Origin of the sequence: Acinetobacter sp. T_3_1 (assembly GCF_025377055.1) — a bacterium.
Taxonomy (GTDB): Bacteria; Pseudomonadota; Gammaproteobacteria; order Pseudomonadales; family Moraxellaceae; genus Acinetobacter; species Acinetobacter kookii.
In genome coordinates this window covers 57,672-115,342 of sequence record NZ_JACHVD010000006.1, presented here as the reverse complement: position 1 = coordinate 115,342, position 57,671 = coordinate 57,672, and the positions used below count along the sequence as shown (strand labels likewise).

General features: G+C 43.4%; 51 protein-coding genes and 2 tRNA genes (2 of these 53 cut by a window edge). 32 read left to right on the top strand and 21 right to left on the bottom strand.

The window, feature by feature from the left end; translation table 11 throughout:
* Positions 1-484, top strand: the 3' portion of a protein-coding gene (gene rpoC, locus H4I94_RS08555; protein ID WP_131273149.1) for a DNA-directed RNA polymerase subunit beta'. It extends 3,707 nt beyond the left edge of the window; 484 of the gene's 4,191 nt are visible here — the last part of the coding sequence; its start codon lies beyond the left edge, outside the window; the stop codon is at positions 482-484.
* A 168-nt stretch (positions 485-652) separates the two neighbouring features.
* Here rpoC and H4I94_RS08550 read toward each other — a convergent pair whose 3' ends face one another.
* Positions 653-1,519: an alpha/beta hydrolase gene (locus H4I94_RS08550; protein WP_261182804.1), complete on the bottom strand. Its 867-nt coding sequence runs from the start codon at positions 1,517-1,519 to the stop codon at positions 653-655.
* 251 nt (positions 1,520-1,770) lie between these two features.
* On the opposite strand from H4I94_RS08550, the gene H4I94_RS08545 reads away from it, so the two are divergent.
* The gene (locus H4I94_RS08545; RefSeq protein WP_092820242.1) at positions 1,771-2,130 is read left to right on the top strand and encodes a DNA transfer protein p32; all 360 of its coding nucleotides are present in this window, start codon (positions 1,771-1,773) and stop codon (positions 2,128-2,130) included.
* 50 nt (positions 2,131-2,180) lie between these two features.
* Here H4I94_RS08545 and H4I94_RS08540 read toward each other — a convergent pair whose 3' ends face one another.
* The gene (locus H4I94_RS08540) at positions 2,181-2,666 is read right to left on the bottom strand and encodes a PaaI family thioesterase (protein ID WP_092820241.1); all 486 of its coding nucleotides are present in this window, start codon (positions 2,664-2,666) and stop codon (positions 2,181-2,183) included.
* Positions 2,667-2,785: 119 nt separating this feature from the next.
* On the opposite strand from H4I94_RS08540, the gene H4I94_RS08535 reads away from it, so the two are divergent.
* The 5 genes from H4I94_RS08535 (at position 2,786) to htpG (ending at position 8,641) form a co-directional block, all read left to right on the top strand.
* Positions 2,786-3,655: an alpha/beta fold hydrolase gene (locus tag H4I94_RS08535; protein WP_261182803.1), complete on the top strand. Its 870-nt coding sequence runs from the start codon at positions 2,786-2,788 to the stop codon at positions 3,653-3,655.
* Positions 3,656-3,784: 129 nt separating this feature from the next.
* A complete protein-coding gene (locus H4I94_RS08530; RefSeq protein ID WP_092820239.1) occupies positions 3,785-5,197 on the top strand; it encodes a Na+/H+ antiporter family protein in 1,413 nt (470 codons plus the stop codon).
* A 301-nt stretch (positions 5,198-5,498) separates the two neighbouring features.
* Positions 5,499-6,101 carry an OmpW/AlkL family protein gene (locus H4I94_RS08525; RefSeq protein WP_092820238.1) on the top strand — a complete coding sequence of 201 codons (603 nt, stop codon included), beginning with the start codon at positions 5,499-5,501 and terminating at the stop codon, positions 6,099-6,101.
* A gap of 181 nt (positions 6,102-6,282) precedes the next feature.
* Positions 6,283-6,627: a lysozyme inhibitor LprI family protein gene (locus H4I94_RS08520; RefSeq protein ID WP_092820237.1), complete on the top strand. Its 345-nt coding sequence runs from the start codon at positions 6,283-6,285 to the stop codon at positions 6,625-6,627.
* Between the two features lie 94 nt (positions 6,628-6,721).
* A complete protein-coding gene (gene htpG, locus H4I94_RS08515; protein ID WP_261182802.1) occupies positions 6,722-8,641 on the top strand; it encodes a molecular chaperone HtpG in 1,920 nt (639 codons plus the stop codon).
* Between the two features lie 94 nt (positions 8,642-8,735).
* Here the strand turns inward: htpG and H4I94_RS08510 are convergent, their stop codons facing one another.
* The 5 genes from H4I94_RS08510 to H4I94_RS08490 form a co-directional block, all read right to left on the bottom strand.
* A complete protein-coding gene (locus H4I94_RS08510; protein ID WP_409976797.1) occupies positions 8,736-9,878 on the bottom strand; it encodes a hypothetical protein in 1,143 nt (380 codons plus the stop codon).
* A gap of 145 nt (positions 9,879-10,023) precedes the next feature.
* Complete coding sequence (locus H4I94_RS08505; RefSeq protein ID WP_261182801.1) at positions 10,024-11,514, bottom strand: hypothetical protein; 1,491 nt, start codon at positions 11,512-11,514, stop codon at positions 10,024-10,026.
* A gap of 15 nt (positions 11,515-11,529) precedes the next feature.
* Positions 11,530-11,709, bottom strand: a complete 180-nt coding sequence (locus H4I94_RS08500; protein ID WP_261182800.1) for a hypothetical protein — start codon at positions 11,707-11,709, stop codon at positions 11,530-11,532.
* A 342-nt stretch (positions 11,710-12,051) separates the two neighbouring features.
* Positions 12,052-12,219 (bottom strand): hypothetical protein, encoded by a 168-nt coding sequence (locus tag H4I94_RS08495; protein ID WP_261182799.1) that lies wholly within the window; start codon positions 12,217-12,219, stop codon positions 12,052-12,054.
* Positions 12,220-12,462: 243 nt separating this feature from the next.
* On the bottom strand, positions 12,463-12,678 hold the full coding sequence (locus H4I94_RS08490) for a hypothetical protein (RefSeq protein ID WP_261182798.1): 216 nt from the start codon (positions 12,676-12,678) through the stop codon (positions 12,463-12,465).
* A gap of 241 nt (positions 12,679-12,919) precedes the next feature.
* Between H4I94_RS08490 and H4I94_RS08485 the strand changes: the two genes are divergently transcribed.
* Complete coding sequence (locus tag H4I94_RS08485; protein WP_092820231.1) at positions 12,920-13,120, top strand: dodecin family protein; 201 nt, start codon at positions 12,920-12,922, stop codon at positions 13,118-13,120.
* Between the two features lie 166 nt (positions 13,121-13,286).
* Here H4I94_RS08485 and H4I94_RS08480 read toward each other — a convergent pair whose 3' ends face one another.
* Positions 13,287-13,988, bottom strand: a complete 702-nt coding sequence (locus H4I94_RS08480; protein WP_261182797.1) for a DsbA family oxidoreductase — start codon at positions 13,986-13,988, stop codon at positions 13,287-13,289.
* A gap of 181 nt (positions 13,989-14,169) precedes the next feature.
* On the opposite strand from H4I94_RS08480, the gene H4I94_RS08475 reads away from it, so the two are divergent.
* Complete coding sequence (locus H4I94_RS08475; RefSeq protein ID WP_261182796.1) at positions 14,170-14,919, top strand: hypothetical protein; 750 nt, start codon at positions 14,170-14,172, stop codon at positions 14,917-14,919.
* Positions 14,920-15,021: 102 nt separating this feature from the next.
* Here H4I94_RS08475 and H4I94_RS08470 read toward each other — a convergent pair whose 3' ends face one another.
* The 3 genes from H4I94_RS08470 to ompR all read right to left on the bottom strand — a co-directional run bounded on the left by H4I94_RS08470 (position 15,022) and on the right by ompR (position 19,231).
* Entirely contained in the window at positions 15,022-16,539 is a 1,518-nt protein-coding gene (locus tag H4I94_RS08470; protein WP_261182795.1) for an acetyl-CoA hydrolase/transferase family protein, read from the bottom strand.
* 205 nt (positions 16,540-16,744) lie between these two features.
* Positions 16,745-18,205 carry an ATP-binding protein gene (locus tag H4I94_RS08465; RefSeq protein ID WP_261182794.1) on the bottom strand — a complete coding sequence of 487 codons (1,461 nt, stop codon included), beginning with the start codon at positions 18,203-18,205 and terminating at the stop codon, positions 16,745-16,747.
* A 261-nt stretch (positions 18,206-18,466) separates the two neighbouring features.
* Positions 18,467-19,231, bottom strand: a complete 765-nt coding sequence (gene ompR, locus H4I94_RS08460; protein WP_092820227.1) for a two-component system response regulator OmpR — start codon at positions 19,229-19,231, stop codon at positions 18,467-18,469.
* 335 nt (positions 19,232-19,566) lie between these two features.
* On the opposite strand from ompR, the gene H4I94_RS08455 reads away from it, so the two are divergent.
* The 3 genes from H4I94_RS08455 to H4I94_RS08445 are packed head-to-tail and all read left to right on the top strand — an operon-like array spanning position 19,567 to position 23,489.
* Entirely contained in the window at positions 19,567-21,930 is a 2,364-nt protein-coding gene (locus H4I94_RS08455; RefSeq protein ID WP_261182793.1) for a Tex family protein, read from the top strand.
* Positions 21,931-21,985: 55 nt separating this feature from the next.
* Positions 21,986-23,029 (top strand): hypothetical protein, encoded by a 1,044-nt coding sequence (locus tag H4I94_RS08450; RefSeq protein WP_261182792.1) that lies wholly within the window; start codon positions 21,986-21,988, stop codon positions 23,027-23,029.
* Positions 23,022-23,489 carry a Panacea domain-containing protein gene (locus tag H4I94_RS08445; RefSeq protein ID WP_261182791.1) on the top strand — a complete coding sequence of 156 codons (468 nt, stop codon included), beginning with the start codon at positions 23,022-23,024 and terminating at the stop codon, positions 23,487-23,489. The genes H4I94_RS08450 and H4I94_RS08445 overlap by 8 nt, the downstream gene beginning before the upstream one ends.
* Positions 23,490-23,529: 40 nt before the next feature.
* Here the strand turns inward: H4I94_RS08445 and H4I94_RS08440 are convergent, their stop codons facing one another.
* The 3 genes from H4I94_RS08440 to H4I94_RS08430 form a co-directional block, all read right to left on the bottom strand.
* The gene (locus tag H4I94_RS08440; RefSeq protein WP_261182790.1) at positions 23,530-23,847 is read right to left on the bottom strand and encodes a hypothetical protein; all 318 of its coding nucleotides are present in this window, start codon (positions 23,845-23,847) and stop codon (positions 23,530-23,532) included.
* Between the two features lie 83 nt (positions 23,848-23,930).
* A complete protein-coding gene (locus tag H4I94_RS08435) occupies positions 23,931-24,818 on the bottom strand; it encodes an SDR family NAD(P)-dependent oxidoreductase (protein ID WP_092820224.1) in 888 nt (295 codons plus the stop codon).
* A gap of 310 nt (positions 24,819-25,128) precedes the next feature.
* Positions 25,129-26,406 (bottom strand): O-acetylhomoserine aminocarboxypropyltransferase/cysteine synthase family protein, encoded by a 1,278-nt coding sequence (locus H4I94_RS08430; protein WP_092820223.1) that lies wholly within the window; start codon positions 26,404-26,406, stop codon positions 25,129-25,131.
* Positions 26,407-26,730: 324 nt separating this feature from the next.
* Here H4I94_RS08430 and ettA point away from each other — a divergent pair, with 324 nt between their 5' ends.
* On the top strand, positions 26,731-28,392 hold the full coding sequence (gene ettA / locus H4I94_RS08425; RefSeq protein WP_092820222.1) for an energy-dependent translational throttle protein EttA: 1,662 nt from the start codon (positions 26,731-26,733) through the stop codon (positions 28,390-28,392).
* A gap of 49 nt (positions 28,393-28,441) precedes the next feature.
* On the opposite strand, the gene H4I94_RS08420 is transcribed toward ettA, so the two are convergent.
* A complete protein-coding gene (locus H4I94_RS08420) occupies positions 28,442-28,861 on the bottom strand; it encodes a tetratricopeptide repeat protein (protein WP_261182788.1) in 420 nt (139 codons plus the stop codon).
* 333 nt (positions 28,862-29,194) lie between these two features.
* Here H4I94_RS08420 and H4I94_RS08415 point away from each other — a divergent pair, with 333 nt between their 5' ends.
* A complete protein-coding gene (locus H4I94_RS08415) occupies positions 29,195-30,151 on the top strand; it encodes a cation diffusion facilitator family transporter (protein WP_261182787.1) in 957 nt (318 codons plus the stop codon).
* Between the two features lie 24 nt (positions 30,152-30,175).
* Here H4I94_RS08415 and H4I94_RS08410 read toward each other — a convergent pair whose 3' ends face one another.
* The 5 genes from H4I94_RS08410 to H4I94_RS08390 form a co-directional block, all read right to left on the bottom strand.
* Positions 30,176-30,517 carry a hypothetical protein gene (locus H4I94_RS08410; RefSeq protein WP_086197221.1) on the bottom strand — a complete coding sequence of 114 codons (342 nt, stop codon included), beginning with the start codon at positions 30,515-30,517 and terminating at the stop codon, positions 30,176-30,178.
* A gap of 248 nt (positions 30,518-30,765) precedes the next feature.
* Positions 30,766-30,841, bottom strand: a tRNA-Glu gene (locus tag H4I94_RS08405).
* 30 nt (positions 30,842-30,871) lie between these two features.
* Positions 30,872-30,947: transfer RNA gene (locus H4I94_RS08400), tRNA-Ala, on the bottom strand.
* A 57-nt stretch (positions 30,948-31,004) separates the two neighbouring features.
* On the bottom strand, positions 31,005-32,513 hold the full coding sequence (gltX, locus tag H4I94_RS08395) for a glutamate--tRNA ligase (protein WP_261182786.1): 1,509 nt from the start codon (positions 32,511-32,513) through the stop codon (positions 31,005-31,007).
* Between the two features lie 130 nt (positions 32,514-32,643).
* On the bottom strand, positions 32,644-32,946 hold the full coding sequence (locus H4I94_RS08390) for a hypothetical protein (RefSeq protein WP_261182785.1): 303 nt from the start codon (positions 32,944-32,946) through the stop codon (positions 32,644-32,646).
* A 374-nt stretch (positions 32,947-33,320) separates the two neighbouring features.
* Between H4I94_RS08390 and H4I94_RS08385 the strand changes: the two genes are divergently transcribed.
* The 9 genes from H4I94_RS08385 to H4I94_RS08345 all read left to right on the top strand — a co-directional run bounded on the left by H4I94_RS08385 (position 33,321) and on the right by H4I94_RS08345 (position 43,885).
* A complete protein-coding gene (locus tag H4I94_RS08385) occupies positions 33,321-34,322 on the top strand; it encodes a sulfate ABC transporter substrate-binding protein (protein WP_261182784.1) in 1,002 nt (333 codons plus the stop codon).
* Between the two features lie 249 nt (positions 34,323-34,571).
* Entirely contained in the window at positions 34,572-35,591 is a 1,020-nt protein-coding gene (locus tag H4I94_RS08380) for a sulfate ABC transporter substrate-binding protein (protein ID WP_131273129.1), read from the top strand.
* A gap of 261 nt (positions 35,592-35,852) precedes the next feature.
* Positions 35,853-36,776, top strand: a complete 924-nt coding sequence (gene rsmH, locus H4I94_RS08375; protein WP_092820215.1) for a 16S rRNA (cytosine(1402)-N(4))-methyltransferase RsmH — start codon at positions 35,853-35,855, stop codon at positions 36,774-36,776.
* Positions 36,776-37,108, top strand: coding sequence for a cell division protein FtsL (ftsL, locus tag H4I94_RS08370; protein WP_131273127.1), 333 nt, complete (start codon positions 36,776-36,778; stop codon positions 37,106-37,108). Before rsmH ends, ftsL begins: the two co-directional genes overlap by 1 nt.
* A 14-nt stretch (positions 37,109-37,122) precedes the next feature.
* On the top strand, positions 37,123-38,949 hold the full coding sequence (gene ftsI / locus H4I94_RS08365) for a penicillin-binding protein PBP3 (RefSeq protein WP_261182781.1): 1,827 nt from the start codon (positions 37,123-37,125) through the stop codon (positions 38,947-38,949).
* A 10-nt stretch (positions 38,950-38,959) separates the two neighbouring features.
* Positions 38,960-40,456, top strand: a complete 1,497-nt coding sequence (locus H4I94_RS08360; RefSeq protein ID WP_261182780.1) for a UDP-N-acetylmuramoyl-L-alanyl-D-glutamate--2,6-diaminopimelate ligase — start codon at positions 38,960-38,962, stop codon at positions 40,454-40,456.
* A 9-nt stretch (positions 40,457-40,465) separates the two neighbouring features.
* Complete coding sequence (gene murF, locus H4I94_RS08355) at positions 40,466-41,875, top strand: UDP-N-acetylmuramoyl-tripeptide--D-alanyl-D-alanine ligase (RefSeq protein WP_261182779.1); 1,410 nt, start codon at positions 40,466-40,468, stop codon at positions 41,873-41,875.
* Positions 41,875-42,993, top strand: coding sequence for a phospho-N-acetylmuramoyl-pentapeptide-transferase (gene mraY, locus H4I94_RS08350; protein ID WP_166168573.1), 1,119 nt, complete (start codon positions 41,875-41,877; stop codon positions 42,991-42,993). Before murF ends, mraY begins: the two co-directional genes overlap by 1 nt.
* A gap of 85 nt (positions 42,994-43,078) precedes the next feature.
* Positions 43,079-43,885, top strand: a complete 807-nt coding sequence (locus H4I94_RS08345; protein ID WP_261182778.1) for a putative RNA methyltransferase — start codon at positions 43,079-43,081, stop codon at positions 43,883-43,885.
* Between the two features lie 45 nt (positions 43,886-43,930).
* Here the strand turns inward: H4I94_RS08345 and ponA are convergent, their stop codons facing one another.
* Positions 43,931-46,459, bottom strand: coding sequence for a penicillin-binding protein PBP1a (ponA, locus tag H4I94_RS08340; protein ID WP_261182776.1), 2,529 nt, complete (start codon positions 46,457-46,459; stop codon positions 43,931-43,933).
* Between the two features lie 165 nt (positions 46,460-46,624).
* Here ponA and H4I94_RS08335 point away from each other — a divergent pair, with 165 nt between their 5' ends.
* The 9 genes from H4I94_RS08335 to gltB form a co-directional block, all read left to right on the top strand.
* Positions 46,625-47,686, top strand: coding sequence for a pilus assembly protein PilM (locus tag H4I94_RS08335; protein WP_092820207.1), 1,062 nt, complete (start codon positions 46,625-46,627; stop codon positions 47,684-47,686).
* Positions 47,686-48,339, top strand: coding sequence for a PilN domain-containing protein (locus H4I94_RS08330; protein WP_261182774.1), 654 nt, complete (start codon positions 47,686-47,688; stop codon positions 48,337-48,339). Before H4I94_RS08335 ends, H4I94_RS08330 begins: the two co-directional genes overlap by 1 nt.
* On the top strand, positions 48,336-49,073 hold the full coding sequence (locus H4I94_RS08325; RefSeq protein ID WP_261182773.1) for a type 4a pilus biogenesis protein PilO: 738 nt from the start codon (positions 48,336-48,338) through the stop codon (positions 49,071-49,073). The genes H4I94_RS08330 and H4I94_RS08325 overlap by 4 nt, the downstream gene beginning before the upstream one ends.
* The gene (locus tag H4I94_RS08320) at positions 49,073-49,600 is read left to right on the top strand and encodes a pilus assembly protein PilP (protein ID WP_092820204.1); all 528 of its coding nucleotides are present in this window, start codon (positions 49,073-49,075) and stop codon (positions 49,598-49,600) included. Before H4I94_RS08325 ends, H4I94_RS08320 begins: the two co-directional genes overlap by 1 nt.
* A gap of 62 nt (positions 49,601-49,662) precedes the next feature.
* Positions 49,663-51,774 carry a type IV pilus secretin PilQ family protein gene (gene pilQ / locus H4I94_RS08315; protein WP_261182772.1) on the top strand — a complete coding sequence of 704 codons (2,112 nt, stop codon included), beginning with the start codon at positions 49,663-49,665 and terminating at the stop codon, positions 51,772-51,774.
* A gap of 36 nt (positions 51,775-51,810) precedes the next feature.
* The gene (gene aroK / locus H4I94_RS08310) at positions 51,811-52,359 is read left to right on the top strand and encodes a shikimate kinase AroK (protein ID WP_261182771.1); all 549 of its coding nucleotides are present in this window, start codon (positions 51,811-51,813) and stop codon (positions 52,357-52,359) included.
* Positions 52,360-52,376: 17 nt separating this feature from the next.
* Positions 52,377-53,462: a 3-dehydroquinate synthase gene (aroB, locus tag H4I94_RS08305; protein ID WP_261182769.1), complete on the top strand. Its 1,086-nt coding sequence runs from the start codon at positions 52,377-52,379 to the stop codon at positions 53,460-53,462.
* 3 nt (positions 53,463-53,465) lie between these two features.
* Positions 53,466-54,311: a hypothetical protein gene (locus tag H4I94_RS08300; protein WP_261182768.1), complete on the top strand. Its 846-nt coding sequence runs from the start codon at positions 53,466-53,468 to the stop codon at positions 54,309-54,311.
* Between the two features lie 453 nt (positions 54,312-54,764).
* Positions 54,765-57,671: the 5' portion of a glutamate synthase large subunit gene (gene gltB / locus H4I94_RS08295; protein ID WP_261182807.1), read on the top strand. 1,569 nt of this gene lie beyond the right edge of the window; only the first 2,907 of its 4,476 coding nucleotides appear in the window; its start codon is at positions 54,765-54,767; its stop codon lies beyond the right edge, outside the window.

The window sequence follows — 57,671 nt, the reverse complement described above, 5'->3', positions numbered from 1 at the left end:
ATACCGTCTGCAAGGTGTAAAAATCAACGATAAACACATTGAAGTTATCGTGCGTCAAATGTTGCGTAAAGTTGACATCACTGACGGTGGCGATACCAGCTTCATTAAAGGCGAACAAGTGGATTACATCCGCGTGATGCAAGAGAACCAAGCTGTTCTTGCGCAGAACAAGTTCCCTGCGAAGTTTGAACGTCAATTGATGGGTATTACCAAAGCATCGCTTTCTACTGACTCGTTCATCTCTGCTGCATCGTTCCAGGAAACAACACGTGTGTTAACTGAAGCGGCTGTAACAGGTAAAGAAGATGATTTACGTGGCTTGAAAGAAAACGTTGTCGTGGGTCGCTTGATTCCAGCTGGTACTGGTCTGGCTTACCACTTGGAACGTCGTCGTCAAGAAGCAGAAGCTGCAGAACATGCGCTTGTAAATGACTTCTCTGATGTAGACCAAGCATTAAGCCAAGCATTTAACCAAGAATTCTAATTCGACGTTAAATGACTCAAAAAAGATGCCTTCGGGCGTCTTTTTTTATGCACTTATTTTGGGGAGATATTTTAGGGTCTACGCGGAATATCAAATGTGTTTATCGAAAGATAAGCACTCTTAATTAATACTGAAATCGTTTCTAGGTTGAATGAGATTGAAATAAGCTCATTTCTCCGTAGTAGAATGGCTTTGGATAAACTGATTTACCGCTTGAGTATAGGAATTATTTTGTCCAAGTGACTGATTGATTTCTCTATGGGAAAGCGGGACAGGCAATAACTGGGCTTTAGTCCCCAATTTCTGTGCTTGCTGAATAAATTGCTGTGCCTGGGTACAGGGCTGGTCTGGCCGAATGGTGGAGCATACCGCGAGAAATGCCGGTAAAGTCTGGTGCAGTTGAGAGATGGGAGAAAGTGCTTTCCAGTTTGACGGCTGATTTCCAAAGGCCTGATCATAAAACCGTGCATGTCGGGTTTGCATAATGGTTTCGACATTATAGGCAGCGCTGTCTAACGCCACTGTGGCAAGCCAGGGCTGGGGCTGTGATGTCAGCCAGAGGGGGCGGGTGCTGAGCAGGCTGACCAAGTGTGCACCTGCTGAATGTCCCATCAGAACCAAACGTTTGGGGTCCGCGCGCCAATTTTGAGCCTGGTTTTGGATATGGATGAGTGCTTCTGCAATATCCCGTGTTTGTTGTTGTACGGTGACCTCAGGAACCAGTCGGTAGTTGAGGGAAATAAATATCCAGTTGTGTTTGTTCCAATAAGACCTTTTGTTTTCGACTACAGCAGCATTATTTTTATCTCCAATGCTCCAGGCTCCACCATGGACCATCACCATGATTGGTGCTGGTATTTTATCTGTGAAAGCTTTGGTGGGGAAATAAACATCCATGGCCTGTTGAGGAGAAGGCCCATAAGTCATATTTTTCAGTACTTTGGTTTTATTCATTAAACGGGTATCAGAAGAATCCGGATAGGCCGGCGAATTGCAACACAGCAATGTAAATATCAAGCAAAGGCATTTTTTCATTTTATTGATCCTTCCCATTTAAATAACTTTAAATGAAGCCGCTGTTTAAAATTTTTCTTATAAAGTTATGCATCTATTACAATACTTGAACTAATTTCGGGCCACTGAAATCGGGCAGTTCCAGCTTTTGGAATTTTAATTAAAATTATATTACAACATTCAACATTAAAACTTGGAAAAGTAACACTACGCTGATATTAACTTCACACTCATGACTTATGCTGTAACAAATAGCCAAAAGGACATATCTCATGAAAAAGTTAATGAGCGTGATGGCAATGGCAACCCTGTCAACTTTTATGCTGGTGGGTTGTGACTCGATGTCTCCAAGAGAGCAACGTATTGGTGCAGCTGCACTCGGTGGTGCAGTTGGTGGTGGTGTGGGTAATCAGGTTGGCGGCGGTATCGGTGCAGCTGTCGGTGGCGGTGCCGGTGCAGCGGTAGGCAGTAAAACCCAAGGGGGGTCTAACCGTAATGCGACCTATAGTGGTGTCGGTGGTGCGATTGGTTCTGCAGTAGGTAAAAGTGTCTTTGGGGGGAATGCCGGGGCTGCCATAGGTGGAGCCATTGGTGGTGGTGCAGGTGCTGCCATCGAACAGAAAAGACGTTAATGAAATTTAGAATTTGAATAAAAAGCGCTTGTTGATCAGGCGCTTTTTTGTCAATTACGGCTGGCCTTTGGTTTTTTACGACGGATATAAACTATTTTTTGTACCTCGGCAATCCGTACTCCTGATTCGTCAAAAATGTTTAAATTATAGTTTCGATAGACAGGCTCGTGATTTTCAGCAAGTTGTTTGATCCGGTCAATTTCTGTTGAATCTAGACGGATATCTGCATACACCGTGCCACGACCGGGTGAGAGGAATTGTATGGAGGCAGATTTATCCCAAACAATATATTTTGAACCCAGATGATGCATCAAAATCAGCATATAAAAAGGATCGACCATCGAATATAAACTGCCGCCAAAATGTACACCGACGATATTTTGATTTTTACGGGTTAAAGGCATTTTGATGCGGATATGGTAATTTGCCAGATCAACTTTATCAATTTCAATCCCTGCACCGCGGTAAGGTGCATAGCGATTTAATAAAAATTTAGAAATGGCAGGAATTGTCTGTAGTTTTTTTAAAAGGCTCATTTTGGTCAATTGTTTTTTTACGGCTTCAGAACATACTAGAACAGAATGAAAAGGGCCGCATTGATCAGATTACCCAGACTCTGCAATAAATAGTCAATAAAAGAACAGGATAAGAATATATGCAAGCTCAAACACAATGGGTGACTACCTCAGATCAACAGCGCCTTTATGTCAAAACCGGGGGCAATGAGGCAAAACCTGCTTTGGTTCTGGTTCATGGTTATCCTGATAATCAGGAAGTTTGGGAGCCCATCATTCAGCAGCTGATTCAAGACTTTTATGTGCTGACCTATGATGTAAGGGGGGCAGGGAAATCCTTTGTTCCGAAACGGATTCGTGACTACCGGTTGGAACAGTTATCTTTAGATCTGGAAAGCGTGGTCAATGCCGTTTTGGAAAACCGTCCTTTTCATTTGGCAGCACATGACTGGGGCTCAATCCAGTCTTGGGAATCGGTGACTGAGCCGAAGTTTAGAGACCGAATTTTATCTTATAGCACCATTTCCGGCCCCTGTCTGGATCATGCCGCTTTCTGGATGCGTCAGCAATTTCGACAAAATAAGCCCAGGTTTTTTAAACAGCTGGCTAAATCTTGGTATATCGCGGCGTTTCAATTGCCCGTGTTGGCCCCGACTATCTGGACTCTATTTACGCCTGAAAAATGGGATAAAGTCTTGCAGCAGTTAGAGCATCAAAAAGATTTACCTTTAAACAGTCATATTGCTTCAGATGGAAAACATGGTATTGGACTGTACCGTGCCAATTTCCTGCCACGTTTAACCCGGCCACGCCAGCGTTTTGCCATTTGTCCGGTGCAGGCGATTGTGCTGAAACAGGACAATTTTGTCAGTCCTGAACTGATTGATGAAGTGCCGAAATGGGCAGAAAATTTTCAACGTGTAGAGATAGATGCCAATCATTGGGCAATATTGAGCCAAGCCGAGTTGGTCGCAGAAGAGATCAAAACATTTGCTCTAAAAAATAATTAAACCGACCTTTATGGTGTAAATTTTAATTAAAATCAGTAATTTAATATTTCGTGGCTCAGCCGATTTATTTACAGTTTCAAAGGGGTGAATCTGTTAAAATAACCGCTTTTTATCTTCCTCAAAATTTTCATGAATGCAGTAGTAATTGCGATTGCCGTGATGTTTATACTCTCACTGGCACGAGTTTCTGTTGTCTTGACTTTGGTCATTTCAGCGATTATTGGTGGCTTGGTTGCAGGTCTAAGTTTGTCGGATACTGTAACTGCATTTAATGCGGGGCTGGGTGATGGGGCAGAAGTTGCCCTGGCTTATGCAGTATTGGGTGCCTTTGCTTTAGCCCTGTCAAAATCAGGCTTGCCTGATCTTTTGGCGCATAAATTAATTGGTTTGCTGGGTGCGGAAGCCACACATCAAAAAACCAGAAAAGTAAAATATTTACTGTTGAGTATTTTACTGATTGCAGCCATTTTTTCTCAAAACCTGATTCCTGTGCATATTGCCTTTATTCCGGTATTGGTTCCTCCTTTACTTAAAGTGATGAATCACATGAATTTGGACCGTCGTGCTGCTGCATGTGTGCTGACCATGGGTTTAGTCGGAACCTATATTTTCCTGCCAGTCGGTTTTGGTTCCATTTTTCTGGAACAAATTTTGATGGGTAACATCAATAAAATTGGTGCAGCGTATGACTTGCATGTGGATCGCTGGATGATGCCGATGGGCATGGCGATTCCAGTGCTTGGTATGCTAATTGGTACTTTGACTGCGGTATTTATCAGCTATCGTAAACCCCGTCATTATATCGATCGTACGGTTGCGCGTGTCACCGCCATCGATCTGGACAAACCGATTCGTGCGGGTGAAGTGAGTCTGCAAGCCGATGCCGAAGAGCTGAAACACGAAGCTGAACAAGCACCAGTCATTGCCAAGAAAACCATCTTGATGGCACTGCTTGCAATTGCTTTGACCTTGGTTGCCCAGCTGTATTCAGGTTCGATGATTTTAGGTGGACTGGTTGGTTTTGCGGTGCTGTCTGCTGCGGGTATTTTCAAATGGCAAGAGGCAGATGATGTCTTCGTTCAAGGCATGCGTATGATGGCATTGGTTGGCTTCATTATGATTTCTGCAGCTGGTTTCGCATCCGTGATGACGCATACCGGTGACATCAACAGTCTGGTCAACGGAGTAGTACATCTGATTGGTAACAATAAAGCCCTGGCTGCATTCTTAATGCTATTTATTGGCTTATTTGTGACCATTGGGATTGGATCGTCATTCTCCAGTGTACCGGTATTGGCAGTAATTTACGTACCACTTTGCGTACAGTTCGGCTTCTCGCCATTGGCTACTGTAGCCTTGATTGGTACCGCAGCAGCGCTGGGGGATGCCGGTTCTCCAGCCTCAGACTCAACTTTAGGTCCAACTGCCGGTCTGGGGGTAGATGGCCAGCATGATCATATTTGGGATACGGTCGTTCCAACATTTATCCATTTTAATATTCCATTATTGGTATTTGGTTGGATTGCTGCAATGGTACTTTAATGAATTTTTAATTCATTTTATTGCTTATTTTAAAACATGTATTTAAAATAAATATTATTAAATAATTAATATAATAAAACCAAGCAATATACTTGGAATATAATCATTAATCTGATTAACTTGGTTGGTATTTAAAACCGACCAGGTTGGTCTGATTAAAATAAATAATTAATTTTTTCAATTACTTAAAAATAAATAAAATTTTAAATAATTAATGCCTATTGCATATTAATAATAGGCATGTTTATTATTAATTAATGTTTGAAAATTACTGTTAATAATCTTCCGTAGGGGTTTAAAAATGTTAAAACAAGTTGCTCTTATTGCATTATTGGGGATGTCCGCTTCTGCGATGGCAGGTCAGTGGCAGGTTAAAGTGGGTGCGAGCTCTTTAGCTCCAACAGAAGACCAGAATGTATTGGCAAACGGTGCATTTACAAATGTAGAAGCTTCCCAAGAATACGGTTTTACTCCATCGGTAGAATATTTCTTTAATGATAATTTTTCGGCTGAATTATTGTTGGCAACTCCTTTTGAACACGATGTAACATCAAACGGTACAAAAATTGCTTCATTTAAGCACTTACCACCAACAATTACAGCAAAATACAATTTCAAAAACTCAACTGGTTTCACTCCTTATGTAGGTGTTGGTGCAACTGTAGTTATTCCTTGGGATGAGGAAATTGTGATTGATGGGGCAAAATTAAATGCTGATGTCGGCTATGGCGTAGCAGGTCAAGTAGGTTTCAACTTCCAACCAGCTGATGCTAAAAACTGGGGTGTTTTTGCTGATGTACGTTATGCGGATGTAAAATCTGAGCTTGAATTAAATGGCAATGCTATTGGTGACCTGGAAGTAAATCCTTGGGTTTATACCCTTGGCTATAGCTACAAATTCTAAAACTAAAATTAAAATAAAAATAACAAATCAGCGCAAAGATCCCTGTCTCTGATGGGGATCTTTATTTATTTATTTGTTCAGTCACAATAAATCACATAAATTGAGCATTTTTATCCTGTTTCATCATTAAAAATGTATTTAAGTTGATACTCTACAATAAGCTAAAAAAGCAGGAAGAATCATGAAATTATTCATTATATGCCAAGTGGTCTTTTTTAGTCTTTTGAGTGGCTCGGTGTATGCAGCCAGCTTTAATTGTGACAAAGCACAAACTGCAACTGAACATGCGATTTGCGAGCACCGTGCCATTAATGATGCGGATGTCAAAATGGCCACCACCTACAATATTCTTAAACGTTTGGTGCCGATGGGAACGCGCGGTGTGATTCAGGATGAGCAGGTCAAATGGTTACAGTTGCGTGACCAATGCGGCAATTCGAGCCGCTGTTTAATCGAAGTGTATAAAATGCGCCAGCAAAAGCTGAATCTGTATATGGAGCGTGTGTATCAACACGGGCCTTTCTAAGAAAAATTTATTTGACCCTATTGAAAAATCTTGAACTTACTCCATTCATTAAAGCATCCAATAAAAACCGTGTAATGAATTTAAGGAGTGATTTATGAGCGAACAAGGCGCACAAAAACATAGTTTCCAGGCTGAAGTAGCGCAGCTGTTACATCTAGTGACGCATTCTCTCTATTCAAACCCTGAAATTTTTCTGCGAGAACTGATCTCGAACGCTTCGGATGCCTGCGACAAGCTGCGTTTTGAAGGAATTAACCATCCTGAATATTATGAAAATGACCCTGATCTGCATGTACGTGTCAGCCTGGATAAAGACAATAAAACCATCACCATTTCCGACAACGGTATTGGTCTGACTCAACAAGAAGCGATTGATAACCTGGGTACTATTGCCAAATCGGGCACCAAAGATTTTATGTCCAAATTGTCAGGGGATCAAAAAGCCGATGCGCAATTGATTGGCCAGTTTGGTGTCGGTTTCTACTCAGGCTTTATTGTGGCTGAAAAGATTACCGTGGAGTCGCGTCATGCAGCTGCCGATGTGGCTGATGGTGTCCGCTGGATCAGTAGCGGAACAGGTGATTTCGAAGTTGAACAAATCAACAAGGCTTCACGTGGAACAGACATTATTCTGCATTTGCGTGACAATGCCCTTGAGTATTTAGAATCTTATAAAGTTAAGCAAATCATCAATAAATATTCGGACCATATTAGCCTGCCGATTGAAATGCAAAAAGAAATCTGGCAGCAAGAAGAAGCGGCTGAGGGTGAAGAAGCGAAGCCAGGTCAGATGGTGAAAACGGATGAATGGGAAGCGATTAACTCGGCCAGCGCACTTTGGACTCGCAATAAAAACGAGATCACTGACGAGCAATATACCGAGTTTTACAAGAATCTCAGCCATGACTTTGATGCGCCTTTGGCCTGGACCCATAACCGTGTAGAAGGCAGCACTGAATACACCCAATTGCTTTATATTCCAAGCAAGGCTGCCAGCAACCTCTTTACCCGTGAAGCCAAAGCCGGCATTAAACTGTATGTCAAACGCGTATTTATTATGGATGAAGCGGATAACCTGATTCCAAACTACTTGCGTTTTGTGCAGGGGGTGGTAGACAGTGCCGACTTGCCGTTAAACGTGAGCCGTGAATTGCTGCAAGAAAGCCGTGACGTGAAAACCATTCGCGAAGGTAACGCCCGCCGTGTGTTAACCATGCTGGATGCTCTGGCAAAATCTGAAGATGAAAAAGACCAGGAGAAATTCAAAACGTTCTATGCTGAATTCGGTTCGGTGATTAAGGAAGGTTTGGGTGAAGACTTTGGTAACCGTGAACGTATCTTAAAATTATTGCGTTTCTCGACCTCGACCAATGATGAAGTTTCAACCTCATTGGCAGATTACAAGGCACGTATGAAAGACGGGCAAAAGGCCATTTATTACGTGACTGCGGAAAGCCTCAGTGCTGCGAAGAATTCGCCACAACTGGAGCTGTTCAAGAAAAAAGGCATTGAAGTGCTATTAATGGCGGATCGTGTGGATGAGTGGGCGATGGAGTTCATTCATGAATTCGACGGAACGCCAATGCAGAACGTATCTAAGGGTGCAGTCGACTTGGGCGACTTGCAGGATGCTGAAGAGAAGAAAGCACTGGAAGTAGCTGCTGAACAGTTTAAACCTGTCGTGGACAAGCTTTCGGATTCTCTCAAAGCCAAAACCCAACAAGTTCGTGTGACGACCCGTCTGGTGGATTCACCGGCATGTTTGGTGACCGGCGAGGGTGAGCTGTCTCCGCAATTGATTCGTATGCTGAAACAGGCAGGTCAGGCAGTGCCAGAAAGTAAACCGATTCTGGAAATTAACCCTGAACATCCTTTGGTGAAAAAGCTGGAAGGATCGAACCAGTTTGATGACCTGGCGAATGTGATTTTTGACCAGGCCGTAATTGCCGAAGGTGGTTTGCCAGATGACCCTGCGGCATATGTAAAACGCATTAACAGTTTATTGCTGAAATAAGCGCTTTTCTCGTTAAGCAAAAAACCTCCCTCGGGAGGTTTTTTATGGCGGAAAACTACGTGTATATGCGGCTCAACGTTTTATATTGCCCAGCTTAGAACAATGCTTCCATACGCACGGATACCCCCAGGAAATGGCTGCGATCTTCACGATGGTCATTGAGATAGTTTAAATCGCCCTGTAGAAAAAACCATTCGCGCACGAAAGGTTGTCGCCATGAAATATAAGGCCCCCAACTGTTCAGGCGCAGGTCATTATTATTGTAGAAACCGCCCGTATATAAGCCATAGGCAAAACGGTTATTCTGAAAAAACTGGTGTTGTCTAAACAGGTAATTATCCCAGGTAACATCGTCATCTTGCTGGTCTGCATAGGTCAGGCTGAGTTGATTGGATAAAAACGGCTGATTCGGCCGTGCATGGGTCAGTTCCAGATTGGTTCTCAGGTAGTTTTCACTATCTATGCCATAGCGGTAAATCTGTTCGGCATAAAATCTGAAATCATTTTCCAGTTGCCAGTCTCTGGATGCCTTAAGCCGTAAATAAATATCATCCCCTGATCGAACCCCTAAATCCAGGTCAGTTTCAAAAGGCAGACGCTTGGAAAAATCAGACCAACGCAGCGCCAGGGAACTGTTACTTTCTCGGGTCCGTTCACGGTCTAACGCTTTACTGCTCGTGCTATCCGGATTTTCATCGGTAATGGCGACATTATTGTTCAGTTCGTTATCTAAAGAGTCATCACCGAAGACCAAACTGATTTTACGTTCTAAGGTGGGAAGTTTAATTTTTCCGCGCAGACGCGGGCTAACTTCATAACCATCATGTTTATTCCAGCTGTTATCGATAATCAGGCGTAGGGTTGCTGAAGCCGGATCATTGGGATCGGGTTGCCCAAACCAGTTATCTATTTTATGGGAGGTACGGTCTGTCCAGTTGCGGATTTCATATTGCTTACGGTCTAGCCAGCTTTGTTTTTCAGTGGCCTGAACGGGAGGAACAATGACTTCATCCGACTGTTCCGGTAAAACTGTCGGCATCGCATCAATCCAGCTTGGAATTTTATAGAGCAAATTAGAATCTGTTTCTGTTTCTGTTTCTGTTTCTGTTTCTGATTCTGTTTCTGTTTCTGTTTCTGATTCTGTTTCTGTTTCTGTTTCTGTTTCTGTTTCTGTTGCAATACGCTTTTTTTGATCTGCACCAGTTTCAGCTGCGTTAGACCAGCTGACAGTAGACATGAGTCCAGAGATCAACACACATAAGAGGGGTTTAAATAGAGATAATTGTTTTTTCCGCATATCCTTGCTCTTATATTATTTGATAATCAGTAGTCTGGTAAAAATCAGGACCAAAAAGCAAGCTTTTGCTACAAAAAATAAAAACTTAATCTGAAATATGTTTTTGAATCTCTTTATATAATTCCCGGCAATTAATCGGAGACCTGAATTGGGCAATAATCATCTGAATCATTTGCCAGCTAATACCGTGATGACGTTCCAATAAAAAATAAGGATAAGCCGATTCGGTCGGTGAGAGGGCTAAACGTTTTTGCCCATGAATAATCCGTATCTTCTGTCGTTCTTTCAGTAAAAGTAGCGGTGTTCGAATATTGGCGGGACTTTCATCAAATTGAATAATTTTTTGGGTTTGAATCAGTTGTGCAGGAATAAAGGGTATATAGTTTTCATCATTCCAGATGCGAATGGCTTTATGTGTATAGGCATCAAACAGGGATTCAAGAGAGCTCAAACGATCGGCCAAGTCTATCCAGCTCATCTGCCTGATTGCAGCCATGGCGTGTTGGTAAGGCGCATTCAATAATTGCATTAACCGTATGGCCTGGGTTTGATTTTCTGCCCCCAGTAATGCCACATATCGAACAAAACCACCGTGCTGATTGATCTGCTCTGCCAGGTAAACCGGGTGATGCTGCCAGTTTTCCAGATCTGCAGCATGCACCAGTATATCTAGATATGGGGCAAGTTCCGGCAGGCTGGGAATTTCTAAACGATATAGCTGTTGTAACGAGGCTTCTTCGCCAGGCAGCGCACGAATATGGGCGATATATTGATTGAGTTGCAGGGTTTCTGGAACATCTTTGGTGATAGATGACTGAAGCGCAGTATTCTCTGCATCGGTCTCGGCAGGCGGCGAGGCAACAATCGGCAGCTCGGGTTCTGTGACGATAGAAGATTTTTTTTGGGTCCAGATTGGCTGCTGGTTTTGCTGTGCAGATGCATCAGTGGCTATCGGTTCTTGAGCGGAATACACTCCAGCCCTAGATACATCCGTTGAATTGGATGGTTCATTTTGAGCCATGTTTTGAAGCTCATCCGCAGAGGTGTTTAGAGTGATTTCGGTCTCGGTTAAAACATTTGTTAGCTTGGGTACAATCAAATTGTCAATCTGTTTGAGTTCGTAGTCTGTTTTTAGGCAGCCATAGTCTTGCTGTTGCTGCAACATCCAGTGATAGGCATTCTCCAGATTATCCCATTCACTGATCAGGGCCGTACGATTTGCTGCGGGGATTAACCAGATTTGCCAGCCGAGTTGGGGATCATACAAAATAGCCCAACCATAATCCGGATATTGATAAAGGGCCTGCTCTAGCGCTTTGTCTTGCTGAAATACGCCGCGAAAAGAAAGTTGAAACAAGGTCTGCACGGCAAAATCTGTAGCTGCTTTTTCAGGTTGGGTGTGAGATTTAAATTGTAAAACCTGTTTTTTAAAAATCGGTTCATCACATAAAGCAAAAATGTCTTTTATCCGTGCTTTTGAGCGGGCAATTTCAAAGAAAGACAGGGAACGTTGCTCCAATCCCTCGATGAGTTGATTTAACTCTTGAATCAGCTTGGCTTTTTCTAGGACATTCATGTGCAGACCTCACTTCTAGAGATGCTTTTGAGCTTTTTCTAAATAACTTGCCAATACGATATTAATAGCGAGTTCAAGTAACTTATATTCTGCAGACGTGGGCTGAGAGTAACGCTCGGCAAGCATGATCAATTTATCGATTTTGATCGTTTGCGGAGTAATCTTGCCTTGAATCAGCGCTTGAAGTTCTTGCATATGCACACGTTTATAGAGTGAATTATTTATTTAATTCCTTTGATTATATGTATTTAGTAAAAAAAATCATGAAAAAAAATGTCAGTTTTTGAGCATTTATAGACATAATTTGCAAAAAATGTAAATTTTAAATAAAAAATAAGCAATTTTTTTGGCGGAAGGGAGGGGAGAATTCTGTGATCCGGTTTTAGCTGTTTTACTGTTTCGAAAAAGAAAAGGATGAAATGACAGATCAAAATGATGTTCTGCCTGAGCAGAAGCTGAAAAATAAACTGCGAATTTATACTCATAAAAAACCAGAAACGAATCGCTTCTGGTTTTTTTATGGACTTTTAGAGCCGGTCATGCAGCTGTTTTAGATGCAGCTTCAGTAGCCTGCGCTTTTTGTTCAGCATTCAAGGTTTTAGCCGCTTTTTTAACAGGAAAATCGGGAGTGTAAACAATTTGAGCAGAAACATGGGCAGAGCAAGCCACAACAGCAACAGCCAGGAGAGATTTAATCACGTTCATCATCATTTTCCTTTAGTGAAAGGATGTCTGGTTCATTCAAAAATGAAGCAGGCAAGGAGAGAAATAAAAAATAAATTTCATGTGAATGATATCAAGAAGTGATTGAACAAAGTAAGGAGGGGAGAGTGAAAAAAGATGAATGGTGAGTTTAAATTATTATATAAATCATGTATTTAGAGTTTTTGCTCTAAGACAGACTGTCGATGAACAGTCTGTCTTAACTGCTTTGAAAATATAAAAAAATTATCTTGCATGGCATTTATTCTGGTATTTTTTTTCGTAAACCTTTCCGGCGACTCCTCCAATAATGGCACCACTAAACGTACCGAAAACAGGTAACACACTACCAGCCACTGCGCCAATCAGCACCCCTTTGAGGGTGGGTGAAAAAGGAGATTTTGTAGATGTATTTTGGTCAGGGCTAGTATCAACCATAGGATCTTGTATATCAGTATTCATATTTACCTCTAAAAATTTCATGATTAGGAACGGGGATATTCCGCATATTAGCCTAGCGAATTGCGCTTTTAATTGTGTCCAAGCCTTGTATAGATAAGTTGTATTTTGTAAGAACCTTAAAGCAGGTATGGGTATTGTGACCCGGCTGTAAGTTTTTGCGCCGTAATGTTAAAACTCACTTTTTTGTCTGGAAAATATCCTATGATCTGAACTCAAAATAATAAAACCCGAGGTGAAAACAATGGCTATCGCAAAAGTGGTTGAAGTGAATTCAAGCAGTAATAAAAGTTTTGAAGATGCTATTCAAAGTGGCATAGAGAAAGTCACCGAAACAGTTAAAAATGTGCAGGGTGCATGGATTAATGAACAAAAAGTGGTGATTAAGGACAACAAAATTACAGAATATCGGGTGAATTTAAAAATCAGCTTCCTAGTGGACTAAATTGAATAGATAAATAGACTTCTTTCATAATTGTTTACATCCTCTTTATTTTTCTCCCATAGGGAGAAATAAACGGAATTTATGAAAAAAGTCTAATGAATCTTAAAATAAAAAAATCCCCAAACTTTGGGGATTTTTATTGATTTGCTGTACTTAAGACTTCAGCTTATTTTTCCGGAACATCACAGCTGTCTTCTTTACAGATGGCCGTCTCTTCAGCGGGTGGGTTGGCCTGTTGAGGTGCTTCAAGCGCTTTTTCCATGACCTGTAAAAATACTTCACGTGGCTGTGCACCTGCGAGTGCGATCCGCTGATCAAACACAAAGAAGGGTACCCCGGTCACTTTCAACTGGTCACGTGCCACTTCTTCATCAAATTTAACAAAATCTGCAAATTCTTCTGAATTGAGCACATCGTCTACTTCAACCGGATTTAAGCCGATGCGGGCTGCGACATCTTCCAGGGTCTCGCGTTCACCAATAGCTAAGCCTTGGGTCATATAGCTATAGAAAAAGGCTTCTTTGGCCTCGGAACCCAAGCCTTTGCTTTGGGCCAAATGAATAATACGGTGAGCATTAAAGGTGTTGCCTGAGTTGGCATTTTCCCAATTGAACTGAATGCCTTCTTCTGCAGCCATTGCGGCAATATTACGCTGCATTTCTTCAACTTCAGCCAGGGTACGGCCGTATTTTTGCGCCAGACGCTCAGAGTTGGATACTTCCTGACGAACAGGCGCTTCGGGGTCAAGTTCATAACTGTGCCAATGGACTTCAAGTTCCAAACCTGCCTGTTCAGCAGCAGCTTCCAGACGTTTTTTACCAATATAACAAAATGGGCAAACCACATCTGACCAAATATCTACGCGCATGAGAGTTCTCTTATCTTTTCTTGCTTCTATTGATGGGGATAGAGATTAAAATTTAAAGCACCCATGCTGAATAAAAACCGGGCGAAGGTCGCCAGTTTTATGTAGTTATTGTTTGATAAATGAACGATTTAAGGCTGAATCAAGTTATGATGTGAAAAAAGGCGGTATGGCGGAGTCTGGTATGCCCAGAATTTTTCTCATCTTGGCATTGGCAACATGCAGTGTATTTGGCTGGATGTTTTATCAATATTCGGTCCAGCAAAAGGAGCTTAGCCAACTGCATAGCTACCAAACGGTATTGTATGAAAAAGCTGAACTGATTTATCAGCAGGCCCAAGACTGGTCTAAGCCAATCGAGATCAATGTCTCGGATAATCGTTTACAGGGCGATTATAAAGTGATGGCAGATTTTGTATTGAGTGAAATGATTCAGAATGCCGAAGCAAGGAATCAGTATTTACGTGAGCTGAAAGCGATTCACTGGGATCAGTTTTTAAATATCGACCGTTTAGACCAAGACCGCAAGCAGAAATATGCCGAAACCGAGCAGATGTTGCAGCAAGCGCATCTACTCGCGAAGCGCTATCAACAACAAACCTTGCAGCGCGAAGAAAATACCCTGGCGCGGGCTAAACAGTTATCCATTAAATCGCATCTTCGGCATCAGTTAACCGATAGTTTGCGTGAAAGCCGGGATAGTGACCAAACCCATGCATTATTTGCCTTGGAGCTACAGGTTTTAGATAAGGCAGATGCTTTATTCCAGATTCTTAAAAACAATCAATGGGAGAAAAAGAACAAGACCTTTATGTTTTATCAGGATCAGCCGATCAAGCAGTTTAATGACCTGTATAAGCAGGTGTGGCAGTTAAATGCGGAAATGGAAAAAGTTAAAAAGCACCATCGTCAAGCTGTAGAGCAGCGTTTGTAGATTTTGAGTTTTGGTGGGGGCGGAGATCAGATAAAGCAGCATTTTAAAATAAAAAAAGCGTACCGAAGTACGCTTTTTTAATATCATGCAGCTGTCGGGCGATTAAGCACTTTTGGCTTCAGCCTGAGCAGCCAGCATATGGCCAGTTTCTTCAAAGTTGCTGTGCCAAGACAGTGCTTCACGCAAGATGTGTGGAGTTTGACCGCCTTTTTCACATGCACGAGCAAAGTAATCGTTCAGGGCATCACGGTACATTGGGTGTGCACAGTTGTCGATAATCGCACGCGCACGTTCACGAGGCGCCAGACCACGTAAGTCAGCAAGACCCTGTTCAGTCACCAGAATGTCTACGTCGTGTTCAGCATGGTCAACGTGAGAGGCAAATGGAACAACAGAAGAAATGTCGCCACCTTTAGCAATCGACTTGGTCACGAAAATCGCCAAGTGGGCATTACGTGCGAAGTCACCTGAACCGCCAATACCGTTCATCATTTTGGTACCGCATACGTGAGTTGAGTTTACGTTACCGTAAATATCAAACTCTAATGCAGTGTTGATACCGATGATGCCGAGACGACGAACCAATTCTGGGTGGTTGGAAATTTCTTGCGGGCGTAATACAAGTTTGTCTTTGTATTGCTCAAGGTTGTTAAACACCTTTTCGCCATATTTAGCAGAAAGGGTAATTGAAGAACCTGAAGCAAATTTCATTTTGCCAGCGTCAATCAATTCGAAGGTACAGTCTTGAAGTACTTCAGAGTACATGATCAAGTCTTCGAAGTTTGAATCTTTCAAACCGGTCAATACCGCGTTGGCAATCGAACCGATACCTGCCTGTAATGGGCCAAGGTTAGATGGAAGACGGCCTTCAGCCACTTCTTTTTCAAAGAATGCGATCAAGTGGTTCGCAATACCTTGGGTTTCATCATCCGGTGCAGTCACGGTAGATGGAGAATCATGCAATTCGCTGTTGAATACAATACCAACGATTTTTGATGGATCGATATTGATCGCTTGAGTACCAATACGTTCATCCACCTTAGTCAAAGGAATTGGCTGACGGGTTGGACGATATGTTGGAATGTAGATGTCATGTAAACCTTCAAAAGCAGGGCTTAAGTTGGTGTTGATTTCTACAATCACTTTTTCAGCAAAAATTGCAAAGCTAGCAGAGTTACCTACAGACGTGGTCGGAATGATGCCGCCATCTTCAGTAATGGCAACAGCTTCAATAACAGCCACATCCGGCTTCTTAAGTTGTTGGTTACGCATTTGTTCAACAGTTTCAGACAAATGCTGATCGATGAACATTACTTCGCCTTTGTTAATGGCTTTACGTAACGTGTTATCTACTTGGAACGGTAAACGACGAGCGAGTACACCAGCTTCAGTCAACTGTTTGTCTAAATCGTTACCCAGACTTGCGCCTGTAATTAAAGTAATTTTTAAAGGGTTGGTTTGAGCCTGTTTTACCAGTGCCAGAGGAACAGCTTTTGCTTCACCTGCACGAGTAAATCCACTCATACCTACAGTCATACCATCTTGGATAAAAGTAGCAGCTTGTTCTGCGCTCATGACTTTGTCATGAAGTGACGCTAAACGAATACGATCTAAAGACATGGTTTACGCTCAATTCTTGTTCAAAACTAGACGGATTGTACCGTCCAAAAAACAAATTGTGCATGCCTGTTAGGCTAAGGTCTAATTTTTTGAAAAAATGTGGGTATAACGATTTTTTATGGTTTTTAATCTATTGATTTTAATAATGTAAAAACCAGGGGGTTAATCATTAAACAAAACCGTTTGTTGAATAATTAACCAGCACTTAAAAGTGTCCAGTAATCGTTTGCTTAATTTTTTCTAAAGCCCCTTGCGGTATATTTTCCTCAACTTCATCATGCAGTAAAGGTAAAGAAATCAGCGCTTCCAAACCGCCTTGCGGGCGATTTTGAATGGTAAGCTGCCCTTGATGAAGATCAACAATGCGTTTCACGATAGCCAAACCTAAACCGCTTCCTTGTATGGTGCGGGCTTCATTGCCGCGCACAAAAGGTTGCATCAAATCTTCAATCTGGTCTTCAGGAATACCTTCGCCATGGTCGGCAACACGAATCAGCAGGTGATTGTTTTCCACTTGGGCGGATAACTCGATCGGTTCGGCACCATAGCGTTTGGCGTTGTTAATCAGATTGCCAATCAGGCGTTTTAAAGACTGGCTACGTGCCTGAATAATTGGAACTTCCTGAGCTTCAAAACGTATGTCCAGCGGCTTGAACTGAATGACCAGTTCCTGTAGCAGCATATTGATATCGGTATCCTGAGGTTCTTCATCAGAGCCATCGCGCATATAGGAGATGAACTGGTTCAGGATGGCATCCATATCTTCGACATCATAAATGAAGCCTTCTTTCAAAAAGTCATCATCAGGCATCATTTCTGCACTTAAGCGGATGCGGGTCAGTGGAGTACGCAAGTCATGGGAAATACCTGCCAACATAATGCGGCGGTCGCGTTCAGTCTGGTCCAGCGTATAAATCATCTGATTGAAGGCCTGATTGACTTCACGAATCTCTTGCGGTCCATGATTGGTTTCCAGATAGGGTGCAGAGCCGGTTTTACTATAGCTGTTAGCTGCATCCTGCAAACGGCGAAGCGGGCGGTTTAACTGGCGAACCAGTGTTAAAATGATGGCAGCGGCAATCAGTGGCACACCCAATAACCAGCCATAAATCAGTTCGGGACTATAGTTGGCATAGGTTTTTAAGGGTTCACGGACCCAATGTCCGTTCATTTCCGGAGTTTGAATCCAGATGCGGGGACTGGGTTTAAACTGGAAATAGACCGTTACATTTTCAACTTTCAGTTCTTTTGCCAGCTTTTTTTCTATTTGATTGGTAAAAAACTCGGCAATCACCTTGTCCTTAACCCGAGGATATTCGGCCGGATTGGTAATATATTCAATGCCCACCCGATTTTTGAGCCATAAATCGGCATCTACTTCGGCATTATTATGAAAAATACGTAAGTCAGGATTATTCAGAATTTCCAGTTCGACCCCTAAATAGCGGGCATGCTGCTGAATTTCAGGAAGGTAAAGCGTACGCCAGAAGAACCACAACGACATAAATAAACTGAAAAATACCACGAATAACACGAGCACAGTGGTACGCATTGCAGCAGAACGCGGCTTGATCTTATCCAGAAAGCGTTCCGAGCGGGTGCGCTTCTTTTCCGAATAAGCTTCGTAATCAGTAAATTTTTGTGGGTCGATGGGGTCGAGTTTCACACCGGATTCCTGTGGACATTTTTATTTTTGAAAATCGGCAGTGATGTCCTTGGCTGAGTCTTACTGCTTTGACATTCAATTGAAGGATTTGCTTAAGTTACTTTTTTTAAAAATGAGTAACACTGTTACGCAAGAAAACTTTTGCCATCCGCTGAGCTCGCCATCATTCATCTATAAATTCTGTTGAAGGATGCTTCGAACAGCAGCGAATAGCTTTTAGGGACAATTAATATCGCGAAAAATTATCCGCGTTGAGCATTTTTATTCCGCACCATCTGGAACAAACACATAGCCTACGCCCCAAACGGTTTGAATGTAGCGCGCACGGGCAGGGTTTTCTTCCACCAGACGACGTAAACGCGACACCTGAACATCAATCGAACGTTCCATCGCACCCCATTCACGGCCACGCGCCAAGTTCATTAACTTGTCACGGGTTAAGGGTTCGCGTGGATGCTGTACCAGAGCTTTCAGTACCGCGAATTCACCTGTGGTCAGCGTCACCACCTGGCCTTCACGGGTCAGGGTGCGGGTAGACAGATCTAGTGACCATGGGCCAAAGCTGACCACTTCCATTTGCTGGCTCGGTGCACCCGGAACTTCACGTACCTGACGGCGTAACACGGCACGGATACGCGCCAGCAGTTCATTCGGGTTAAACGGTTTAGGCAGGTAATCATCAGCGCCAGCTTCCAGTCCGGCAATACGGTCAGAGTCGCTGCCACGGGCAGTCAGCATGATAATTGGCGTATCAATATTCGATTGGCGTAAACGTCGGCAAATACTTAAACCATCTTCAACAGGAAGCATAAAATCGAGCACGATCAGGGAGAAAAGTTCGCGCTGTAATAAACGATCCATTTGCGTTGCATCGTGAGCAGTTTTGACCACGAAGCCTTTATCTTCTAGAAAACGCTGTAACAGCGTACGTAAACGCACATCGTCGTCTACAACGAGAATGCGTTCGACGCGATCAGTTTCGGTTTGTACTGGATCTGTTTTATCAGCAGGTACCACTAAACTCATGATGTGCTCCTTTATCTTTATTGTCATCGTAAACAAAAGTTCGGATGGTCTTGAGTATACGATTCATTTGTATCTGTTTACTATGCTCTAAAGCAACAAATATTGCAGATAAAATCAAGACATAGATACCAAATATATACATCTAAATTATCGCTTATCTTGCTGAATATGTAGAGTTAAAATCTACTTATCACCTAATTTTGTCGCAAATTCTAAAAAAACTGTGAATTGGCAATACTGACCACTTATAAATTTAATCAAAACAGTTGTGGATTTTATGGGCTTGGTCTTTATAATCATGCCATTTAGTACTTATCCTTGTGGGATCAAACACGATGACTGACTTAGTTCAGCAGTTGGCAAAAGAAATTGCCGTACGTCCAAATCAAGTAGAAGCTGCCATCAAGCTGATTGATGAAGGTGCCAGCGTTCCATTTATCGCACGTTACCGTAAAGAAGTAACCCAAGGCTTGGACGATACCCAGTTACGCCAACTCGACACCCGTTTATCGTATCTACGTGACTTATTTGAACGCCGTGAAAAAGTAATTGAATCGCTGAAAGAACAGAATAAATTGTCAGACGATTTGTTGGCACGTGTAAATGCTGCTGAAACCAAAAATGCTTTAGAAGAGATTTATGCGCCGTACCGTCCTAAACGTACTAGCAAATCTTTTAAAGCCAAAGAAGCCGGTTTGGGGCCAATTGCTGAAAAAATCTTCAACGAGCAAGTGGATCCAACCGAAGCGCTGGCTGGCTTTAGCCATGAAGATTATCCGGATGTGGAAAGCCAGCGGGATGCGATTCAGCACATCCTGATTGATGACTGGGCGCAAAATATTGCACTGACGACTGAACTGAAAGCGACATTTGCCAAAACCGCTGTGCTAAAAAGCCTGGTGGCAAGTGAAGAGAAAAAAGAAGTCGGTAAAAAATTCCGTGATTACTTCGATTTTTCTGAAAACTTAAACAAAGTACCTTCACACCGTTTATTGGCCATGCTGCGTGGCCGTCAGGAAAATGTCCTGGGCTTAAAAGTGGATGGTGAAGATGATGCTCCACTGAGCCGTATTGAAGCCGAATACAACCTCGACACGATTCAACCGCAAAGCCGTCAGGATTACTTAAAACAGACAGCAAAACTGTTCTGGTTGGGCAAAGTCCGTCCACAAATCGAACATTCATTATTGACTGAAAAACGCTTGGCTGCTGAAAGCGAGGCGATGGAAGTCTTTGCTGAAAACCTGCGTCATTTATTGCTTTCTGCTCCTGCGGGTGCGCGTACCACACTCGGTGTAGACCCGGGTATCCGTACCGGTGTGAAGCTGGCGGTGGTGAACCAGTCAGGCGATGTGGTTGCGCATAGCACCATTTATCCGTTTGCACCGAAAGAAGATAAAGAAGGCTCGATTGCCGAACTTGCGCGTCTGTGCCGTGAATTCAATGTTGATCTGATTGCTATTGGTAACGGAACTGCCAGCCGTGAAACAGAGGCGGTTGTGGCTGAAATGATGGCGGCCAATAGCGACCTGAAATTGACGCGCGTTTCAGTCAGTGAAGCAGGTGCATCGGTTTATTCAGCCTCTGAGCTGGCTTCACAAGAACTTCCAGAACTCGATGTTTCAATTCGTGGCGCAGTGTCAATTGCTCGCCGTTTACAGGATCCATTGGCGGAACTGGTGAAGATTGATCCTAAATCGATTGGTGTGGGCCAGTACCAGCACGACGTGAACCAGGCCGGTTTGGCAAAAACGCTTGAAGCGGTCGTGGAAGACTGTGTGAACTCGGTGGGTGTGGATGTCAATACCGCATCTTCTGCAATCTTGGGATATATCGCCGGTTTAAACAAATCAATTGCCCAACAGATTGTTGACTTCCGTAAGGAAAATGGCCGTTTTGACAACCGTCAGGCATTAAAGAATGTACCACGTTTAGGCGAGCGTACCTTTGAACAGGCGGCAGGTTTCTTGCGCATTCAGGACGGTTCTGAGCCCTTGGATGCATCTGCAGTTCACCCTGAGTCTTATGGCTTGGTGGAAAAAATTGTTGCAGCCAAAGCCACTACGGTAAAAGACATTATTGGTAATTCTGAAATCATTCGCCAGGTGAATGCTGAAGAGTTTGCTGATGAGCAATTCGGTTTGCCAACCATTCAGGATGTTTTAAGCGAACTGGAAAAACCGGGTCGTGACCCGCGTCCGGAATTCCGTACAGCCAAGTTCCGTGATGACATCACTGAAGTGTCACAATTGACTGAAGGCATGCAGCTGGAAGGTGTGATCACCAATGTCACCAACTTCGGTGCATTCGTGGATGTAGGTGTGCACCAAGACGGTTTGGTGCATATTTCTGAACTGGCGAACGAATTTGTATCCGATCCGCATAAAGTGGTAAAACCGGGTCAGATCGTGCAAGTCCGTGTGCTCACTGTCGATGCTGAACGTAACCGTGTGAACTTGTCGATGCGTCCTGAAGGTTCAGAAGCTCCGGCTAAAGCACCACGTCAGCCACGCCGTGACAATGCTCAGAATGAACAACGTGCTGAACGTAAGCCACAAGGCAAACGTCCACAGCATGCTCGTCCGCAAGGCGAACGACCACAAGGTCATAAAAAGCCTCAAGCGGCTAAACCGCAAGAAAATAAAATTGGCGGTTTAGGTGCGTTATTGCTTCAAGCCGGGATTAAAGGTTCGAAGTAATTCCTAAATTTTGGTGCTTTAAGAAAGGGAGTGAAAACTCCCTTTTGGTTATAAAATGAAGAAAATAAAGTTTGGATATACAGGTTACTCAAGTTTTTTTCCTGATACGGGGAGAAAAATATCTACAGGTTTTTATACTTTTTCAGAGTATCTAGGGGCAGTAATTGTAACTATTGTCGCCACTCAAATTAAATGGCCTAGTTATTACTCATGGGACTTAGATTTTACCAAACAAGGTTGGATACTTTTTTTTACGCATCCTTATTTTTGGGGAGTAATAGGGTTATTGGCTGTTTGGTATGGCAGAAGTAATAAAGGAGCCGATTTAGCAAATTTGAAGATAACTAATGAAGGATTGGTTACTGATCTAACAGATTTGAAAAATGAGAATGTTAAAGCTTTAGATGAGTTGCAACAAAAACTAGATAAATCAGATAAAAAAGTTAGAAAATTAACAGAAAATTTAGTTGAAGCTACGCAGGATTATTCGATTTTGCATAGTAAGTTTTTAAGAAATTGGCTCAAACTAATTTGTTATGCGATGAAGGCAGACCATAATCAATTTAGGGTTACGATATTTGTATACAATCAGGGAAGTTTTGTTTATTTAAGTAGATATTCATCTAATCCTACTTTTGATGAAATGCATTCAGTTTCTTTTGAAAAAAATAACGGTGTCATAAGTAAAGCTTGGGAGCTAGGAGAGTGGGTGGATTTGGATATACCTCCATTTGATGAAAAATCACCGCAAGCTTATTATGCTCATATGTTTGAAAAATATAAATTTGATAAAAATAAAGTAGATAATCTGACAATGAAATCATTTCAATACATAGCATTATCCATCAGAGGGGATACAGTTCCATTAGGAGTTATTGTCTTCGAAAATTGCGATTTAAAAAATAAAATTACAACACAGAAAGTTGGCCAATTAAAAGATATTTGTTCTAAGCATCAACCCCAATTAATTGCTTACATTAAAGAAGGATTAAAATGCGATACAATTGGACATACAAAAGCCTTTAATGGTAAACCTACAAAAGATATAGAGTTAGATATTTTAGAAAGTTTGAAATCAGCGGAGGGTTTGTATGAATGATCTCTTTGATGTGATGTCTTTCTTATGCTTACATTATCCGCATTCATCAGAATTATCTGATGCTCGTCTGACAAAGATGGTTTATTTGGCTGATTGGTTTTCAGCGTTAGCGAGTGGACATCAACTTACCAATATTAATTGGTACTTTAATCATTACGGACCTTATGTGCGTGATATTTATAATTTTGCAGCTCAAAGCTCTGAATTTGAAGTTTTAGAGGAAGAAACGCCTTTTGGTTCTTCAAAAACATTAGTTCGTTATATTGGTAGTCCTGCAAATATTAATCTTTCACCTTATGCTCAACAGATATTAAATTTAGTTATAGAAAAAACCAGAAGTTTATATTTCAACGAATTTATAAGTTATGTTTATTCAACATATCCTATTCAAGCAAAAGAAAGATATGCTTATTTAGATTTACCAACCTTAGCCGCTACTTATAAAGCTTCTCGCCTTTGAATAAAAAAACCTCCCAATTGGGAGGTTTTTTATTTGATTTTTATGAATTAACGATTGGCACAATCCAGCCACATAAGATCAGCATAATGCCCAAATGACCCAGCTTGCGCGTTATTTTCTCTACTGTAGAAACCTGAACAGCAGACTGCTGAGATGCTTCTTTGTTCTTTAATGCTGCCAGAGACTTATTGAAATGCAGGAACACGCCTAAATCGATACAAATTAGAATACTACCGATATCACTAATGATATCCATCAATTTATATTCTGGCAGATTCCATGAAGTCGCTATCTGATAGGTCAGAAAAAGCGCAAAGGCAAAACAGGCATATTGGAAAATGAGAGTAGCAGTCCGCATAAAAATCTAAATTTAAAAAAGTTAAGAATGTTTATAGCATAAAAAAGCCAGTCTATAGACTGGCTCTCTCGTATTGCAAGGGCTTACCAATGCTCACCTGGGAACAAGCGTGCATACGCTTTTTGCACCCAGTTTAACTTTTGTGGTTGACCTACCGAAGCAGAAGAGCTTGGGAACAGGTTATAACCAATTGACATCAGTTTATTGTTGATGTCTGGTGCAATCGAATAGGTGATTGAAGCCAGGCGCCCTAAGTGGGTCGCTACTTTTTTCGGACGTTTCACGATCGCATAGGCAATCAAGTCGGCTGCCTGTTCAGGAGACAGGGTAGGTACATATTTATAGATTTTGGTTGGCGCAATCATTGGAGTGCGAACCAAGGGCATATAAATTGAGGTAATGGCAATTTTGTGCGAATGAACTTCGGCAGACAGACAGCGGCTAAATGCATCCAGAGCAGCTTTAGAAGCTACATAAGCGGAAAAACGTGTTGCATTGGCCAAGACACCAATCGAACTGATATTGATGATATGACCATCCCGGCGAATCATCATTTGCGGCAGAATATTCATCACTAAACGCACTGCACCAAAGTAATTCAGCTGCATGGTACGTTCAAAATCATGGAATCGGTCTGTCGATTCATGAACTGCACGGCGAATTGAGCGTCCTGCATTATTGATGAGGATATCGATATGGTCTACAGAGGCTAAAATTTGTTTTGATACTTCATCAATAGATTCCATGTTATTTAAATCACATGGAAAAACAGAGGCCTTGCCGCCTTTGGCTTCAATTTCTTGTTTAACTTGATCTAATGTTTCTTTGGTACGAGCCACCAACAGAACGTGGGCACCGGCATCGGCAAGTTTATGTGCAGCGGTTAAACCAATACCACTAGATGCACCAGTAATTAAAACAACTTTGCCGTTGACTCGATTCTGAAAAAGTTTCTCTAGTTTAGAATTCACAATATTTTCCTGGTTTCAATAGAATAAAAATTTAGATTATTTTTTTAGTTGATTCTAGCGCTCAAAATTTGGGGAATTTAAGCTATTCTCGAGTTGACTATAATAGCGGATATAGGAAAAAAATCTAGGAATAAGTTATTGAATTTACAAATATAATTAGAGTAATTGCTCTATTATTATGCTAATAATAATTTAATTTTTACCATGAATTAAAACCAAAGCAAAGAGAAATAATCAAAAAATGATAACCCAATAAAAGTAGCCTTCTTCCGTTTAGGAAAAAGGCTACATTGCATTCTAATTAAAAGCTTTAAACTTGCGCCAGTGCCTGTTCCAAATCTGCAATTAAATCATCAATATGCTCAATCCCAACCGATAGGCGAACCATATCAATACTCACCCCTGCAGATTTCAGTTCTTCTTCATTGAGCTGACGATGGGTGGTGGTGGCAGGATGGCAGGCCAGACTTTTGGCATCGCCAATATTCACCAGACGGGTAAAGAGTTGCAGGGCATCAATAAAACGGGTTCCGCCTTCACGGCCATCTTGCACACCAAAAGACAGGATGGCAGATGGTTTACCTTTCACATATTTTTGTGCCAAAGCATGCTGTGGATGATTTTGAAGGCCGGCATAATTGACCCATTTCACTTTCGGGTGCTGCTGTAAATATTCCGCGACCTTTTGTGCATTTTCAGTATGACGTTCCATACGAAGGTTCAGTGTTTCCAGACCTTGCAAGATCAGGAACACGCTGAGCGGACTAATGGCGGCACCGGTGTTACGTAACGGCACTACACGTGCACGGGCGATATATGCCGCTTCACCCAAAGCTTCGACATAATTGACCCCATGATAGCTCGGATCAGGCGTATTCAGGACTTTGAAACGTTCAGGATATTTGCCCCAAGGGAATTTACCGCTATCCACAATCGCACCCCCGATCGAGTTACCGTGACCGCCGATATATTTGGTCAGTGAATGCACCACAATGTCGGCACCATATTCAAAAGGTTTCAGCAGGGCAGGCGTGGCAACGGTATTGTCGACAATCACCGGTACGCCGTATTCATGGGCAATTTTAGAGATGGCTTCCAGGTCAATGATATTGCCGAGTGGATTACCGATGGATTCCACAAACACCAGTTTGGTTTTATCGTCAATTAAACCACGCAATGCTTCAGGGTCTTGATAATCAAAGAATCGAACTTCAATGCCCTGTTTAGGCAAAGTATGGGCAAACAGATTGTATGTGCCACCATACAGCGTTGAAACCGACGCAATATTGTCACCGGCTTCGGCAATGGTCTGAATGGCATAGGTAATCGCTGCCATTCCTGATGCCAAAGCCAAAGCGCCAATTCCGCCTTCCAGGGCAGCCAGACGTTGCTCAAGCACAGCTGTGGTAGGGTTCATGATGCGGGTATAAATATTGCCCTGAACCTTTAAATCGAACAAATCAGCCCCATGTTGAGTATTGTCAAAGGCATAAGAAGTCGTTTGATAAATGGGTACCGCGACCGCTTTTGTGGTTGGTTCTGGGCTGTACCCTGCGTGAATCGCTAAAGTTTCATCTTTGTAAGTCATGTTTACATCATCTAAGTGAGTTAATTTTTCGGTTGCTTATATAAGTCAGTCTATCATCTGTGAATATGAATAAAAGTGCGTATTACAGAAAAGAATATCTAATTTTCTTATATATACAGGTTTTATTCAGTCAGATTTACATAAAACTGAGTGTCTACCATTATGTTTAAAAAACCAACATGCCATTAGTTGTAACATTCTATTGAAGATGAATGCTATGCCTTATTTTTTTTGCACTTTCATCGTATAATGCCCGCCAAATATTTGTTCGCATACTGCGGTAGGTAGAGTGCGAATGTTGCTTTTTCTATAGAGGAGTCCTACGTGGCCCAATATATTTACACGATGAACCGTGTGTCCAAAATGGTTCCGCCTAAGCGCGAAATCCTGAAAGACATCTCTTTATCATTCTTTCCAGGCGCAAAAATTGGTGTGCTTGGTTTAAACGGTGCAGGTAAATCTACCTTGCTTCGTATTATGGCTGGCGTAGATAAAGATTTCTCTGGTGAAGCGCGTGCACAACCAGGTATCAAAATCGGTTACCTCGAGCAAGAGCCACCCCTTGATCCTAACAAAGACGTTCGTGGTAACGTTGAAGATGGTTTACGTGAACCGCTTGATGCTTTAGCGCGTCTGGATGAAGTATTTGCAGAATATGCAGCAGAAGATGCAGACTTTGATGCGCTTGCAAAAGAGCAGGAAAAGCTGGAAGCAATTATCCATTCTTGGGATGCACATAATATTGTAAACCAGATGGATCAAGCTGCTGCGGCATTGAACCTTCCAGCTTGGGATGCGGACGTGACTAAGCTTTCGGGTGGTGAACGCCGTCGTGTAGCGCTTTGCCGTCTACTGCTTTCTAAGCCAGACATGTTGCTTCTTGATGAACCGACGAACCATTTGGATGCAGAATCTGTATCTTGGCTAGAACGCTTCCTGAAAGATTTCCCTGGCACCATCGTGGCGATTACCCATGACCGTTACTTCCTGGATAACGTTGCGGAATGGATTCTGGAGCTTGACCGTGGACATGGTATTCCTTACCAAGGCAACTATTCTTCTTGGCTTGAGCAAAAGAATGCCCGTTTAGAGCAAGAGAACAAGCAAGAAGAATCTTTTGCCAAAGCCTTGAAAAAAGAACTTGAATGGGTTCGTTCAAATGCCAAAGGTCAGCAAAAGAAAAACAAAGCGCGTATGGAGCGTTTTGAAGAGCTTAACTCACGCGAATTCCAACAGCGTAACGAAACGTCTGAAATCTACATTCCACCTGGTCCACGTCTGGGCAACAAGGTGGTAGAAGTTGAAGGCATCAGCAAATCGTTCGGTGACAAACTGCTGTATAAAGACTTGTCTTTCACAGTGCCGCCTGCTGCGATTGTGGGTATTGTCGGTCCTAACGGTGCAGGTAAAACCACACTGTTCCGTATGATGACGGGCGAACAACAACCAGATACCGGTACTGTAACCTTAGGTGAGTCGGTTAAAGTCGCATACGTAGGTCAGATCCGTGATACTTTGGACGATAACAAAACCGTTTGGGAAGAAGTATCGGGTGGCCTGGATATCTTGAAGATTGGTGATTACGAAATCGCATCACGTGCGTATATCGGTCGCTTCAACTTTAAGGGTCAAGATCAGCAAAAACGTGTAGGCAGTTTATCGGGTGGTGAGCGTAACCGTTTACAGCTGGCGAAAATCCTGCAAATGGGCGCAAACGTCATTCTGCTGGATGAACCATCGAATGACCTGGATATCGAAACTTTACGTGCACTTGAGGATGCAATTCTTGTATTCCCGGGTACTGTGATGGTGGTATCGCATGACCGTTGGTTCCTGGACCGTATTGCAACGCACATCTTGTCATTTGAAAATGAAACACCAGAATTCTTCACCGGTAACTATACCGAGTTTGAAGAATATCGCCGTAAGCGCGATGGTGATGACCTGGCAACGCGTCGTCAAAAATATCGTAAAATCGGTGCTTAATTCCCGATTTTGATGTGAAAAAAACCAGCCTTCGGGCTGGTTTTTTTTATTACAGTGCAATTTGAGAATAACTCTGCATTAAAGTCCTACGGGCTTCTGGATGACCTTGCTTGGCTGCTTTTTCCAACCATTCTTGAGCATGGGTGTAATTTTTATCTAAACCCAAGTCACCATTCAAATAACATAGGCCGAGTCTATACTGAGAGTCACGATGTCCTTTTAATGCGGCACTTAAAAAGTTCCACATTGCATTTCGATTGTCATGAATGGAGGGGTCTTCATCTGACCCGGAATGGGTGGAATGATTTTTAAACATGGAATGATGTTCGATCGCAAGCTGCTCAAAAAATTGTCCCTGCGCAAATTCCCAATTTGCTTCATTTAAGGTTGGATTTTGCATTCCTTGCAACTGTTGATCTGAAGGACTCAGTAAGGCATCTACGATCTTTTTTATCTTATTCACGATCATAATCAACTCCTTTCTACACGTTAGATTGTCATAAATCTAATTATTTCAATGTAACGATTTTTTTTAAGTAAAGTGCAATTAATTTGTAAGTAAATGAATTTTTTTATTAATTTAAAAAAGGTGAACCAAGCTTTGATGTTGATTATCAATATAATATAAAACTAAATAGCTTTCATATTTTATACAGAGCTTTTTAATGACTGTAGCGGACATTCGCTTTTGCCAAACAGCTTGCTTTATATTCGGAGTGTGCTAAAAAAATAAATTTATAGTATTTATCTTTCTTGTTTAAGGATAAATTATTTTTATAAATAAAAATAATTGGGAGTTGCAATGAGTGGACATCACGGACATGAACATAGTCATGCAGTGGTGACGGAAAGTAATGCTCAAAAGCTGACCTTTGCTCTGGCGCTCACAAGCACTTTTCTTATTATTGAAGTGGTTGCGGGTTTCGTCACTGAAAGTTTGGCCCTACTTTCCGATGCTGCACATATGTTTACTGATGCGGCAGCCTTGGCAATTGCCCTGGTGGCGATCAAAATTGGCAAAATGCCAGCAGATGATAAAAGAACTTTTGGTTATCAGCGCTTTGAAATTCTGGCAGCGCTGTTTAATGCCTTGATGCTGTTTGTTGTTGCCATTTATATCTTGTTCGAAGCTTATCAGCGTTTTAGCCATCCACCGGAAATTCAAAGTGTGGGCATGCTGGGTGTGGCGGTCATTGGCTTGGTGATTAACCTGATTTCTATGCGGATTTTATTTTCCAGTTCCACTGAAAGCCTGAATGTGAAAGGTGCTTATCTGGAAGTTTTAAGTGATGCGGTGGGGTCGATCGGGGTGATTATTGGCGCTGCGATCATCTATTTCACTGGCTGGATGTGGGTGGATACGCTTATTGCGGTGCTGATCGGTTTCTGGGTGTTGCCAAGAACCTGGATTTTACTTAAGCAAAGTATCAATATTTTGCTGGAAGGGGTTCCGGAAGAGATTGATATTGAGCAGTTGCGTCATGACCTGTTGAGCTTACCGGATGTGGAAAGTATTCATCAACTGAAAGTTTGGGCTATTACCTCCAAGAATGTCCATCTGACTGTACATCTCTATGCACCTGATGCCGACCATAATCTGTTATATCAGCAGGCTTTGGAAATGTTGAGCCATCAACATGGTATTGCGGAAATAACGCTACAGATTGAAGATTATGAATGTGGGCTGCATTCCTCCTGTCATCGCCATGATGATCACGAAGAACATTTATCTCATCAGGAAGATTCACACCAGCACTGAAACTGATGTGAAATCGAATCTATTTTAGATTTCCCATTCGTGATTACATTCACGGCATTTCCATTTCTTTTGAGACTGCATAAAGCCTTGCATGGAAATTTTAAAATCTGGCAGGTCGCGGTAAAACAGGAAACCGGCAATCACGCAGATGATAAAGGCCACTACTGTTGCAACTTGTAGGGTAGAGCCTGCACCATCGCCGAAAATCCACATTGCAATACTAATTAAAACCAGCAGCAATAAGATAAAGACTGCAGGGATAAGGAAGACGAGGCTTTTAGGAACTACAGGGCGTACTGCAGGGCTACCGGCTTGAGCGACAGGCATAATTTTAGGGCTTTGGCATTTTGGGCAACGGTATTGCATTACAACTCCATCATTTTAATTTATCGCTTATTTTAATCGGAATGACACAGAAAGCAAAAACAGCGCAAATAAAAGTTGAGAAAAAATTGTGGCAATAAAAAACCCAAGTCGCAATGCTTGGGTTTTTTATCAGATGACTACAAGTGGATTGTAGTCATCTTGAATNAATTGTGGCAATAAAAAACCCAAGTCGCAATGCTTGGGTTTTTTATCAGATGACTACAAGTGGATTGTAGTCATCTTGAATATGGCGTCCCTACGGGGATTCGAACCCCGGTTACCGCCGTGAAAGGGCGATGTCCTAGGCCTCTAGACGATAGGGACAATTGAGGCAACACAAAAAAAGGTGGAACTTGGTGGAGTCAAGGAGGATCGAACTCCTGACCTCTACAATGCCATTGTAGCGCTCTACCAACTGAGCTATGACCCCAGCTTGTGTGAGCGCAATATTAGGGGTATTGCGCTCACACGTCAACTATAAAATCAATTATGCTTCATCAACTGCATCATTTTTCGGCAATTTTAAGCTTTCATTGAGTTTTTCCCAGGCTTTTGCTTCTTTTTTGCTCGGACCGCCCACAATTTCCAGGGCATGGCGTAAACGCGCAAAAGTTAAATCGGGGCCAATCGTTACCATGGATTGCATTACCGGGGTTGAACTGGTTGAACCGGCAATGGCAATGAAGAAGGTTGGCATAAAGTCACGAAGCTTAATTTCCATCTGGTTGGCCAGGTCCATTAAGGTCTGACTCACCGTGTCATTATTCCAGGTGAACAGGCTTTCCAGACGCCAAATGGCAAACTGCAAGCTTTGACGAACCTGTTCTTCGGTCAGTTTCTTGCTTTCAAACTGTTCTTTGCTGATGCTCGGGAACTGGTTGAAATAGAAACCTGCCCAATTCACGGCTTCAGAAAGCAGGTTAATACGCGGCTGAATGGCAGCGGCAATATCTTCCAAGGTGTTGCGGTCAGATTTCCATGCCAATAAGGTATTTAACAGTTCGGCAGGAGAGAGCGCTTTAATCCATTGACCATTGAGCCAATTCAGTTTTTCCACATCAAAGATCGGACCGCCAAGGGATACACGTTTAATGTCAAAATGCTCAATCATTTCTGCCAAAGTGAACTTTTCACGTTCATCTGGCATTGACCAGCCCATACGGCCCAAATAGTTCAATAACGCTTCTGGAAGTACACCGATGTCTTTGTAGTAATTGATAGAAGTCGGGTTTTTACGCTTAGACAGTTTTGATTTGTCCGGGTTGCGAAGTAATGGCATATGACCCAGTACTGGCATTTCCCAGCCAAAGTATTTGTAAAGCAACTGGTGTTTTGGTGCAGATGGTAACCATTCCTCACCACGGAAAACGTGAGTGATTTGCATCAGATGGTCATCAACCACATTGGCAAGATGGTAAGTCGGTAAACCATCGGTTTTGAGCAAAACTTGCATGTCGACTTGAGCCCAAGGAATTTCAACTTCCCCACGCAGTAAGTCGTTGACTTTACAAATGCCTTCTTCAGGTACTTTCATACGAATCACGTGGGGCTCACCTGCGGCAAGGCGACGTGCAACTTCATCTTGAGACAATAATAAACCACGGCCATCATAACGTGGCGTTTCGCCACGCGCTTGCTGTTCCGCACGCATCTGATCCAGTTCTTCCGCTGTGGCGAAGCAGTAGAAAGCATGGCCTTTTTCTACCAGTTCCAAAGCATATTGTTTATAGATGCCCATACGTTCAGACTGGCGGTAAGGCGCATGTGGACCGCCCACATCCGGACCTTCTGACCAATTTAAGCCTAACCAGCGCAATGAATCTAAAATCATTTTTTCAGATTCAGGGGTGGAACGCAGTTGGTCGGTATCTTCAATACGAAGAATAAATTCACCGCCATGCTGTTTAGCAAAACATAAGTTAAACAAGGCAATATAAGCAGTGCCTACGTGTGGAAAGCCAGTAGGAGAAGGCGCAATACGAGTACGGACAGTCATAACCAATATTTTTCAGAATGTGAATGGGAGCTATTATAACGAAAAAGCCTAATCACTTAATGTTAAATTCAACATTGAAATGATTAGGCTAAATCGGAACTTCTAAAGGGGTGCGAAGTTCGCTGTTGAGTTAAGAACTGCTTTGGGGGAACAGTGCTTGCACAAAACGGCTAAATTTCTGGTTTTGAGCAGCAAAGAAGCTTTGAGTCGGTGCAACTTTAATCTCGGTCAGCATTTTTAAATCGTTATCGGCACGTAAGGTGTTTCCACCTTGCTTTTGCTGTTGCAGGGCTTTTTCAATCAATGAAGACTTTTCAGCGCCTAAAGTCACTTTGGCTTCAGTACCTTTAATTACAGCTGAATGTCCCAGCTGAGCCATAAACCCTAAAGTTAAACTTAAGCTAAATGCTTGTATAACTGCTGCATATCGCATTTTCACATCCCCTTTTTCCGGTGCTGGAATTTTATATATTGTTTTAATCCGATGAGTGACTACCATTTAATCACACAAAAAATACAAAAGTAGAACTGGATCACACTTTTTTACAAAATAATAAAATACCTATAAACATTGTGCTCTTTGTATCAAAAGAATATGGAGACAACATGGAGAATGAGGAAAAACCACAAGCTGGAAATTTATTCGAAGTTTTTTAGTGCTAAAAATGCATTTTAAAGCATTTTTATGGATATCTTTAAAAACGATTTTTAATCAATAAAATATTATAAGTATATGATTGTTAAAAATATTTATGATTTATATAGTGACCTCATTATTAAATAAAAAGTTAAATAAAAGGGTTACATATGAAAAAAATACTCGCATCTACTCTTTTGGTCTTGCTGGGGAGCATGGGCACGCAGAGTTTCGCCGCGAAAGATTTCCTGAATGTCTCTTATGATCCGACCCGAGAATTTTATCAGGAATATAATCAGGCCTTTGGTGCGTACTGGAAACAACGTACCGGACAGGAGATCAATTTCAAACAATCTCATGGCGGTTCAGGCAAGCAGGCACGTTCCGTGATTGATGGTTTGCAGGCTGATGTCGTGACCCTGGCGCTAGCCAACGATATCGATGAAATTGTGAAGGCGGGCCTGATCCATAAAAACTGGCAAAAGCAGTTTCCGAACAATTCTGCACCTTATACCTCGACCGTGGTTTTTCTGGTTCGCAAGGGGAATCCCAAAAATATTAAAGACTGGAACGATTTAACCAAGCCGGGTGTGGAAATTATTACGCCAAATCCGAAAACCGGCGGTGCACCACGCTGGATTTACCTGTCTGCATGGGGGTATGCGTTAAAACAGCCGGGTGGCAATGATGCCAAAGCACGTGAGCTGGTGAAAAAGCTTTATGCTAATGTAAAGGTGCTGGATTCTGGCGCACGCGGTTCTTTAACCACTTTTGCTGAGCGTGGTATTGGTGATGTGCTGCTGTCTTGGGAAAATGAGGCTCTGCTGGCGACTCAAGGTTTGGGTAAAGACAAATATCAGATTGTTTATCCATCCATTTCAATTTTGGCAGAACCATCGGTAGCGATTGTCGATAAAAATGTGGATAAGGACGGCAACCGAAACCTGGCTAAAGGTTATCTCAACTATCTATATTCGCCAAAGGGGCAAGAGCTGGCAGCACAATATTTCTTCCGCCCGCGTAATTCACAGGCGGCAGCGAAATATGCGGCACAATTTCCAAAAATCAAACTGTTTACCATTGGGGATGTGTTTGGCGGATGGGCGAAAGCACAAAAAACTCACTTCGTGAATGGTGCCATTTTTGACCAGATCTATAGCGAAAAAAATTAGTATTTTGATCGTGATCAAGCATTAAAATCAGAAAACGGTTAACTTTGTTATCCGTTTTTTTTATATCTAATCCATAAAAATCTATATATCTTGAATAAGTATAATGTTGTTGTTATTTTTGTATCTAAAACAGTAAATTAAGAAGAAAAATCTTTCATTTTAATCGGTTGTGCCCAAATTTGATGAATTGCGAATTATGACTTTATTTCATATAGTTAGCATTAATGAAGATAATTGATCTGTGTTGTCATGAAAACTCAATTCAAAGCCTTATTCAGTGCAGCATTGCTTGCAAGCGGCATTGCTTTTACTGCCACTTCTGCTCAGGCAGCAGACCGTGAATTTTTAAATGTATCTTATGATGCAACACGTGAATTTTATGATGAATTCAACAAGTCTTTTGGTGCTTACTGGAAAGAGCGTACTGGGCGGAGTGTGAATTTTAAACAGTCTCATGGTGGTTCAGGCAAGCAGGCGCGTTCCGTGGTGGATGGCCTGAAAGCGGATGTTGTCACTTTGGCTTTGGCAAACGATATTGAAGAAATCGTCAAGTCGGGTCAGATTCAGCCGGGCTGGCAAAAAGAGTTCCCGCATAACTCTGCACCTTATACTTCGACCATCGTGTTTATGGTGCGTAAAGGTAATCCAAAGCATATTAAAGACTGGTCTGACCTAACCAAGCCAGGCGTACAGATTATTACCCCGAACCCGAAAACCGGTGGTTTACCGCGTTGGGTATATCTGTCTGCCTGGGGTTATGCACTGAAGCAACCGGGCGGTAGCGATGCCAAAGCCAAAGATTTTGTGGGTAAAATGTACCGTAACGTCAAGGTGATGGACTCGGCTGCACGTGCTTCGATGACTACATTTGCTGAGCGCGGTATCGGTGATGTGTTATTGACCTGGGAAAATGAAGCCTTGGTAACTCAAAAAAGCCTGGGCAAAAACAAATTTGAAATTGTTTATCCATCCATGTCTATCTTGACTGAACCATCGGTTGCAATCGTAGATAAAAACGTAGAGAAAGATGGCAACAAGTGGTTGGCCAAAGGTTATATCAACTACTTGTACTCACCATTGGGTCAGGAAATGGCAGCCAAGTACTACTATCGTCCGCGTAATCCGGAAGTGCTGGCTAAATACTCTGCTCAATTCCCGAAACTAAAAACCTTCACTATTGATGAAGTATTTGGTGGCTGGTCCAAAGCACAACAGACTCACTTTGTGAACGGTGCGATTTTTGACCAGATTTATAATACGAAACGTTAATTCTGCCTGATCTAAAAAGCCAATCCTGAGAGATTGGCTTTTTTATGGCTGCCAAGATGAAGAGTGAAGCATCATTTTTAAATCAGCAAACTCACTAAACGATAAAAATCACATGCAAGATAGAATAGATTTGCGGTGAACCCGGTTTGAAACGGTTTTCTCTATGAAAAGTAATATTTCCCTACAAAAAGTCGTTTGGAGCTTTGTTAAAACAAGGTAATAATGTGCAGTTACATTTTTCCTAGTATTGATTGAACCCTTATGTCGCATATTTCTGTATTACTTCATGAAACTGTTGATGCCTTGTTGGCAGACCGCAATACAGGAATTTATGTCGATGGGACCTTTGGTCGCGGCGGTCATACCCGTTTATTACTGTCTAAGTTAGATGAAAATGCCCGTGTTTATGCCTTTGATAAAGATCCGCAAGCCTTGCAGACGGCAGCGGTATTGGAACAGGAAGATTCACGCTTTAAGATTATTCATGCCAGCTTTGCCGATTTAAAACAGGAACTGGAAGCGCTGGGCATCGACCAGGTGGATGGGGTGATGGCAGATTTAGGCGTGTCATCTCCACAACTGGACCAGGCGGAGCGTGGCTTTAGTTTTATGAAAGATGGGCCACTGGATATGCGCATGGATAACTCCCAAGGTCCAACGGCAGCTGAGTGGCTGGTAGATATTGAAGAAGAAGCCCTGGCGAATATTATTTTCCAGTATGGCGAAGAGCGTTATAGTCGCCGTATTGCCAAAGCCATTAAGGCAGCCGGTTATATTGAAACCACGGCTCAACTGGCTGAAATTGTCAAAGTTGCCCATCCTAAATGGGAAAAAAATAAACATGCTGCAACCCGAACTTTTCAGGCGATTCGTATTGCCATTAATAAAGAATTAGAAGATATTGAAGCTTTCTTGCCACAGGCTGTGGAAGTTTTAAAACCCGAGGGACGTTTGGCGGTCATCAGTTTCCATTCACTGGAAGACCGTCTGATTAAACAATTTATTCAAAAAGAATCGACTTTAGCGGAAGATACCGGTTGGGGATTGCCACAAAAACGGGAAGATACCCGTCGTTTAAAGAAGATTTCCCGAGTCCGTGCCAGTGAAGAAGAGGTCAAAGCCAACCCTCGTTCTCGCAGTGCATGGCTTAGAGTTGCAGAGCGCTTAGCTTCAAAAGGCGAATAATGAAAACTGAAGTTGTTGAAAAGAAAACCGACAAAAAGCCGATGAAAAAACTCATCAGCTATATCGTTTTGCTGCTGCTGGTCTTTCTTAGCGCAATTATGGTGGTATTCCAGGTATTTGAATATCGTCATGATTATCGCGAGTTAAGTTCTTTTATGCGGGAAAGGGATGATCTGAATGCAGAGTGGGGGCGTTTGCTGATTGAGCAACAAACCTTTGGTGCGACGGCGCAAATTGGCACACGTGCGGTCACGCAATTGCGCATGTATTCACCTCCTGCGGCACAGACGGTTGTAATTTCTTTACCAATGACTTCAGACGATAAAAAATAAGGCTAGCTGTAATTATGGTGGACAAGAGAACAAGTCAGGCAACACGCAAAAAGCAGCAGCCGATTACCGAGAAAAATGCCCTCAGCGTAGATATGTGGCGTTTTTACCTGATGTGGGGCGTGGTTCTACTGTGCTTTCTGGCCTTGGTGGGCCGTGCATTTTATGTACAGGTGATCAATAAGGACTTTTTGCAAAACAAGGCCAATGCCAATATTTTGCGAACTGAAAAAATCAAGGCGATGCGTGGCGTCATTTATGACCGCCATGGGGTGCCTTTGGCCATCAGTACGCCGGTCATGAAGGTGGTGATTGATCCGCGCGACTATTTTGAAACCAAAAAACTGTTTGACGAGATTACTGCCGAACTGGCTAAAGATCCTCATAACCGCAAACTGAAACGTCAGTTACCGGATAAAAACCTGAATCTGGATGAACTTGCCGATGCAGTGGGTATCGACCGTGCCGAGCTGAAAAAGAAAATGAATGAGCGTCCGCGTTCACGTTATCTGGTCCTGCAAAAAGAAATTCCACCCCAGCAAGCGGAGCTGATTGCCAAACGTGAATTCCAGGGCGTTTATACCGAAAAGAACTATAAGCGTTATTATCCGCAGCCGCAGCCGAATGCCCAGATTATTGGTTTGACCAACAGTGAAGGCGTAGGGATTGAAGGTCTGGAGATGCAGCTGAATAAGGCTTTGTCTGGCCATGATGGCGAACAGCAGATTGTGCGGGATAAAAAGGGCAACCGTTTTAAAGACCCTGAAATTATCAAGGAAGTTGAAGCTGGGGAAAATATCACCTTAAGTATTGATTCACGGCTGCAATATATTCTGTACCGCGAATTGACCGCTGCCGGTGTGGCGAATAATGCCCGTTCTGCTACAGCCATTGCTGTGGATGTCAAAACCGGTGAGATTCTGGCCATGACCAGCTGGCCGTCTTATAACCCCAACGACAAAAAAAGTTTAGCCAATAAAGACGCTATGCGTAACCGCGGTGCAGTGGACTCATTTGAGCCGGGTTCGACCATGAAGCCGCTAACGGTGGCGATGGCGCTGGAAAGTGGCAAATATACCGCGAACTCTATCGTGAATACTTCACCGGGCAGTATGCGTATTGGTAACCATACCATCCGCGATACGCATAACTATGGCGCACTGACGCTGGGCGGCATCATCCAGAAATCATCCAACGTTGGGGTGGCAAAAATTGCCTTGTCACTGCCTTATGCCACCTTGCCGACATTCTATAAACGTGTGGGTATGGGGCAGCGTTCTGCGGTGAAATTTCCGGGTGAAAGTGCGGGCCTGATTTTGCCGCCAAGCAAATGGAATGTCTCGGAAGTGGGCACCATGGCCTATGGTTATGGCCTGAATGCGACTGTGCTACAAATTGCCGATGCCTATGCCATGATTGCCAATAAAGGCGTGAAGATGCCTTTAAGCCTGTACAAACTGGATCAGCCACCGAAGGGTGAGCAAATTGTCGATGCAAAAATTGCCGAACAGGTTTTGTTGATGATGGAAGCGGTGACCTTGCCGGGTGGAACGGCACAGCAGGCCAATATTCCGGGTTATCGTGTCGCAGGTAAGACCGGTACCGCGCATAAGTTACGTGCGGACCGCAAGGGTTATTCAGACAGTGAATACCGTGCGCTGTTTGCCGGCATGGCACCGGTCAGTGATCCGCGCCTGGCGATGGTCGTTGTGGTAGAAAATCCGAAAGGGCAATATTACGGCGGTCTGGTGGCAGCGCCAGTATTTGCACGTGTGATGCAGGAATCCTTACGTTTGATGAACGTACCTTTAGATAAACCTTTAGATACTCCCAAAATCCAGTAACAGGTGATGAATGTCGATTACATTTCAAGATCTCTACAGCACTGAGAAAACCACTGGATGGATGAGCAAGCCATTCGCTGGCTTTAGTTTAGATAGTCGTAAAGTTGAAGCAGGGCAAATTTTTATTGCCCTGACTAGTTTTTCTCAGCCTGAAAAAACCTTGCAGTTTGCACAGTCGGCTTTGGCACGGGGTGCCTTGGCCGTGGTCAGCGAAACGGATTTGGGTCTGGAAAATAGTATTGTCGTGCCGAATGTCCGTCATTTAATGGGGCAGTGGCAAAAGCAATATTTACAGGCGACCCAAGCTGTAAATGCTGCGCGCATTATTGCCGTGACAGGAACCAATGGTAAAACTACCATTTCGCGTTTAATTGCTGAACTGTTGATGTTGCAAGGCAAGCAATGTGCCGTGATGGGAACCACCGGGAACGGTATTTTGCCGAATCTGGAAGCCTCTACGCATACCACGCTGGATGCCTTGCAGCTGCAAAATGCTTTGCATGGCTATGCGCAGGCCGGTGCTGAATTTGCAGCGATTGAAGCCAGCTCGCACGGTCTGGAACAGGGCCGTTTGAACGGATGCGATATTGAAATTGCGGCGTATAGTAACTTGAGTCGCGATCATCTGGATTATCACGGTACGCTTGAAGCCTATGCTGAAGCCAAGTCGCGATTATTTAAATTTTCCAGTTTGAAAGTGGCCATTATCAATATTGATGATGAGCATGCGCAGGTAATGATTGAGGCTGCGCAATCAAATCCGGCCCGACCGAAAATTTTCACTTATTCAATCACTCAAGCAGCTGACTATCGGGTTGAAAATATTCAATATAGTTTAAATGGTGCATGCTTTAAACTGGTCACCGCGGATGGTGAATTTGACGTAAATAGCCCGTTACTGGGTCATTTTAACGTAGAAAATCTTGTGGCGAGCCTGATTGCTGCAGAGCAGGCAGGTTTCAAGCTGACCGATTTGATTGCTGTGGCACCGAAGCTGCAAGGTGCGCCGGGTCGTATGCAGGTGATCCGTGATGGTGAGCGTCTGTTTGTGGTCGATTATGCACATACGCCAGATGCCCTGATTCAGGTATTGACCACCTTAAAACGCCATGTAGCGAAAAATTTATGGGCAGTCTTTGGCTGTGGTGGCGACCGTGACCGGGGCAAGCGTCCGCTAATGACCCAAGCTGCTCTGGATCATGCCGATGTAGCGCTGATCACTTCTGACAATCCGCGTACCGAAGACCCGGAACAGATTTTTGCCGACATGAAAGCCGGCATTGATTTTTCAGCGCATCGCGTGCATGAAATTCATGACCGCCGTGAAGCGATTAAATTTGCAGTGAAGCAGGCTCAGGCAGGTGACATTGTGGTTATTGCCGGAAAGGGGCATGAAAACTATCAGGAAATTGATGGCGTACGTCATTGGTTTGATGATGTGGTTGAAGTGCAGGCGGCCATTGATGCACAACACCACACCCCAGATTCAGCTTATCCTGCACAATAGGAAACCATCATGCATACATCAACTACCAGTACAGTGCCTTTGGAACCGTGGACAGCAGTACAACTGGCTGAAGCCACTCAGGGTTACTGGTTGAATGAGAAAGTGCCTCAAGGCGCAATCAAACGGATTTTGACCGATTCACGCTTTGCGGAAAAAGGCGATGCATTTCTTGCCCTGCAAGGCGAACGTTTTGATGCGCATGACTTTGTTGCCCAAGTGGCAGGTAAGGGCTGTGAAATCGCAATTGTCAGCCATCCGGTAGATGCCGATATCTGCCAGCTTGTGGTTGAAGACACCCGTCTGGCATTGGGGCATCTCGGGGCTTATCGCCGTGCGCAAAACTCACAGTTGAAAGTGATCGCCCTGACCGGCAGTAGCGGTAAGACCACCACCAAGGAAATGCTCGGCAGTATCTTGTCGCGTCTGGCACCAACCCTCATTACCCGTGGCAACCTGAATAATGATTTGGGCGTGCCAATGATGTTGCTTGAGCTGCGTGCTGAGCACCAATATGCAGTGATGGAATTGGGCGCCAGCCATCAGGGTGAAATTGATTACACCTCAAATCTGGTGCAACCGCATGTGGCCGGGATTATCAACATCGGTACGGCGCATTTGGGTGAATTTGGCGGGCGTGAAGGCATCTGTCGGGCAAAATCGGAAATTTATGCGCACATTGCCTCCACAGGCACTTCAATTGTTCCCGCTGCCGATGATTTTGCCGAAGCCATCCGTCAGGCTGTACAGACTGAAAAAGTCTTGAGTTTCGGACAGGGGGGAGATGTTTTTGCCACAGATATCGAGTTGCATGCCCAATCTTCCAGCTTTACTTTAAATACCCCTCAAGGTGTGCGTCAGATTAACCTGCCATTTGCCGGTGAACACAATGTGCAGAATGCCACAGCGGCAGCTGCTTTTGCGCTCGCGATCGGTGTTGCGCTGGATGATATTGTGACAGGTCTGGAGCAGGCGAAAGGTGCCAAAGGTCGTCTGAACTTCATTCATACTGCGAAACATCTGTTTATTGACGATACTTACAATGCCAATCCGACGTCCATGCGCGCTGCAGCCGAAGTGCTGGCGCAGCAGGAAGGCGTCAAAGTGATGGTGATTGGCGATATTGGCGAGTTGGGTGCAAGTGCTGCACAGCAACACTATATGCTGGGTCGTGATCTGGTTTCGGTGCCGGGAGTTCACTTCGTGGTTGCCGTTGGGGAATTCGCACCAGCTACCCAAGAAGGGGCACGCAGCACCCAGTATGGCAAAAAACTGCAGGCCTTCCTGACCCAGGCACAAGCCCTTCCTTTTTTACTTAGTTTAATTGAAACACATCAACCTCAATCCATGAGTTTCCTGTTTAAAGGTTCTCGCTATACCCACATGGAAACATTGATGGCTGATTTGATGGAGAAACTTTAATGCTGTTATGGCTATTTGAACATTTGGCGGGCTTTGACAGCACGTTTCAGGTGGTTCGTTATTTAACATTACGTGCGCTGCTCAGTGTTTTAACCGCATTGACCATTGGACTGGTTTTGGGTCCGGTGATGATCCGTAAGCTCCAGGCTTTAAAATACGGACAGGCAGTGAGTTCTTTTGCTCCTGAAAATCATGCCAAAAAAATGGGAACCCCGACCATGGGCGGGATTCTGGTCCTGCTGTCGATTGGTATTTCCACCCTGTTGTGGGCCGATTTATCCAATCCTTATGTCTGGATTGTATTGGGCGTGATGGTGATTTTTGGTGCCGTCGGCTGGGCGGATGACTGGATCAAGGTACGCTATAAAGACAATGCCGGTCTGCCTGCACGGAAAAAATTCTTCTGGACTTCGGTTGCTTCTTTGGGTGCCGGTATTGCCCTGTATGTGATTGCTACCCAGCAGGCCAATCCTGTGCATACCAGCAATATGCTGGACCTGCTGATTCCCTTCTTTAAAAATCTGACCATTCCGTTATCCGCTATTCCTTTAGGGATTGGTTTTATTATCTTTACCTATCTGGTGATTAACGGGGCATCCAATGCGGTGAACCTGACCGATGGTCTGGATGGTCTGGCGATCATGCCGATTGTGCTGGTTGCTGCAGGTTTGGGCGTATTTGCCTATCTGGCCGGAGATGTCCGTTTTGCCAATTATCTGCATATTCCTTATGTCAAATATTCCTCTGAACTGGTGGTGATCTGTGCCGCGATGATTGGTGCCGGTTTGGCCTTTCTTTGGTATAACGCGCATCCCGCACAAGTATTCATGGGCGATGTCGGGGCTTTATCCTTAGGCGCAATGCTGGGTACCATTGCAGTGATGGTTCGTCAGGAAATCGTCTTTGCGATTATGGGCGGGGTATTTGTGGTAGAAGCCATTTCAGTGTTCCTGCAAATTGGTTCCCTGCGTATGCGTAACAAGCGTGTCTTCCTGATGGCACCGCTACATCATCATTACGAGAAAAAAGGCTGGCGTGAAACCCAGGTAGTGATTCGTTTCTGGATTATTACGATTATGCTGGTAGTTTTAGGCTTAATGACCTTAAAATTGCGTTAAGCAAATATTCGAAAAAAAAGCCGGCATTTGCTCCCACATCTGCCGGCTTTTTTTTATCGCCTGATTTCAGGCACTGGAGAAAAATATGAATCTGCTGATGTGTCCTGTCTGTCATGAAGCATTGCAACTGACGGGAAAAACATGGCACTGTGTCAACAACCACAGTTATGACGTCGCCAAACAGGGCTATGTGAACCTGCATGTAGTGCAGCATAAGCACAGTAAGAATCCGGGCGATACACCTGAATCGGTACAGGCGCGTCGAGCATTTTTAAGTGCCGGTTTCTATGCGCCTTTACAGCAGGCAGTGGTTAAAAAAATTCGCGATTTACGCATCGAAAACCTGCTGGATATTGGTTGTGGTGAAGGCTATTACACCAATGCCATGCAGGCGGAAGTGCTGCAATGTGTCGGCGTGGATATTGCAAAAAATGCCGTACAGGTCGCAGCTAAGCTGAATAAAAATATGACTTGGGTGGTAGGAACCGGAGCCACCTTGCCGGTACTGGATGCGTCAATTGATTTATGTACCAGTCTGTTTAGTCCGATTCCCAAACAGGAAATATTACGGGTACTGAAACCGCATGCCTATTTGATGGTGGTCACGCCTGCAACAGAGCATTTATATGCCATGCGTGAGGCACTTTTTGAAGAGGTGAATCCGCACGAACCGTATAAATTTGTCGCCCAGCTGGAAGACGCTTTTGAACTGGTAGAAGAAAGTGTGGTGGATGCACCTTTTATTTTGCAACAGGAAGATTTAAAGCATCTGATTGCCATGACGCCTTATGCCTATAAAGCCAAGCCAGAACGTCGTCAGGCTCTGGAACAGAAAGACCAGTTTGAGTTAAAAGCCCAATTCCAGATTTATCTATTTAAGAAGAAAGCTTAAAATTAAGTGCAGCAAAAAGCCCTCATTCGAGGGCTTTTTGCTGTGTTATTCAAATACATCAATCAGATTATCCAGGGCATCCGGCTTGTTGTTCTGTCTTTGCATATCTGGCGGGTTGGCATTTTCCGGAACCAGGATTTCTTCTCCCGGAAGATCGTCAAAGTCGCGCTCCGGTGCCCGTACTGGAGCCACGGGTGCCGGACGATACAATGGACGAGCCAAAGGCGGAGAGGAACGATCTGTCTGGACTGGCTCGCCTACAGTAATCGTCTGGTTACGATTGGCCGGGGCTTTGGCATTTTTGTCGAGACGTACCCAGGCTGCCGGCGTACCTTTTAAGGCGTTGCCCATAAAGTTGGTCCAGATTGGCAGTGCGGCAACACCCCCATATTCACGGCGACCTAGCGTGGTCGGCTGGTCAAAACCGACCCAGGCAACCGTCACCAGTTTGCCATTAAAGCCTGCAAACCAGGCATCTTTAGCGTCATTGGTGGTCCCGGTCTTGCCGCCAATATCATCACGGCCAATTCTGAGTGCGGCACGTCCGGTACCATGTTGAATCACATCACGTAAAATATTGGCCATGTCATAAGCAGAGCTTGATTTTAAGACACGCTGTGCCTGGCGGTACTGGCTTTTTGCTTCATCCAGTTCAAGCTGAGCCAGTTCTTTTTCCTCTGGCAGCATCTGATTGGTGACGTGAATCACTTCATCATCCGGGGTAAGCGGTTCTGCAGATACCGTTTCTTCATCATTTTGGTTGATGCAGGAAATGCAGGCATAGTCCGGATTGCTTTGGTAAATCACTTTGCCATAGGCATCTTCAATACGGTCAATAAAATGCGGCTGAATGCGGTAACCGCCATTGGCGAAAGTGGCATAGCCTGTCGCCATCTGGATCGGAAGAACTTGAGGTGTACCTAAGGCAATGGTGTAATTTCGCGGGATCTGATTTTCATGCAAACCGAAATCCATCAGTAATTGCCGGGTACGTTCAATGCCTACCGTTTGCAGCAGGCGAACCGATACCGTATTTCGTGATAAATACAAGGCACGACGTAAAGGAATCATGCCCAGATAACGGCCATCGGAATTTTTCGGTGACCATTTGCCAATCGTGATCGGGCTGTCATTGACCATGCTGTAGGGGGTCATGCCGCGCTCAAGTGCCAAGGCATAGACAAAGGGTTTGATGGTAGAACCCGGTTGGCGCCAGCCTTGTAGAGCACGGTTAAATTTGGACTGATAAAAATTATATCCACCGACAATCGCTTCAATTGCGCCATTGTTGGGGTTTAATGCAATCAGCTGGCCTTGAACTTTAGGAATCTGTACCAGTGCCCAAGAGGTTTTATTGTCGTTCGGGCGTAATCGGATAATATCGTTTACTTTCACGATTTGTGAAGCAGTGCGTGGAGCAGGGCCAACGCTGTTGGCATTTCTGTAAGGAGATGCCCAGGACATGCCTGACCAGGGTACAGTCACGGTAGAGCCATCCTGCATCAAGGCTTCAAAAGTGTTTTTCTCAACTTTAATCACCTTGGCAGGATAGGTATTTGCATAAGGGGTGAAATCGCTCAGTGGTTTGTCATGTGCTTCAGCACCTCTCCAGCCATGTCGGCGGTCATAGGCTTCCAGGCCTTCCTGTACGGACTGTTCTGCGAAGGCCTGACGTTGGCTATTGATCGTGGTATAAACTTTATAGCCAGAATCAATTGCTTGTTCACCAAACTTTTCCACCAATTCTGAACGGACCATTTCGCCGACATAGGGATATTTATTATTGATGCCACGGTCTGGCATATCGAGGTTAACCGGTTCAGCAATAGCCTGTTTATACTGAGCCTGATTGATGTAACCCAACTGCAGCATGCGACCCAGAATCCAGTTGCGGCGTTCTAAGGCACGGGTAGGGTTAACCACTGGATTGTATTTTGAAGGTGCTTTGGGCAGGCCTGCAATCATGGCCATTTGAGCAATACTGAGCTGATCCAGATTTTTGTTGTAGTAAATTTTTGCAGCTGCAGCAATCCCGTAAGCATTCTTACCCAAGAAGATTTTATTCACATATAAGGTGAGAATTTCTTCCTTGGTCAGGTTCTGTTCAATTTTACGTGCCAGGAAAATTTCAGTCAGTTTGCGTTTTAGCGTACGTTCAGGCGTTAAATAATAGTTTTTTGCCACTTGCATGGTAATGGTGGACCCACCGGTTTGCACGTTTGAACCGGTGATGGTTTCACTCACCGCGCGGCCTAAACCTTTAAAACTAATGCCGCTATGTTCAAAGAAGGATGAATCTTCTGCCGCAAGAAAGGCAGAGATAAAAGGTTTGGGAATCTGTTTGTATTCCACCGGAACGGATAATTTCCCGCCATACTCGGCAATCAGCTCATTATCAGCACTATATACTTGTAAAGGTTTTAATAACGGTGCCTTTTTTAAGGTGGTCATTTTGGGTAGGGATGGGGCAATATAGAGATACATGCCATAAAATCCCATAGGAATTGAGACCAAAACTATAATTATGATCAAAAAAAATGGATGAACATGGCCCGAACGTGATAGCTTTTTCATAACAAGTAAGTTTTAATAAGAGCTAATGGCAAACTAATTGGCGGTCAGTATAGCCTTTACACATACAGATTGTTAGATGAGTTATTGTATCTGTATAAAATTATGGACCATCACTGATTAGTAGGTTACTTTTATTGGGGATAAAAAAATAATAGGAATTATATTGTGCTCAGGTTATATCGTAAGCCGAATAAGGGGTTAGTAGGAGTAGATATTAGTTCTACTTCTGTTAAATTGTTGGAACTTTCTGTTAAGGGCGGTAACAGGTATTGGGTCGAAAGCTATGCGCTGGTGCCTTTACCTGAAGGTAGTGTTGTTGAAAAAAATATTTTAAATCCGGAGGCAGTGGGTGATGCGCTAGAGCGGGCACTCAATCTTGCCAATACCCAATCCACAGCTGCATCCCTTGCAATTCCAACTTCACTGGTGATTACTAAAACCATTGAAATGGATGCGGATATGACGGACGACGAACGTGAAGTCCAGATCCGTATGGATGCAGAGCAATATATTCCGTTTCCTCTGGATGAAGCCAGTCTGGATTTTGAAGTATTGCCGGATCGTTTAGCCAATCCGAATCGCGTGAATGTACTGCTGGTTGCAACGCGTCTTGAAAATGTAGAAGCCCGTGCTGAAGTACTGGAGCTGGCTAACCTGACCCCAAAAATTGCAGATGTTGAAAGTTTTGCGATAGAAAATGCCTATAAAGTATTTTCCGATACTTTGCCTATGGGTGTGAATACGGTCGGTATTTTAGATATTGGTCATACCATGACGACCTTATCTGTCATGCAAAATAATAAAGTGATTTATACACGAGAGCAGGTGTTTGGTGGTAAACAGCTGACTCAGGAAATTCAAAATCGTTATGGCTTGTCTTTTGAAGAAGCGGGTCGTGCCAAGAAAACCCGTTCATTACCGGATGACTATGATGTTGAAGTCTTAGAGCCTTTCTTGGAAGCTGTGGTTCAACAAGCGGCAAGATCGTTACAGTTCTTCTTCTCATCTTCACAGTTTAATGAGATTGACCACATTTTATTGGCTGGGGGAAATGCCAATATTCCAGGGCTCGCGAAATTACTACAACAAAAACTGGGTTATCGCGTCACGATTGCCAACCCATTTTTACAAATGGGGTTTTCTCCACAAATCGATATTAAAAAAATAGAGAACGATGCTTCCTCGCTCATGGTGGCATGTGGTTTGGCATTGAGGAGTTTTGATTAATGGCAAGAATTAACTTACTTCCTTGGCGTGATGAGCTAAGAGAAAAACGAAAAAAAGAATTTATCGCCATTTGTATTGGGGCGGCATTCATTGGTGCTTTGGCGGTTACATCATCATGGTTTTATTATGATCATAAACTTGAAGACCAGGAACAGGCCAATCAGCTGATTACCAGTACCAACCAGAATCTTGATGTGCAATTAAAATCTTTAGAAGGTTTGGAAGCGCAGCGCAATGCCATTGTTGAGCGCATGAAGCTGATTCAGGGTCTGCAAGGGCAACGTCCGATTGCAGTACGTCTGATTGATGAACTGGTACGGGTTACACCAGGTAATTTGTATATTACCAAATTTGTGCGTACTGGCGACAAATTCACCATTGAAGGCAGAGCTGAAAGTCCAAATACCGTTGCAGAGTTTTTGCGTAATCTGGAGGCATCTGCCTGGTATCGCAACGCTTTTATGAATTCTTTTTTAGCGGTTGAAGAACAAAAAGATAAAGCACCAAGTTCAGTGATTCCGCGTATTGAAGAAGGTTATGGTTCATTTGTGGTGACTGCTGACTTGGATGAAATCGCGCAGCCTGCGGCACCAGAAGCACAACAACAAGCACAATCCAATACAGCGAATTCAACCGTGGAGGCAGCCAAATGAGTCTCGATGAACTTGATGAATTAAATCCAAATGAAGCTGTGGTCCCTAAAAAGAAAATGACGCTGGATAAGTTCCTTCAGCAGTTCAATACTTTAGATCCAAATAATTATGGCAGTTGGCCGTTATCCGTCAAAATCACCTGCTGGATTGCGATTGTGCTGGCAATAGGCGTTCTTGGTTATTTTTTAACAATTAAAAGTAAATTGGAAGATATTTCCAATGCTGCTGCTCAAGAGCAAAACCTGCTCAATGAATTTCGTGAAAAAGATTCCAAGCTTCGTAATTTGCAGTTGTTGCAAGCGCAGTTGCAGGAAATGGAAGCGAATTTTAACCAGCAATTGGAGCAACTGCCTAAAGAAACTGAAATTCCAGGACTGGTTGAGGATATCAACGTTACTGGTGTAAATTCTGGCTTGAAATTCAAAAATATCCGTTTAGAAAATGAAATAAAACAAGAGTTCTTTATTGAACAGCCAATTGCGATTGAAGCAACCGGTGACTATCATGCTTTTGGTTCTTTTGTGAGTGGAATTGCTGCACTGCCACGTATTGTGACTTTGCATGATTTTGAAATTACGGCGTCGGAAAATAAAGAGAAAAAATCTGATATTCCTCAAGTGAATTATAACGTTAAAGCAAAAACATATCGTTATATTGGTGCTGCTGATGCTCAAGCGGCAGAAACGCAAGCTGCAGGGACTAACTCAACTGCTGCGGCTGGAGGGACACAGTAATGAAAATGCAAAAAATCTCTCTAAGTCTGATGCTGGGTGTGTTACTGGTCGGTTGTGATTCGCGTATTGATGCCGTGAATGAACAAATGGCCAATATTCGCAATCAACCTCCATTGCCGATTGAACCTGCACCGGTTTTTCCACCTGTACCGACATTTGATTATGCGGCGCACCAGCTTAAAAGTCCTTTTTTACCGAGTTCACTGGCTGCTGAATTAAAAATTATGTCAGGAAAACGTGTCTATCCTAATTTATCCCGTCAATTGCAACCTTTAGAAAGTTATGCAATTGAATCGTTGAATATGAAGGGAAGTATGCGTAACCAGTCTGGGCAGATCCTGGCATTGATTCAGACCCCGGATGGTGAAATTGAGCGAATCCAGCGCGGCAGTTATATGGGTATGAATCATGGTCGTGTGATCAATATTACGCCTACACAGATTGATCTCGTGGAAATTGTTCCAGATGGGCGAGAAGGATACGTAGAACGTCCAAGAAGTCTAGTATTACTTGGACCAGCGCCTTAAGTTTAAAAGGAATAAAAATGAATAATAGTTTTAAAGATTTTATATTTGGGGATGGCAATACAATGAACCATTTGTTTCGTCAATTTTCTATGGGTGCTGTTGCGATTGCGATCATGCAGGTTGCAAATGCACAAGTGAGTATGACCAATATTGTGCCAATGCAGATTGCAGGCCAAGGTACAGAAATCCGTGTCATGTTTAATGGTTTGCCACCACAACCGCAGGCTTACCAGCTAGAGCAGCCATCACGCTTAATTCTTGATTTTGATAAAGCACAACAAAATTTAAAACAAAATAGTATCCCGGTTGCAACGAAAGAAGCCACTTCCGTCGATGTGAGTTCTGATGCCCAACGTTCACGTTTAACCGTGAATTTGGCTGATGCAGGTGCTTTTACCACGCGTGTTGAAGGCAATACTTTTATTTTAAAAATTAATTCCGCGGCTGCGAATGCATTTGCATCTCAGCAAGTTGCTGTCCAAAAAACTGCGCAAGGTATTTCCAATATTGGTTTCCAGCGCGGCAGTCAGGGTGAAGGCCAAATTGTTGTAGATTTATTAGGAAGCAATACTCCGGTAGATGTACAACAACAAGGCAGTAAAGTGGTGGTGCGAACTTTAGGCAATAAAGTTCCAGCACACTTGGCACGTCGTTTGAATGTGAATGATTTCGCAACCCCCGTATCTACGGTCGATGCTACCAATGATGGTGGCAATGGCGTGATCACGATTCAGACTTCTGGTAGTTATGAATATATGGCTTATCAGACGGATAACAAACTGACCATCAGCTTAAAACGACCTGAAGATAAAAATCCATTAAAACCTAAGGCGGCAAATGCTTATACAGGTAAAAAGATTTCACTAGATTTCCAGGACATTGAAGTACGTCGTGTACTGCAATTGCTGGCAGATTTTACCGGCATCAATATGGTGACTGCAGATAGTGTTCAAGGCAATATTACCCTGCGTTTAAAAGATGTTCCATGGGATCAGGCTCTTGATATCATTTTAAAAACCAAAAATCTGGATAAGCGCCGTAATGGAAATGTAATCTGGATTGCGCCGGTATCGGAACTGATTAAGGCGGAAGAGGAAGAGGCCAAGGCACTGGCGCAAAGTGTGAAATTGGCGCCAATACAGACCGAGTATATGCAACTTAGCTATGCAAAGGTTGCTGATATTGAAAAACTGATTACACAAACTAAATCTTCAAATAATTCTAATTCTGGTAATGGTAACAACAATTCTAGTGAAAGTTTGTTAAGCTCACGTGGAACCATATCTGCTGATATACGTACCAATACACTGATTATTAACGATGCTGCACAGAATATTGATAAAGTTCGGAAAATGGTTGACCTGCTCGATATTCCGGTCAAGCAAGTAATGGTTGAAGCCCGAATTGTTCGTGCTTCCACAGAGTTTAGTAAAGAAATGGGCGTAAAGTGGGGGATCTTGTCACAGGGCATCAATCAGAATAGTGATTTACTGGTCGGCGGTAGTGATACAACTTTATGGGATTTAAAAAAACCGGATGATGACGGTAAATATACGATTCAACGTCCACAGAACTTGAATGTGGATTTAGGTGTAACCAGTCAAGGTGCGAGTCGTATTGCTTTTGGTCTAATCAGTTTGTCTGATTTTATGCTGGATTTGGAACTCTCAGCCTTACAAGCAGATGGTTATGGGGAAGTGATTTCCACTCCTAAAGTCTTAACCGCAGATAAGCAGGTGGCTAAAGTTTCATCTGGTACACAGATTCCATATCAATCATCAGAAGGTGGTGGTACAAATGCAGTTTCAACCACTGAATTTATTGATGCTGTACTGAGCTTAGATGTAACACCAAGTATTACACCTGACGGTAAAGTTCAAATGCTACTCAACATTACTAGCGATACTCCAGGAAACCCAACACCTACCGGTCAATTGACGATTAATAAAAATCAAATTAATACCAATGTTTTGGTTAATAATGGAGAAACTGTGGTACTTGGTGGTATTTTTGAGCAAGAAACGCGTAATGCCCAAACCAAAGTACCATTCTTGGGTGATATTCCTTACGTAGGCCGATTATTCCGTAAAGATTTGAAGTCGGACAATAAGCGAGAGCTATTGATTTTTGTTACACCGCGAATTGTTAATGACAGTGTTTCAAGAAATCATTAATATATTTTGAATTTAACAAAATAAATAGGTGACTCCTTGCCAAGCAATGAGTTTGAAACCCTGCCAAATGTCTATTTGGTAGGGCCAATGGGGGCTGGGAAAACAACTGTTGGTCGTCATTTAGCGGAACTGTTGGGACGAGAGTTTCTTGATAGCGATCAGGAAATTGAGCGTAAAACAGGTGCGACAATTCCTTGGATTTTTGAAAAAGAAGGTGAAAAGGGATTTCGTAACCGTGAAACAATGGTGATTGATGAACTCACTGCCCGTTCACATCTGGTTGTTGCAACCGGTGGTGGGGCAGTAACCCAGTTGCCTAATCGCGAATTCTTAAAACAGCGCGGAATCGTTGTTTACCTCTATACTCCTGTCGAAATTCAATTACAGCGCACTTATCGGGATAAAAACCGTCCATTACTGCAAGTTGAAAATCCTGAGCAAAAGTTACGTGATTTATTGGCAGTTCGTGATCCTTTGTATCGTGAAATTGCAGATTACATTATTGAAACAAATCAGGGTGCTGCTCGGGATTTAGCGCAAAAAATCTTACATATGATTGTTTCTCAAGAAACAAAGCTAGTCTAATTAACGGTTTTAATTTCATGCAAACTTTACATGTTGAACTTGGTGATCGCCGCTATCCTATTTTTATTGGCAGTGATTTAGATCCTCAATCCTTACTTGAGCCGTATATTCGCGGAAAACAGGTCATGGTGGTCACCAATACCACGGTTGCGCCTTTGTATCTGGAACATTACGTGACGGCAATCGAGCATTTGGGAAAAACAGTCGCAACATGTATTTTGCCTGATGGTGAACAATATAAAAATATTGAACACTTGAACCTGATTTTTGATGCTTTACTGCAAGCCGGATTTAACCGTGATGCCACGGTACTTGCATTGGGCGGTGGGGTGATTGGAGATATGGCCGGTTTTGCATCTGCCTGTTTCCAGCGCGGTGTTTATTTTATTCAGGTGCCGACGACGCTTCTGTCGCAAGTGGATTCCAGCGTGGGCGGAAAAACCGGGATCAATCATCCACTCGGTAAAAACATGATCGGGGCTTTTCAGCAACCGCAAGTGGTACTGGCGGATATGTCACAGCTTTCGACTTTACCAGACCGCGAGTTATCTGCAGGTCTGGCAGAAGTGATTAAATATGCCCTGTTGGGCGATCAGGATTTTCTGATCTGGCTTGAGCAAAATATGGAAGGTCTGGTTGCGCGAGATTCAGATCTACTCGCTGAAGCCGTATATCGTTCCTGTGCCCATAAAGCACGCATTGTTGCCAATGATGAAAAAGAACAGGGCGAGCGTGCCTTGCTGAATTTGGGTCATACTTTTGGTCATGCGATTGAATCCTACCTGGGTTATGGGGTTTGGCTGCATGGCGAAGCTGTGGCCACCGGTATGGTGATGGCGGCTGATTTGTCACAACGGATGGGCTGGATTTCACTCGAAGATCTGGAACGTACAAAAAAAATCATTCAGCGGGCTCATTTGCCAGTAAAATGCCCAGCTATTCCACTGCAAGAGTTCCTTGCCTATATGGCGCACGATAAAAAAGTGCTGAATGGACAGTTGCGTCTGGTCCTGATGAAATCGCTCGGGCAGGCCGTGATTAGCAAAGAATTTGATGTGGAATTGATGAAACAGGCGATTTTAGCGAATCAAGAAAAGGCATAAGTCATGGCAACCCTCCGTACACAATGGCAACGCATTCAAAACTATATTTGGCTGGTGTGTGGATTGGTGTGTCTGTTTGCAGCACTTGTTTTTTGGGCGATAACTGACAGTGATGCTTTGGTTGAGGTGGAAAAGTCTGCTGAAACTGCATCTGAACTACAAATTCAACCGGAAAAGGTGGCTGCAACCAGCCTGCTAGGTGCACTTCAGGAAGAGGTGCGTCCTTTGGAAATGACCACACGGGTGGTGACTACGGGAAGTTATGAGCCGGAATTTCGTGGTAGCAAATTTATTAATGATAATAAAAATGCAAGCACCATCGAATTATTCCGGACAACTAAAGATGACGTGATCCGCAGTTTTTTAAAAAAACAATCTGACCGCAAGAACTTTTTTTATATACGCCTGAGTGGTGAGAACCAGATAGAACAATATGTACTTCTTTATGGCGTATATCGAAATCAAGATGAAGCAAAACGTGTGCTAGAACAATTAGCGTTCCCATTGCCCAAGACTGTTCAGCCTAAAGTGCAGGATATTGAAAATTATGTTTCTTTAGTGAATGACATGGGTGCGGATGAAATGGGCACCAACAATAAGCTGTATGCGGTGAATCTCAGATCTGTACCCTTGCCAAAAGTGGATGAAAGCATGTTGCCTAAGCCTAAGCCTAAGCCAAGTGTAGCGGAGACGGATCCTGCAAATGCAACCACGACAACCACAGTAACCCGACGTGATGAGCAAGGCAATGTTGTAGATGTCCAGCAATCCCATTCAGGTGTTGGGGCTGCACCGAAACAAAGCGGAAACAGAATTCCCGAACAAGAAATTAATGACCCATTTAATTGAAAATATAGTTCTAAAATAGAGCAATTTGAGTTATAAAATTATTTATATGCACAGATATAGTGCGAAATATGTTTCTTGAAAATTACTCTAAAGTTAATGAAATTTTAATATTTCTATATTTAAAACATTTAGCACTCTAATTTTTAAATTGGCATATTTTTTGCTTTATTGGTGCATGAATTGAGTTAATGTCCCTGTTTTGGCGCGAAAAGATTCAATGAGTGTGCGAAATTGTCAAATTTACCTGCTTTAAAAGAGTGCGTAAACGAAGCAAAACATTTTTTGCAATTCATCCATGTACAAAGATTAAAATCAGACTATCTTAGACAGGATGAAGAAGTTTTGCTCAATATTGATCTTGATGTGAGTGAATTGGACTAAATCGCAAAGAAGATATTTGATTGTTAGATGCCCGCTTTATGGGCCATGTTGAAAGAAGGGTACGCTATGCACATGCCATCGCCTAATACTGTAGCTCCCGCTCAAGGTTTATACCAACCGGATGAGTTTAAAGATAACTGTGGTTTCGGTTTAATCGCCCATATGCAGGGTGATGCAAGCCATGATCTCGTCAAGACCGCTATGCACAGCCTTAGCTGCATGACACACCGTGGTGGTATTGCCGCAGATGGTAAGACAGGGGATGGTTGTGGTCTGCTTTTGGCAATGCCGAAAAAATTCTTCCGTGAAGAAGCCAAAAAACTCAGTGATATCACTTTAAGTGAAATTTTTGCTGTCGGTACCGTATTTTTAAATGTAGACCCGGCAATTGCTGCACATTCTAAACAAGTACTGACCAAAGAAATTGAATCTGAAGGTCTTAAAGTTCTCGCTTGGCGTGTTGTTCCAACCAATAATGATGCGCTTGGTGAAATTGCAATGCAGTCTTTGCCTGCATTTGAACAGATTATTGTCAATTGCCCAATGGGTGTGACTGAGGTTGAGTTTAACCGTAAATTGTTCCTGGCACGTCGTCGTGCAGAGCAGCAGTTAAGCAATGATCCATCGTTTTATGTAACGACTTTGTGTTCTACAGTGATCAGCTATAAAGGCCTGATGATGCCTGCAGCGATTGCTGATTTCTATACCGATTTGGCGGATGAACGCCTGGAATCTCATATTGTGGTGTTCCATCAACGTTTCTCTACCAACACTTTACCACGTTGGCCATTGGCACAGCCGTTCCGTTACCTGGCGCATAATGGTGAAATCAACACCATTACTGCAAACCGTAACTGGGCGATGGCGCGTACACCAAAATTCGAAAACCCGTTATTGCCAGGTTTAACCGATCTTAACCCGATTGTGAACCGTACCGGTTCAGACTCTTCAAGCCTGGATAACATGCTTGAGATTCTTGTCGGTGGCGGTATGGACTTGTTCCGCGCACTGCGTATGCTGGTTCCACCGGCTTGGCAAAACGTTGAAACTTTAGATGCTGACCTGCGTGCATTCTATGAATTCAACTCCAAGCATATGGAAGCTTGGGATGGTCCGGCAGGCCTGGTGATTCAAGATGGTCGTCATGCCATCTGTATGCTGGATCGTAATGGCTTGCGTCCTGCACGTTGGGTCATCACTAAAAATGGTTATATCACGCTGGCATCAGAAATTGGTGTTTGGGGTTATGAGCCTGAAGATGTCATTTCTAAGGGACGTGTAGGCCCGGGTCAGATTTTGGTGATTGATACCTTAACCGGCAAAATGCTGGACACCAAAGATGTCAGCAACCATTTGAAAAAAATGCGTCCTTACCGTGAATGGTTACGTGAAAACTCTGTGCGTGTTCAAGGTAGCCCAGAGCTTGAAGAATATTTATGTGATCAGGGCTTGAAAGGCGATGAGCTAAAAGCATCACAAAAAATGTTCATGGTGACTTTTGAAGAGCGTGACCAGTTGCTTCGTCCAATCGCAGAAAGCGGTCAGGAAGCTGTAGGTTCAATGGGTGATGATACGCCAATGGCGGTATTGTCTCGCCAAGTACGCCATGTATCAGATTACTTCCGTCAACAGTTTGCTCAGGTCACCAATCCGCCAATCGATCCATTGCGTGAATCGATCGTCATGTCTTTAGAGACTTGCTTGGGTCGCGAGCAAAACGTATTTGAACAGAGTCCTGAACATGCAGACCGTCTGATCATTTCCAGCCCAGTGCTTTCAAATTCGAAAATGCATCAGATTCGTACCCTGGGTCGTAAAGGTTATGAAATTGCTGACATCGACCTGAACTATGCAGAAAATGAAGGTCTGGAATCGGCAATTGCACGTATTTGTGAAGAGTCTGCTCAAGCGATTCGTGACGGCAAAACCTTACTGGTACTTTCCGACAAGAAAATCCGTCAAGGTTTCTTGCCAGCCAATGCGCTTATGGCAACAGGTGCGGTGCATCACCACCTGATCAATGTCGGTCTGCGTACCGATGCCAACATTATCGTTGAAACCGGTCTGGCGCGTGATCCGCATCAATTTGCAGTGATCTTGGGCTTTGGTGCTACTGCAATCTATCCTTACCTGGCTTATGACGTCATCAATGACCTGATTGCCAAAGGCGAATTGTTGGGTGATCCGATTCATGCACAGGCGAACTTCCGTAAAGGGATTGAGAAAGGCTTGTTGAAAGTCCTGTCTAAAATGGGTATTTCAACAGTTGCCTCTTACCGTGGTGGCCAGTTGTTCGAAGCCGTTGGTCTATCTGACGAAGTGGTCAATAAATGCTTCACAGGTGTACCAAGCCGTATTAAGGGTGCTACTTTTGCCGACCTTGAAAATGACCTGAAAAAACTGGCTGATACTGCGTGGAAATCACGTAAGCCAATCGATCAGGGTGGTATGCTGAAATTCGTATTCGACAAGGAATATCATGCCTTTAACCCGGATGTGATCAATGCCCTGCATAAATCGGTTCGTTCAGGTGAATACGCTGACTTTAAAGAATATGCTGAATTGGTGAACAAACGTCCGGTTGCAACCATTCGTGACTTGTTGAAACTGAAAACAGATAATTCAATTCCACTGGATCAGGTGGAATCTGTAGAAGACATTCTGCCGCGTTTCGACTCTGCCGGGATGTCTTTGGGTGCATTGTCTCCTGAAGCGCACGAAGCGATTGCCATTGCCATGAATACCATTGGCGGTCGTTCCAACTCGGGTGAGGGCGGTGAAGATCCAGCACGTTATGGCACTATCCGTAACTCGAAAATCAAACAGATTGCCTCAGGCCGTTTTGGTGTAACCCCTGCGTATCTGACTTCGGCAGAAGTCTTGCAGATTAAAGTGGCGCAAGGTGCAAAACCGGGTGAAGGCGGTCAGTTACCGGGTGGTAAGGTAAATGGCTTGATTGCACGATTACGTTACTCGGTT

Coding starts and splice junctions, on each gene's coding strand:
- H4I94_RS08550 (WP_261182804.1), bottom strand. CDS start 1,519: ATGAAAAAATGCCTTTGCTTGATATTTACATTGCTGTGTTGCAATTCG.
- H4I94_RS08545 (WP_092820242.1), top strand. CDS start 1,771: ATGAAAAAGTTAATGAGCGTGATGGCAATGGCAACCCTGTCAACTTTT.
- H4I94_RS08540 (WP_092820241.1), bottom strand. CDS start 2,666: ATGAGCCTTTTAAAAAAACTACAGACAATTCCTGCCATTTCTAAATTT.
- H4I94_RS08535 (WP_261182803.1), top strand. CDS start 2,786: ATGCAAGCTCAAACACAATGGGTGACTACCTCAGATCAACAGCGCCTT.
- H4I94_RS08530 (WP_092820239.1), top strand. CDS start 3,785: ATGAATGCAGTAGTAATTGCGATTGCCGTGATGTTTATACTCTCACTG.
- H4I94_RS08525 (WP_092820238.1), top strand. CDS start 5,499: ATGTTAAAACAAGTTGCTCTTATTGCATTATTGGGGATGTCCGCTTCT.
- H4I94_RS08520 (WP_092820237.1), top strand. CDS start 6,283: ATGAAATTATTCATTATATGCCAAGTGGTCTTTTTTAGTCTTTTGAGT.
- htpG (WP_261182802.1), top strand. CDS start 6,722: ATGAGCGAACAAGGCGCACAAAAACATAGTTTCCAGGCTGAAGTAGCG.
- H4I94_RS08510 (WP_409976797.1), bottom strand. CDS start 9,878: ATGTCTACTGTCAGCTGGTCTAACGCAGCTGAAACTGGTGCAGATCAA.
- H4I94_RS08505 (WP_261182801.1), bottom strand. CDS start 11,514: ATGAATGTCCTAGAAAAAGCCAAGCTGATTCAAGAGTTAAATCAACTC.
- H4I94_RS08500 (WP_261182800.1), bottom strand. CDS start 11,709: ATGCAAGAACTTCAAGCGCTGATTCAAGGCAAGATTACTCCGCAAACG.
- H4I94_RS08495 (WP_261182799.1), bottom strand. CDS start 12,219: ATGAACGTGATTAAATCTCTCCTGGCTGTTGCTGTTGTGGCTTGCTCT.
- H4I94_RS08490 (WP_261182798.1), bottom strand. CDS start 12,678: ATGAATACTGATATACAAGATCCTATGGTTGATACTAGCCCTGACCAA.
- H4I94_RS08485 (WP_092820231.1), top strand. CDS start 12,920: ATGGCTATCGCAAAAGTGGTTGAAGTGAATTCAAGCAGTAATAAAAGT.
- H4I94_RS08480 (WP_261182797.1), bottom strand. CDS start 13,988: ATGCGCGTAGATATTTGGTCAGATGTGGTTTGCCCATTTTGTTATATT.
- H4I94_RS08475 (WP_261182796.1), top strand. CDS start 14,170: ATGCCCAGAATTTTTCTCATCTTGGCATTGGCAACATGCAGTGTATTT.
- H4I94_RS08470 (WP_261182795.1), bottom strand. CDS start 16,539: ATGTCTTTAGATCGTATTCGTTTAGCGTCACTTCATGACAAAGTCATG.
- ompR (WP_092820227.1), bottom strand. CDS start 19,231: ATGAGTTTAGTGGTACCTGCTGATAAAACAGATCCAGTACAAACCGAA.
- H4I94_RS08455 (WP_261182793.1), top strand. CDS start 19,567: ATGACTGACTTAGTTCAGCAGTTGGCAAAAGAAATTGCCGTACGTCCA.
- H4I94_RS08450 (WP_261182792.1), top strand. CDS start 21,986: ATGAAGAAAATAAAGTTTGGATATACAGGTTACTCAAGTTTTTTTCCT.
- H4I94_RS08445 (WP_261182791.1), top strand. CDS start 23,022: ATGAATGATCTCTTTGATGTGATGTCTTTCTTATGCTTACATTATCCG.
- H4I94_RS08440 (WP_261182790.1), bottom strand. CDS start 23,847: ATGCGGACTGCTACTCTCATTTTCCAATATGCCTGTTTTGCCTTTGCG.
- H4I94_RS08430 (WP_092820223.1), bottom strand. CDS start 26,406: ATGACTTACAAAGATGAAACTTTAGCGATTCACGCAGGGTACAGCCCA.
- H4I94_RS08420 (WP_261182788.1), bottom strand. CDS start 28,861: ATGATCGTGAATAAGATAAAAAAGATCGTAGATGCCTTACTGAGTCCT.
- H4I94_RS08415 (WP_261182787.1), top strand. CDS start 29,195: ATGAGTGGACATCACGGACATGAACATAGTCATGCAGTGGTGACGGAA.
- H4I94_RS08410 (WP_086197221.1), bottom strand. CDS start 30,517: ATGCAATACCGTTGCCCAAAATGCCAAAGCCCTAAAATTATGCCTGTC.
- gltX (WP_261182786.1), bottom strand. CDS start 32,513: ATGACTGTCCGTACTCGTATTGCGCCTTCTCCTACTGGCTTTCCACAC.
- H4I94_RS08390 (WP_261182785.1), bottom strand. CDS start 32,946: ATGCGATATGCAGCAGTTATACAAGCATTTAGCTTAAGTTTAACTTTA.
- H4I94_RS08385 (WP_261182784.1), top strand. CDS start 33,321: ATGAAAAAAATACTCGCATCTACTCTTTTGGTCTTGCTGGGGAGCATG.
- H4I94_RS08380 (WP_131273129.1), top strand. CDS start 34,572: ATGAAAACTCAATTCAAAGCCTTATTCAGTGCAGCATTGCTTGCAAGC.
- rsmH (WP_092820215.1), top strand. CDS start 35,853: ATGTCGCATATTTCTGTATTACTTCATGAAACTGTTGATGCCTTGTTG.
- ftsL (WP_131273127.1), top strand. CDS start 36,776: ATGAAAACTGAAGTTGTTGAAAAGAAAACCGACAAAAAGCCGATGAAA.
- ftsI (WP_261182781.1), top strand. CDS start 37,123: ATGGTGGACAAGAGAACAAGTCAGGCAACACGCAAAAAGCAGCAGCCG.
- H4I94_RS08360 (WP_261182780.1), top strand. CDS start 38,960: ATGTCGATTACATTTCAAGATCTCTACAGCACTGAGAAAACCACTGGA.
- murF (WP_261182779.1), top strand. CDS start 40,466: ATGCATACATCAACTACCAGTACAGTGCCTTTGGAACCGTGGACAGCA.
- mraY (WP_166168573.1), top strand. CDS start 41,875: ATGCTGTTATGGCTATTTGAACATTTGGCGGGCTTTGACAGCACGTTT.
- H4I94_RS08345 (WP_261182778.1), top strand. CDS start 43,079: ATGAATCTGCTGATGTGTCCTGTCTGTCATGAAGCATTGCAACTGACG.
- ponA (WP_261182776.1), bottom strand. CDS start 46,459: ATGAAAAAGCTATCACGTTCGGGCCATGTTCATCCATTTTTTTTGATC.
- H4I94_RS08330 (WP_261182774.1), top strand. CDS start 47,686: ATGGCAAGAATTAACTTACTTCCTTGGCGTGATGAGCTAAGAGAAAAA.
- H4I94_RS08325 (WP_261182773.1), top strand. CDS start 48,336: ATGAGTCTCGATGAACTTGATGAATTAAATCCAAATGAAGCTGTGGTC.
- H4I94_RS08320 (WP_092820204.1), top strand. CDS start 49,073: ATGAAAATGCAAAAAATCTCTCTAAGTCTGATGCTGGGTGTGTTACTG.
- pilQ (WP_261182772.1), top strand. CDS start 49,663: ATGAACCATTTGTTTCGTCAATTTTCTATGGGTGCTGTTGCGATTGCG.
- aroB (WP_261182769.1), top strand. CDS start 52,377: ATGCAAACTTTACATGTTGAACTTGGTGATCGCCGCTATCCTATTTTT.
- H4I94_RS08300 (WP_261182768.1), top strand. CDS start 53,466: ATGGCAACCCTCCGTACACAATGGCAACGCATTCAAAACTATATTTGG.